At 72.8% G+C, this 56,028-nt stretch carries 44 protein-coding genes and 1 pseudogene; 18 read left to right on the forward strand and 27 right to left on the reverse strand.

Features of this window, described 5'->3' with window-relative positions; translation table 11 throughout:
* From BG482_RS33490 to BG482_RS33610, 25 genes are all read right to left on the reverse strand, one after another.
* On the reverse strand, nt 1-285 hold a 285-nt coding region (locus tag BG482_RS33490), incomplete at its 3' end, for a carboxyl transferase domain-containing protein (protein WP_306287009.1).
* Nucleotides 282-1,127 (reverse strand): 4'-phosphopantetheinyl transferase superfamily protein, encoded by an 846-nt coding sequence (locus tag BG482_RS33495; protein WP_069772968.1) that lies wholly within the window; start codon nt 1,125-1,127, stop codon nt 282-284. The genes BG482_RS33495 and BG482_RS33490, both read right to left, overlap by 4 nt.
* Nucleotides 1,124-2,083, reverse strand: a complete 960-nt coding sequence (locus BG482_RS33500) for a Gfo/Idh/MocA family protein (RefSeq protein WP_069772969.1) — start codon at nt 2,081-2,083, stop codon at nt 1,124-1,126. The genes BG482_RS33495 and BG482_RS33500 overlap by 4 nt, the downstream gene beginning before the upstream one ends.
* Nucleotides 2,080-3,477: an NDP-hexose 2,3-dehydratase family protein gene (locus tag BG482_RS33505; RefSeq protein ID WP_069772970.1), complete on the reverse strand. Its 1,398-nt coding sequence runs from the start codon at nt 3,475-3,477 to the stop codon at nt 2,080-2,082. The genes BG482_RS33500 and BG482_RS33505 overlap by 4 nt, the downstream gene beginning before the upstream one ends.
* A gap of 55 nt (nt 3,478-3,532) precedes the next feature.
* Nucleotides 3,533-4,474: a hypothetical protein gene (locus BG482_RS33510; protein ID WP_079142451.1), complete on the reverse strand. Its 942-nt coding sequence runs from the start codon at nt 4,472-4,474 to the stop codon at nt 3,533-3,535.
* Nucleotides 4,475-4,501: 27 nt separating this feature from the next.
* On the reverse strand, nt 4,502-5,257 hold the full coding sequence (locus BG482_RS33515) for an NAD(P)-dependent oxidoreductase (protein WP_069772971.1): 756 nt from the start codon (nt 5,255-5,257) through the stop codon (nt 4,502-4,504).
* A 44-nt stretch (nt 5,258-5,301) separates the two neighbouring features.
* On the reverse strand, nt 5,302-6,606 hold the full coding sequence (rfbH, locus tag BG482_RS33520; protein ID WP_069772972.1) for a lipopolysaccharide biosynthesis protein RfbH: 1,305 nt from the start codon (nt 6,604-6,606) through the stop codon (nt 5,302-5,304).
* Complete coding sequence (locus BG482_RS33525) at nt 6,603-7,643, reverse strand: NAD(P)-dependent oxidoreductase (RefSeq protein ID WP_069772973.1); 1,041 nt, start codon at nt 7,641-7,643, stop codon at nt 6,603-6,605. Before BG482_RS33525 ends, rfbH begins: the two co-directional genes overlap by 4 nt.
* A gap of 10 nt (nt 7,644-7,653) precedes the next feature.
* Entirely contained in the window at nt 7,654-8,637 is a 984-nt protein-coding gene (gene rfbB / locus BG482_RS33530) for a dTDP-glucose 4,6-dehydratase (protein ID WP_069772974.1), read from the reverse strand.
* A complete protein-coding gene (locus tag BG482_RS33535; protein ID WP_069772975.1) occupies nt 8,634-9,701 on the reverse strand; it encodes a glucose-1-phosphate thymidylyltransferase in 1,068 nt (355 codons plus the stop codon). Before BG482_RS33535 ends, rfbB begins: the two co-directional genes overlap by 4 nt.
* Nucleotides 9,702-9,726: 25 nt before the next feature.
* On the reverse strand, nt 9,727-10,854 hold the full coding sequence (locus tag BG482_RS33540) for a nucleotide disphospho-sugar-binding domain-containing protein (protein ID WP_079142455.1): 1,128 nt from the start codon (nt 10,852-10,854) through the stop codon (nt 9,727-9,729).
* A gap of 2 nt (nt 10,855-10,856) precedes the next feature.
* Nucleotides 10,857-11,438: a dTDP-4-dehydrorhamnose 3,5-epimerase family protein gene (locus tag BG482_RS33545; RefSeq protein ID WP_176741537.1), complete on the reverse strand. Its 582-nt coding sequence runs from the start codon at nt 11,436-11,438 to the stop codon at nt 10,857-10,859.
* Nucleotides 11,420-12,634: a nucleotide disphospho-sugar-binding domain-containing protein gene (locus BG482_RS33550; protein WP_069772978.1), complete on the reverse strand. Its 1,215-nt coding sequence runs from the start codon at nt 12,632-12,634 to the stop codon at nt 11,420-11,422. Before BG482_RS33550 ends, BG482_RS33545 begins: the two co-directional genes overlap by 19 nt.
* Before the next feature lie 35 nt (nt 12,635-12,669).
* Nucleotides 12,670-13,962 (reverse strand): activator-dependent family glycosyltransferase, encoded by a 1,293-nt coding sequence (locus BG482_RS33555; RefSeq protein WP_069772979.1) that lies wholly within the window; start codon nt 13,960-13,962, stop codon nt 12,670-12,672.
* A gap of 93 nt (nt 13,963-14,055) precedes the next feature.
* Complete coding sequence (locus BG482_RS33560; RefSeq protein ID WP_069772980.1) at nt 14,056-15,273, reverse strand: MFS transporter; 1,218 nt, start codon at nt 15,271-15,273, stop codon at nt 14,056-14,058.
* Between the two features lie 20 nt (nt 15,274-15,293).
* Nucleotides 15,294-17,294, reverse strand: a complete 2,001-nt coding sequence (locus BG482_RS33565) for an SDR family oxidoreductase (RefSeq protein WP_069772981.1) — start codon at nt 17,292-17,294, stop codon at nt 15,294-15,296.
* A gap of 2 nt (nt 17,295-17,296) precedes the next feature.
* A complete protein-coding gene (locus BG482_RS33570; RefSeq protein ID WP_069772982.1) occupies nt 17,297-18,232 on the reverse strand; it encodes an aromatase/cyclase in 936 nt (311 codons plus the stop codon).
* A 20-nt stretch (nt 18,233-18,252) separates the two neighbouring features.
* Nucleotides 18,253-19,038, reverse strand: a complete 786-nt coding sequence (gene fabG, locus BG482_RS33575; protein ID WP_069772983.1) for a 3-oxoacyl-ACP reductase FabG — start codon at nt 19,036-19,038, stop codon at nt 18,253-18,255.
* Between the two features lie 134 nt (nt 19,039-19,172).
* Entirely contained in the window at nt 19,173-19,442 is a 270-nt protein-coding gene (locus BG482_RS33580) for an acyl carrier protein (RefSeq protein ID WP_069772984.1), read from the reverse strand.
* A 93-nt stretch (nt 19,443-19,535) separates the two neighbouring features.
* Nucleotides 19,536-20,762: a ketosynthase chain-length factor gene (locus BG482_RS33585; protein ID WP_069772985.1), complete on the reverse strand. Its 1,227-nt coding sequence runs from the start codon at nt 20,760-20,762 to the stop codon at nt 19,536-19,538.
* A complete protein-coding gene (locus BG482_RS33590) occupies nt 20,759-22,039 on the reverse strand; it encodes a beta-ketoacyl synthase (RefSeq protein ID WP_069772986.1) in 1,281 nt (426 codons plus the stop codon). Before BG482_RS33590 ends, BG482_RS33585 begins: the two co-directional genes overlap by 4 nt.
* Nucleotides 22,036-22,362, reverse strand: coding sequence for a TcmI family type II polyketide cyclase (locus tag BG482_RS33595; protein ID WP_069772987.1), 327 nt, complete (start codon nt 22,360-22,362; stop codon nt 22,036-22,038). The genes BG482_RS33590 and BG482_RS33595 overlap by 4 nt, the downstream gene beginning before the upstream one ends.
* Nucleotides 22,363-22,375: 13 nt before the next feature.
* Nucleotides 22,376-23,863 (reverse strand): FAD-dependent monooxygenase, encoded by a 1,488-nt coding sequence (locus BG482_RS33600; protein ID WP_069772988.1) that lies wholly within the window; start codon nt 23,861-23,863, stop codon nt 22,376-22,378.
* A gap of 354 nt (nt 23,864-24,217) precedes the next feature.
* Nucleotides 24,218-25,075: a hypothetical protein gene (locus BG482_RS33605; protein ID WP_069772989.1), complete on the reverse strand. Its 858-nt coding sequence runs from the start codon at nt 25,073-25,075 to the stop codon at nt 24,218-24,220.
* Nucleotides 25,076-25,205: 130 nt separating this feature from the next.
* Nucleotides 25,206-25,943: a TetR/AcrR family transcriptional regulator gene (locus BG482_RS33610; RefSeq protein WP_069772990.1), complete on the reverse strand. Its 738-nt coding sequence runs from the start codon at nt 25,941-25,943 to the stop codon at nt 25,206-25,208.
* Nucleotides 25,944-26,059: 116 nt separating this feature from the next.
* Between BG482_RS33610 and BG482_RS33615 the strand changes: the two genes are divergently transcribed.
* From BG482_RS33615 to BG482_RS33665, 11 genes are all read left to right on the forward strand, one after another.
* Complete coding sequence (locus tag BG482_RS33615; protein ID WP_107450846.1) at nt 26,060-26,659, forward strand: NADPH-dependent FMN reductase; 600 nt, start codon at nt 26,060-26,062, stop codon at nt 26,657-26,659.
* 30 nt (nt 26,660-26,689) lie between these two features.
* Nucleotides 26,690-28,276, forward strand: a complete 1,587-nt coding sequence (locus BG482_RS33620) for an MDR family MFS transporter (protein ID WP_256096556.1) — start codon at nt 26,690-26,692, stop codon at nt 28,274-28,276.
* A 107-nt stretch (nt 28,277-28,383) separates the two neighbouring features.
* Nucleotides 28,384-29,502, forward strand: coding sequence for an NADH:flavin oxidoreductase (locus BG482_RS33625; protein ID WP_069772991.1), 1,119 nt, complete (start codon nt 28,384-28,386; stop codon nt 29,500-29,502).
* Between the two features lie 159 nt (nt 29,503-29,661).
* On the forward strand, nt 29,662-30,864 hold the full coding sequence (locus BG482_RS33630; RefSeq protein ID WP_256096557.1) for an MFS transporter: 1,203 nt from the start codon (nt 29,662-29,664) through the stop codon (nt 30,862-30,864).
* A gap of 316 nt (nt 30,865-31,180) precedes the next feature.
* Entirely contained in the window at nt 31,181-31,525 is a 345-nt protein-coding gene (locus BG482_RS33635) for a response regulator transcription factor (protein ID WP_069772993.1), read from the forward strand.
* 138 nt (nt 31,526-31,663) lie between these two features.
* Nucleotides 31,664-33,100 carry an acyltransferase domain-containing protein gene (locus BG482_RS33640; RefSeq protein WP_079142459.1) on the forward strand — a complete coding sequence of 479 codons (1,437 nt, stop codon included), beginning with the start codon at nt 31,664-31,666 and terminating at the stop codon, nt 33,098-33,100.
* A 73-nt stretch (nt 33,101-33,173) separates the two neighbouring features.
* The gene (locus tag BG482_RS33645) at nt 33,174-39,371 is read left to right on the forward strand and encodes an SDR family oxidoreductase (RefSeq protein ID WP_069772995.1); all 6,198 of its coding nucleotides are present in this window, start codon (nt 33,174-33,176) and stop codon (nt 39,369-39,371) included.
* Nucleotides 39,371-40,927, forward strand: a complete 1,557-nt coding sequence (locus BG482_RS33650) for a cytochrome P450 (protein WP_069772996.1) — start codon at nt 39,371-39,373, stop codon at nt 40,925-40,927. Before BG482_RS33645 ends, BG482_RS33650 begins: the two co-directional genes overlap by 1 nt.
* Complete coding sequence (locus BG482_RS33655; RefSeq protein WP_069772997.1) at nt 40,924-43,425, forward strand: KR domain-containing protein; 2,502 nt, start codon at nt 40,924-40,926, stop codon at nt 43,423-43,425. Before BG482_RS33650 ends, BG482_RS33655 begins: the two co-directional genes overlap by 4 nt.
* The gene (locus BG482_RS33660) at nt 43,422-44,669 is read left to right on the forward strand and encodes a cytochrome P450 (protein WP_069772998.1); all 1,248 of its coding nucleotides are present in this window, start codon (nt 43,422-43,424) and stop codon (nt 44,667-44,669) included. Before BG482_RS33655 ends, BG482_RS33660 begins: the two co-directional genes overlap by 4 nt.
* Nucleotides 44,666-46,105, forward strand: coding sequence for a carotenoid oxygenase family protein (locus BG482_RS33665; protein ID WP_069772999.1), 1,440 nt, complete (start codon nt 44,666-44,668; stop codon nt 46,103-46,105). Before BG482_RS33660 ends, BG482_RS33665 begins: the two co-directional genes overlap by 4 nt.
* Before the next feature lie 66 nt (nt 46,106-46,171).
* Here the strand turns inward: BG482_RS33665 and BG482_RS33670 are convergent, their stop codons facing one another.
* The gene (locus BG482_RS33670) at nt 46,172-46,933 is read right to left on the reverse strand and encodes an SDR family NAD(P)-dependent oxidoreductase (protein ID WP_069773000.1); all 762 of its coding nucleotides are present in this window, start codon (nt 46,931-46,933) and stop codon (nt 46,172-46,174) included.
* Nucleotides 46,934-47,074: 141 nt separating this feature from the next.
* Here BG482_RS33670 and BG482_RS33675 point away from each other — a divergent pair, with 141 nt between their 5' ends.
* From BG482_RS33675 to BG482_RS33685, 3 genes are all read left to right on the forward strand, one after another.
* Nucleotides 47,075-48,562 carry an aldehyde dehydrogenase family protein gene (locus tag BG482_RS33675; protein ID WP_069773001.1) on the forward strand — a complete coding sequence of 496 codons (1,488 nt, stop codon included), beginning with the start codon at nt 47,075-47,077 and terminating at the stop codon, nt 48,560-48,562.
* 390 nt (nt 48,563-48,952) lie between these two features.
* Nucleotides 48,953-50,206 carry a histidine kinase gene (locus BG482_RS33680; RefSeq protein WP_107450848.1) on the forward strand — a complete coding sequence of 418 codons (1,254 nt, stop codon included), beginning with the start codon at nt 48,953-48,955 and terminating at the stop codon, nt 50,204-50,206.
* A 64-nt stretch (nt 50,207-50,270) separates the two neighbouring features.
* The gene (locus BG482_RS33685) at nt 50,271-50,978 is read left to right on the forward strand and encodes a response regulator transcription factor (RefSeq protein ID WP_069773008.1); all 708 of its coding nucleotides are present in this window, start codon (nt 50,271-50,273) and stop codon (nt 50,976-50,978) included.
* A 360-nt stretch (nt 50,979-51,338) separates the two neighbouring features.
* Here the strand turns inward: BG482_RS33685 and BG482_RS33690 are convergent, their stop codons facing one another.
* Entirely contained in the window at nt 51,339-52,355 is a 1,017-nt protein-coding gene (locus tag BG482_RS33690; protein WP_069773003.1) for a Gfo/Idh/MocA family oxidoreductase, read from the reverse strand.
* A 129-nt stretch (nt 52,356-52,484) separates the two neighbouring features.
* On the opposite strand from BG482_RS33690, the gene BG482_RS33695 reads away from it, so the two are divergent.
* The 4 genes and pseudogenes from BG482_RS33695 to BG482_RS33710 all read left to right on the forward strand — a co-directional run.
* Nucleotides 52,485-53,222 (forward strand): GntR family transcriptional regulator, encoded by a 738-nt coding sequence (locus tag BG482_RS33695; protein ID WP_176741538.1) that lies wholly within the window; start codon nt 52,485-52,487, stop codon nt 53,220-53,222.
* Nucleotides 53,223-53,550: 328 nt separating this feature from the next.
* Nucleotides 53,551-54,699, forward strand: a complete 1,149-nt coding sequence (locus tag BG482_RS33700) for an ROK family glucokinase (protein WP_069773009.1) — start codon at nt 53,551-53,553, stop codon at nt 54,697-54,699.
* A 67-nt stretch (nt 54,700-54,766) separates the two neighbouring features.
* A complete protein-coding gene (locus BG482_RS33705; RefSeq protein WP_069773005.1) occupies nt 54,767-55,360 on the forward strand; it encodes a sugar kinase in 594 nt (197 codons plus the stop codon).
* 174 nt (nt 55,361-55,534) lie between these two features.
* Nucleotides 55,535-56,028 (forward strand): annotated as a pseudogene (locus tag BG482_RS33710) (ATP-dependent helicase); the annotation flags it as partial.

Consider the following 56,028-nt stretch of genomic DNA (forward strand, 5'->3'; position numbering starts at 1 on the left):
GCCCCAGCCGGTGATGACACCGTCGGTGAACGGCCGCTTGGCCTCCAGACCGAACCCGGTCGCCCGGTGCCGGCGCAACTGCTCGACCTCCTGGAAGGATCCCGGGTCCACCAGCAGCTCGATCCGCTCCCGGGCGGTCAGCTTGCCCTTGGCGTGCTGCGCCTGGGTCGCCTTCTCGCTCGGGCCGGCCAGCGCCTGGGCACGGATCTCGTGCAGCTCGGCCACCCGGCCACGCGCATCCGTGGGCTCGGTCGCCGTCAGAGGCCTGTCGTCCACCGCGGTCACAAGAGTTCCTCCTCACGTGCATCGGGAGCCTCACGCCCGACGAGGTCGTCGAGCGCGTGATCGGCATCAGGGACATGACGTACTCCGGCGAGCCGCAGTCGATCCGTGCCGGGGACGCGGCCGCCGGCCAGCACCGCCTCGGGCGGCAACCGCTGCACCGCGGTGCGGACGGCCGCTCCCTTCATCGCGACGGCGGCCGCGTGGCCCGGACCGCACGGGACGTCGAGGACGCTCCAGCCGTCCAGCCGCGGCGGGGCGCCCGGCCCTCCCTCGCCGAGGTACACCTCGGACGTCCAGCCGCCGACCCCCGTGCCGGTCCCCTTCAGACAGGCCTCCTTGCGGGCCCGGAGCCGGGCGAAGCGGGCCGGTCGGTCCGGTGCGGGAAGCGCGTCCAACTCTTCGCGCTCCCACGGGTGGAGAGCCTTCCGGCAGACGTCGACCCGCTCCGGGCGGGGCAGCCTCTCGACGTCGACGCCCACCGGAGCGCGGGCCACGCCGACGAGGACCGCGCCCCGGCTGTGCGACAGCGAGAAGTGCGGGGCGTCGGGTCCGGCGCCCACCAGCACCGGGCGGCCGTGCGGACCGCCGCGCCGGGGACAGTCCGCCCGGGCGAACGCCTGCTCCCGGGCCGGCGTGCGCAGGTACCCGCCCAGCCGGCGCAGCGCGATGTGCGCGGCCGCGTACAGGGTGCGGTCGCCGCGCAGCCGGAAGGCGTCCGCACGGCGTCGCTCGGCCGTGTCGAGTTCGTCCCACGCCGGCGGCGCCAGCCGGGACGGCGTCAGCAGCCAGACGGCCAGGTCGCCCCGGTCCAGGGACGGTTGCGGCCGGTGCGCGGCCGTCATGCCGAACGACGGCGCACGTCGTCCAGCAGAACGGCCTGCCGCAGGGTGTCCGCGCGCGGGGCCGCTCCGGCGCGGACCGCGGTGACGAACGCGGCGACCGTGGCCGCGACCTGGTCGGCGGGCTCCAGCCGGATCTCCTCCGTCTCGGAGCCGCGGTGCAGACCGATCACGGGCACGAGGTCTGCCGGCGGGGTGAAGGCCCGGTCCACGGTGATGCGGCCCTCGCTGCCCCACAGTTCGTACCTGGAGAGATAGGCGTGCTCCATGCCGAAGACGAGGGTTGCGGTGACCCCGTCGGGAGTGGCCAGCAGCGCGGCCCCCGCGGTCTCTACCTCCCGCCCGGGGCCCCGGGTCAGACGCGCGCCGACCACCTCGAGACCGTCTCCGAGGAAGTGCAGGGCCGCCCGCAGCGGGTAGAGGCCGACGTCCGCGAGCGCGCCCCCGCCGAGCCCGGCGGAGTACCGGATGTCGTCGTCGGCGAGCGGTGGGATGGCGAACTCCGCCCGTAGGGAACGGAGTTCGCCGATCCGCCCCTCGGCGACCAGGCGCCGCACCGCCTCGTGCCGCGGATGATGGACGAACATGACGTTCTCCATCAGGGCCACACCCTGCTTCGCGGCGAGATCCAGGAGCCGCTCGGTGCTCTCCGGGTCCGTCGTCAGGGGCTTCTCGGCCAGCACGTGCTTGCCCGCGTTCAGCGCCGCCTCCACCCAGGGGGCGTGCAGCGCGGCGGGCAGCGGTACGTACACCGCCTGGACCTCGTCGGCGTGCAGCAGTTCGGCGTACCCGTGCACCGGACGGCAGCCGAAGCGCCGGCCTGCCTCCTCGGCTCGGGCCGGGTCGCGGCTGGCGACCGCGGCGAGCTCCAGATCGGGGGAGGCGGCGAACGCCGGCATCATCCGCCGCAGCGCGATGTCCGCGCAGCCGAGCACCCCGATGCGCAGCGGGCCGCTCATCGCGCCCGCGCCGCGGCCGCGTTGAGGCAGGCCACGAGGGTGCGGGCCTGGACGTTGAGGTAGTGGCCGTGGCGCACCAGCCAGGTGAGCTGGTCCGGGGTGACCCAGGCGTAGCCGGCCGGAGGGTCGGACGGCACATCCCGCTCGTCGGCCTCGACGAGCAGGTACCGGCTCTCGGCGTTGAGGAACCGGCCGCCCTCCTCCGAGTGCACGGCGTCGTACCGGATGCGGTCCGCCGGCGCCGCGAGCACGGTGTCGAGGAACGGCGGGCGCTCCTTCTCGGGCAGATGGGCGTAGTTGCCCGGGGTGTACTGCACCGTGGGGCCCAGCTCGACGGTGTCGAGGAACCCGCCCTCGACCCGGGCGTGCACCAGGACGTGGGGCACGCCCTCGAGAGTGCGGGTGAGGAAGGCGGTGACGCCGAGGCCGACGGGCTCGAACAGCGGCTGGGTCCAGCCGGTGACCTCGCGGTTCCCGGCCTGCACGGCCACCGCCACCACCTTGAAGTAGCGGCCCTCCTCGTGCTCGACGGTCATCTCGTCGCGCCGCCAGCCGGGCAGTCCGGCCAGCGGCACACGTTCGGCGTGCACGTCGTGCCGGGAGCGCTCACCGGTGATCCAGGACAGCAACTGGACGTCGGACAGCAGCGCATCGGCCGTCGCCTCGGGGACGGGCAGGCAGGACAGGACGGTGCGGGAGTCCATGTTGACGACGTTGTCCCGGTGCAGCAGCTCCGCTATCTGCCCGAGCGTGAGCCAGCAGAAGTCGTCGAGGAGCGGGACGTCGTCGTCCGTCAGCACGATCATGTTGCGGTTCGACTTACGGAAGAACCACGAGCCGTGCTCGGACTGCAGGACGTCCGCGACGACCCGGCCGCGGCCCGGGCCGACGAAGTGCTCCAGATACTTCACGTCCGCGCCCTGGTGGACCTTGGTGTAGTTGCTGCGGGTGGCCTGCACGGTCGGGGACAGCTGGAGCAGGTTCGGGTTGCCGGGCTCCATCTTCGCCTGCATCAGGAAGTGCAGGACCCCGTCGAACTCCTTGCCCAGGATCCCCAGGATGCCGACCTCGGGCTGCTTGATGATGGGCTGGTGCCATTCGGCGTACGGGCCGTCGCCGTAGGGACCGCCGCGCTCGGTGACGTGCAGGCCCTCGACGGTGAAGAAGCGGCCGCTGCGGTGCAGGAGGTTGCCGGTGGTGTCGTGGAACGACCAGCCGTCCAGGCGGCCGAAGGGTATCCGCTCCACGCGGAAGGCGTTGGCGCGGCCCCGCTCGGCGAGCCAGTCGGCGAAGCCGTCGGTGGCCAGGTGCGCGCCCCGGGTGGTGGCGGCCGACAGCGCGAGCCGGTCCGCGAGCTTCGCGTCGTCGCGCGGTTGGGGGATGAGAGGCAGCATCAGAGAACTCTCCGTGTTCGATGTGTCTGATGTGTCCGGGCGCGTGGCGTACGGCTCATCCGACGTCGACGATGGTGAACAGGCCCTTCTTGACGAGCCTGAGGCCGTCCGTGGCGTCCTTCGACCAGGTCAGCGCGGCGTAGCGGGTGCTTTCCAGGGGGACCTGGACCACCGACGACCGGTCCGTGGACAGGTGCAGGCTCCCCAGGCTCGCCGAGCGGAACGGGGAGTCGGGCGGCAGCGTTCCGTCGTCGGGAAGGGCGTCGAAGTACGCCTTGAGGCCGGCTTCGGTGGTGCCCTCCGCGATCTTCACGAACAGCAGCTCGTTGACCTGGCCGGGGATCTCGTTGACGTACCGCAGGGGCCGGCCGGCCCGCAGCGTGCCGCGGACCTCGAAGCGCGGGCCCACGCCGGGCACGTTCCGCGACACGATCGTCGCGGTCGGCGCCAGGCCCTGGTCGACGGCGCCGCCGGAGACGGTCAGCCAGCGGTAGCGCGGCTGCGCGTCGCCTGCGGCCAGGTAGTCGAACAGCAGGTATCTGCCCGGGGAGAGACGCTGGGTGAACGAGCCCGGCAGGCCGGGCTGGATCACCAGGCCGCCGAGCAGGGCGGCGGTCGCATCCAGGTCCTTCGCCCCCTGCGGGACCTCGGACGGCGTGTTGGACAGGGCGCGCGAGAGGGCGCCCAGGAAGTCGTTCCAGTCGGCGCCGTCCGTCAGCCGGGCCAGCCCGATCCAGCCCTTGCCCGGCTGGGTGGTCGAGGCGCGGAAGGTCGTCAGGCCGGGCCGGGTGGTCGCCGGTGCGGTGAGGCCGTCGGCGGTCGAGACGAGGTCGACGGTGTGGGCCGTCCCGGACGCCCGGACCGCGTGCACGTCCGGGGCGGCCCGCGGGTCCGGGGCGAGGAGTGACGGGACCGCGAGGGAGGGCCCCTGGAAGCCGGCCAGCAGCACGGCGGCCAGCAGTACGGTCGTTGCGCGCTTCGTCCTGTGGTGAGTCATGACGGGAGCGTCGTCGCCCTTCTCTTGTCAGTCCTGCCGGACGTACACGGATGCCGTGAAGTCGCCGAGGATCCGCCGGTGGTAGTCGGGGCCGAAGCCCATCTGCGCGACCTGCGGTACCAGGGCGCGCAGCTTCTCCGTGGAGATCACGTGCTGGCGGCCGCCCGTGTCGAGGTACTCCTTGCGCGCCTCGAGCCCGAGGGCCCCGGCGAGCAGGTCGACGACGTCCTCGACGGGAACCGCGAAACCGGACGCCACGTTGACCGTCTCGGAGCGCAGGTCCGCGGCGAGCAGACGGTCCACGACGGTGATGACGTCGTCGACGTCGATCAGGTCGCGGGCCGCGCCGCGGTGCACGCGGACCACGCCCTCGCGCAACTGCCGCACCAGCGTGGGCAGCAGCTGGTGCTCGGGCTGGTCGGGGCCGACCAGATGTCCCAGCCGCAGGATCAGGTGGTCGGCGCCCGTGTCGCGCAGCAGATCCTCCAGGGCGAGCTTGTGCGCGCCGTAGGGCGTGCAGGGCGTCACCGGGACGTCCTCCCTGCCGGGTCCCTCGGCGAGCCCGTACATTCCGGTCGCCGCGGTCGAGAAGAAGAGCACCCGCCGTCCGTCGGCGGCGCACCGCTTCGCGACCTCGCCCACCAGCGCGGCCTCGCGGGCGAAGTCCGCGTCCGAGGTGCCGCTCGCCCAGGACACCCCCGCGGCCAGGGCCACGGTGTCCGAGTGCCGGCCGGCCAGTGGACGCAGGTTCCGCGCCAGGAAACCGGTTCCCACAATGTCCATACGTCGTCGTCCCGATCTCTGTGGGGTAGGAGGGCCGTTCAGGCTCAGCCGTGCGTGGCCACGAACTCCTTGATCGAGGCGGTGACGTAGTCCAGCATCTCGTCGGTGAGCGCCGGGTAGACCCCGATCCAGAAGGTGTGCTCGGTGATGAGGTCGCTGTTCGTCAGCTCGCCCACGATCCGGTGCGGCTGGTGGGTGTAGGCCGGGTGGCGGGTCAGGTTGCCCGCGAACAGCCGACGGGTGCCGATCTTGCGTTCCTCCAGGAAGTCCACCAGCTCGGCGCGGCGGAACGGCGCCTCGGGGTCCACGGTGATCACGAAGCCGAACCAGCTGGGCTCGGAGCGTGGGGTGGGCTCGGGCAGCAGGAGTCCCGGAACCCCGTCCAGCCCCTCGCGCAGCCGCTGCCAGTTGCGCCGCCTCGCCTCGATGAAGGAGTCCAGCTTGGCCAGCTGGGTCAGCCCGAGCGCGGCCTGGATGTCGGTGGCCTTCAGGTTGTAACCGACGTGCGAGAAGATGTACTTGTGGTCGTAACCGGCCGGCAGCGTGCCCATCTGGTACTTGAACCGCTTCAGGCACCGGTCGTTCTCGCCCGGCTCGCACCAGCAGTCCCGGCCCCAGTCGCGCAGCGACTCCACGATCCGTGCCAGGGCGAGGTTGCCGGTCAGGACGCAGCCGCCCTCGCCCATGGTGAGGTGGTGCGCCGGGTAGAAGCTGACGGTCGTCAGGTCGCCGAAGGTGCCGGTGAGCTTCCCGTCGTACAGCGAGCCGACCGCGTCGCAGTTGTCCTCGATGAGGAACAGGTCGTGCTGTTCGGCGAGTTGGGCGATCTCCGTGACGGGGAAGGGGTTGCCGAGCGCGTGGGCGATGATGATGGCCCGCGTCTTGGGGCCGATCGCCGCCGCCACCCGGTCGGCGGTGGCGTTGCAGGTGGTGAGGTCCACGTCCACGAACACCGGGACGAGGCCGTTCTGCAGGATCGGGTTGACGGTGGTGGGGAAGCCCGCCGCGACGGTGATGACCTCGTCGCCCGGTTTCAGCCGGCGGTCCTCCAGCGTGTGGGAGGTGAGCGCCGACACGGCCAGCAGGTTGGCGGACGAACCGGAGTTGGTGAGGTGGGCCTTGCGGCGCTTGAGTCGTCGGGCGAAGGCCGACTCGAACTTGCGGGAGCTGGTCCCGGCGGCGATGCGCATCTCCAGCGCCGCCTCCACCAGGGCCACCCGGTCGTTCTCGTCCAGTACGGCGCCGGACGGCCAGATCTCCGTCGTGCCGGGGATGAACTCCTGGGCGGGGGAGGCCTCTCGGTGGAACTCGCGGACGCCGTCGAGTACCAGGTCCTTGCGGTCGCTCATGGTCGTATCCCTTCATGGGCCGGTGCGTCGGCCGTCATCACGAGTGGTGTGCCGGGCCGGGAGTGCTCCGGCGGCAGTACGGAGGCGAGCAGCTCGCGCAGGGAGTCGTCGAGGCTGCGCAGCGGTTGCCAGCCCAGCAGGCGCCGCGCGCGCGAGACGTCCAGGCACTGCCAGGGGACGTCGGTGCGCGAGTCCGGTCCGCCGGCGGCCTCCACCACCGGCAGCCGGAGCCCGCTGAGCGCGATCATCCGGTCGACGAGCGCGCGCATCGGGACGGCCGTGCCACGGCCCACGTTGATCACCTGACCGGCGACGTCCGCCTCCGGCGCGGTGGCAGCGGCCAGCACCGCAGCGGTGACGTCGTCGGCGTCCACCAGGTCGCGGGCCGCGCGCAGCGCCGGAAGGCGCAGTTCGGCCGGCTCCTCGCCGCGCGCGGCGGCCCGGGCGGCGGCGCCGAGGTGCGCCGCGACCCGGCCGAAGAGACTGCCCTGCGGAACCCCGGCGCCGATCACGTTCGCGAGCCGGAGCACCACGCCGTCCACCCCCTGCTCACGCCGGGCACGCAGCACGGCGCGTGTGCCCGCGAGCTTGGTGCGGCCGTACGGGGTGACGGGGTCGGGCTCGTGCTCCTCGCCGGTGGCCGCGTCCGGGGCTCCCGCCCCGTACTCGTGGACGGTGCCGAGCTGGACCAGCCGTGCCGGCGGACCGGGCAGCGCGGCGAGCGCCGTGACGACCCGCTCGACCAGTTCGGCGTTTCCCGCGGCCATCTGCGCCTCGTCGGCCTGCCAGGCCCGGCCGGCCGCGTTGACCACGACGTCGGCGCCGGCGGCCGACAGGACCGCCGCGATCTCCCGCGGCGACGCCGTGGCCAGGTCCAGGCCCACGGCCGACCCGCCCGGACCGACGGCCCGCGCGGAGTCGGCCGGTGCGCGGCGGGAGACCAGATGCACCCGGGCGCCGTCCGCGGCGCACGCCGCGCCGATGCGGCGGCCCAGGAAACCGGTGCCGCCGAGGACCACGACCGAGAGCCCGGCCACCGGCCGAGGCTCAGACCGCACGGCTCGTTCCGTGCTTGACGGCCTTCCACCAGTCCGGGTTGTCCCGGTACCAGGCGACCGTGTCGGCCAGGCCCGTGGCGAAGTCGGTCTGCGGCGCGTAGCCGAGCTGCTCGCGGATCTTCGACTCGTCGATCGAGTAGCGCAGGTCGTGCGCCTTGCGGTCCGCGACGCGGCGGATCATCTCCTCGCCCGCGCCGGTCAGCTCCAGCAGCCGTTCGGTCAGGGCGAGGTTGCTGTACTCGTTGCCGCCGCCGATGTTGTAGACCTCGCCCGCTCGCCCCCCGTTGAGCACCAGGTGGATGCCACGGCAGTGGTCGTCCACGTGCAGCCACTCGCGGACGTTGCGGCCGTCGCCGTACAGCGGGACCTGGCGGCCCTCCAGAAGGTTGGTGACGAACAGCGGGATGACCTTCTCGGGGTGCTGGTAGGGCCCGTAGTTGTTGGAGCAGCGGGTGATCGACAGATCCACGCCGTGGGTGCGCCAGTACGCTCGTGCGACCAGGTCCGAACCGGCCTTGGAGGCGGCGTAGGGGGAGTTGGGCGCCAGCGGCCACTGCTCGGTCCAGGAGCCCTCGTCGATCGAGCCGTACACCTCGTCCGTGGAGACGTGCACGACCCGCTCGATCCCGCTCTCCAGCACGGCGTCCAGCAGGGTCTGGGTGCCCAGGACGTTCGTACGGAAGAACTCGCCGGCGCCCTCCAGGGAGCGGTCGACGTGGGACTCGGCCGCGAAGTGGACCACGGCGTCGTGGCCGGGCAGCAGTTCGCGCAGCAGGTTGCGGTCGCAGACGTCGCCGCGGACGAACACCAGCCGTTCGTGCGAGGCGGGCAGGTTCTCGCGGTTGCCGGCGTAGGTCAGCTTGTCCAGGGCGGTGACCTGGGCGCCCTCCCAGCCGGTGTACGTGTCGGCCAGCAGGCTGCGCACGAAGTGCGAGCCGATGAAGCCGGCCGCTCCGGTGACCAGGATCCTCATGCCGCGACCTCCACTCGGGTGTGATCTCCCACGACCAGGCAGTGATGGCCCGTGCCCGGGCCGGTGGTGCCGACGGACGCGGCGCGCCCGATGAGCGAGTTGCGCAGTCCGCGCACTCCGGTGACCGTCGCCTCGTCCAGGGCGATGGAGCCCTCCAGCCGGCTGTCCGTCACCGTGCAGTCGCGCCCGATGGAGGTGTGCGGGCCGACATGGCTGTCCTGCAGGACCGTGCCGGCGCCGATGATCGCCGGCCCCTCGACCCGGGACCGTACGACGCGCGCGCCCGCCTCGACCACGACCCGGCCGACGAGCACGCTGTCGGCGTCGACCTGTCCGTCGACGCGCGGGGTCAGGCCGTCCAGGAGATGGCTGTTGCACTCCAGGACGTCCTCGACCTTCCCGGTGTCCTTCCAGTAGCCGTCGTAGATCCTGGCGCGGACGTCCGCGCCGGAGGCGACCAGCCACTGGACGGCGTCGGTGATCTCCAGTTCGCCGCGGGCGCTGGGCGCGATGGCGGCCACCGCCTCGTGGATGGCGGCGGTGAAGAAGTACACGCCGATCAGGGCCATGTCGCTGCGCGGGTGCTGCGGCTTCTCCACCAGGCGCAGCACCTCGCCGTCGGGGCCGAGTTCGGCGACCCCGAAGGAGCGCGGGTCGGCGACCTTGTGCACGACGACCTGGGCGGCCGGCCGCTGCCGGTTGAAGTCCTCGGCGATCTCGACGACTCCGTCGGGCAGCATGTTGTCGCCGAGGTACATCACGAAGTCGTCGTCGCCGAGGAAGCCGCGGGCGAGGGACACGGTGTGGGCCAGTCCGAGCGGCGCGTCCTGGGGGATGTAGACGAGGCGCACCCCGAACCGGGCGCCGTCACCGAGCACGGCCTCGATCTCGGGGCCGCGGTTGCCGACGATGACGCCGACCTCGCTCACCCCCAGCTCTCGGACGGCTTTGAGTACGTGCACCAGCACGGGGGTGTTGGCGATGGGGATGAGTTGTTTGGGCATCGAATAGCTGAAAGGCCGCAGGCGGGTTCCTGATCCGCCGGCGAGCACCAGAGCCTTCATCGAGAGGTCCTCTCGGTTCGTGTATTCATGCCGGTTCGAGCGCGTCGAGCACGCTCGCGGGCGAGGGCATGGCGGCGATCTCCCGGGAGAGCTCGCGGGCCCGCTCGCCGTATCCGTCCTTGGACAGCAGTTCCTGGCAGGAGTCCGCGATCGCGTCGGCCGAGTCCTCGCCGGGCAGCAGCGTGATCGCGGCCCCGAGGTCGGCGACGCGACGGGCCGGCTTCTCCAGTACGGCGCCCTTGGGAACGAGCAGTTGGGGCACACCGGCGTTCAGTCCGGTCAGAGTGCTGACACCGCCCCCGTGGTGCACGAGCAGATCGCAGGTGGGCGCCACCACGTCGAGGGGCACCCACCCGGCCCGGACACCGGGCAGTTCGTCGCGCAGGGCCTCGGCGACCGGTTCGGGCGCGGCGACGATCAGCTCGACGTCCCAGGCGGCGACGTCCTTGGCGAGGCCGCGCAGAAAGGCGAAGTTCTGGTCGTAACTCTCCTTGGCGACCCGGCTGCCGGACGTCACCAGGACGCGGCGGCGCTCGCCCCGGCGGTACATCCACGGTTCCAGTCGCCGCTGGCCGTTCGCCGGCACGTAGCGCATCGGCCGGGCCGGTGCGGCGCCGGGCGGCCGCAGGCTCGGCGGGCAGACGTCCACGAACACGTCAGGGTCGGGCAGCCGGTCGAGCTCGAATTCCGCCAGCTCGGGCGCGAGTTCGGCGTCGGCGCCGGGGTGGATGCCGTCGGCCTCGATGGCGTCCCAGGTCTGGCGCACATGCGGCACGCCCAGGTGCAGGGCGAGCAGCGGGGCGACGTAGCTCATCGTGCCCCCGACGATCACGTCGGGCCGCCAGGCGCGGCAGAACTCCAGCATCCGCGGCAGGCTCGAGGCCGCCATGCGGGCGAACCAGCGCCCGGTGAACAGCGCCTGCTCGGCCGGATCGGAGGGAATCGTCTCGGGGTTGCCGGCCCGGTCCGTGGTGATGAAGTGCCGGATCGGCAGATCGGTGGTCGCGATGCCCGGCAGCCCCGAGGAGGTGATGACCGGGACCATGTCGTCGTTCGCGGCCATGACCACCTGGTGGCCCGCGTTGCGGGCGGCGGTGGCGAGCGGCGCCAGGGCGAAGACCGTCGCCGGACTGCCCGCCGCCACGAAGAGCATTCTCACGGAGTCCCTGCCTTGTGGAATCGGGGCAGGAGGCCTGCCCGTACGGCCTCGGCCACGGTCGGCGCCTTCGCGTCCTTGTCCGAGATGAGGGGGATGCCGGGGCAGTTCCAGGGCAGATCGAGCTCCGGATCGAGCGGATCGACGTCGATCTGCGTGCCCGGCACGTACGCGGTGGAGACGACGTAGCAGATGCAGGCGTCGTCGCTGAGCGCGAGGAATCCATGGCCCACGCCCTCGGGGACGTAGACGGACCTGCCGGAGTCCGCGTCGAGTTCGTTGACCTGGTGCTCGCCGAAGGTCGGTGAGCCGATCCGCAGGTCCACGACGATGTCGCGCAGCGCGCCGCGGACGCAGGTGACGAACTTGGCCTGGCCGGGCGGGATGCGCACGCTGTGGATGCCCCGCAGCGTGTGCCGTCTCGACACGGAGTAGTTGATCTGCTGGGGCCGGAAGGCGACGCCGGTGGCGCTCTCCAGCGCATCGCTGCGCAGGGACTCGTAGAACGTCCCGCGCTCGTCCGGAATCTGGTCGGGTGTGATCAGGAAGGTCCCGGGCAGTTTCATTTCCTCGATATGCACGGCACGCTCGCCTCTCTGGGTTCCGTGGTTGCTCCCGCGAGCCGTTCCAGGTCGGCGGCCACGGCGGCGGGGGACGGCATCGCGGCCATCTCCGCGGCCAGGAGACGGGCCGACCCGGCGTGGCGCGGATCGGACAGCAGCTCGTCCAGGGCCCGGCCGACGAGCCGCGGGTCGTCCTGCTGCGCCGCCGTGTCGAGCGACAGCCCCGCGCCGGTCGCGGCGAGCCGGTCGGCCAGCGGGAAGTGGTCCGCCAGCTGGGGCAGCGCCAGCTGCGGCAGCCCGAACGCCGTGGCGGTCATTGCCGTGCCGGCGCCGCCGTGGTGGACCATCGCGTCGCAGGTGGCGAGGAACAGGTGCAGGGGCAGCGGGTCCACGGCCGTCACGTTCGCCGGCAGCGGCCCGACCGCCGAGCGGTGGGGCTCAGGCAGCGTCACGAGGATCTCGGCGTCGCGCCGGGCCGCGAGGGCGTGCAGCAGGTCGCGGACGAAACGCCCGCCGTGCAGGGCCGGCGTGTTGCCCAGCGAGACGGCGACGCGCCGCCGCCCGGCTCCCGGGCCGGGGTCCGTGCGCACCCAGGCCGGCGTCTCGGCGCCCCCGCTGTAGGGCACGTACCTGATCGGCACGCCCGGTTCGCCGCCCGGTATCCGCAGGCTCGGCGGGCACGGGTCGAGCAGCACCGTCGGGTCCGGCAGCCCGGCCGGACCGAGCCGCTCGGCCGGCTCCCGGACGTCGGCGCGCACGAAGCGCCGGGCGGGGCCGGAGATGGCGTCCACCGTCCAGCGGTGGTGCACGACCGGCACGCCCAGCCGGGCGCCGATGATCAGGGAGCAGTACTCCAGCGGGTCGGCCAGGATCAGCTCGGGCCCGTACTCCTCGGCCAGGCCGGTGTAGCGGTCGAGCAGCGCTGCGGCATGGGCCCACCACAGCCTGCCGTACCCGCCGAGCAGTTCGGGGGCCGGACGGGGACGGGCCTGCAGGGGCCGTTGCTCCGCGGGCAGGTTCCTCAACAGCATGGCGTTGACGTCGAACGACTCGCCCACGCCGACGCCGGTCAGTCCGCAGGCCCGGACCGCGCCGAGCACATCGGGCTGCCCCAGCACCGTCACCTCGTGGCCGGCCGACCGCAGCGCCCACAGCAGGGGCACCACAGGCAGGAAATGGGTCGGTACAGGGGTGGCGATCACCAGTACGCGCATCTGACGGACAGTCCTCTCCGGCCTCTCGGGCGAGGTCAGCGGCGTTCGGCCGTCAGGCGCTCCAGCAGAGGGACGACGTCCTTCGGCGCGGGCGCGGCGAGCATCTCGTCGTACAGCCGGCGCGCGCCGAGGGCGAACGACGGGTCCTCCAGGAGCCGCACGAGCTGCTTGTGCAGTCCCGTGACGTCCAGCGTCTCGGGATCGGCGACCAGGCCCGCGCCCATGTCCTCGACGTAGCGGGCCGTGACCATCTCGTCCCACATCGGCAGGGGCACCACGAGCTGGGGCACCTGGTAGGCGACGGCGGCCGAGAAGGTCCCGCCCCCGCCGTGGTGGATGACCGCCGAACTGGTCGGCAGGACCTGGTTGAGCGGCACGTACTCGACCGTGCGCACGTTGTCGGGCAGGGCGCCCACCGCGGCGAGCTGTTCGCTGTTGAGGGTGGCGACGACCTCGATGTCCAGGGCGGACACCGAGTCGAAGAACTCGCGCATGGGGAAGCCGCTGTACTTGCCGAAGATCTTGCGGCGGCTCACCCCCAGGGTCAGCACCACGCGCGGGCGTTCGGGCCGGTGGTGCAGCCAGGTGGGGAGGGAGGCCGCGCCGTTGTAGGGGACCCGCCGCACCGGGATGTACGTCAGGTCGAGCGGCCGGCGCATCCTGGACTGCGTCAGGTCGAGGGTCCACTGGCCGAGCAGCATCTCGTCGCTGAACTCCAGCCCGTACCGCTCCAGGATCGGGCCGTACCAGCCCAGCCAGGGGTGCTCGGTCAACTCCGCTTGCGGGTCCGCCAGTTCCCGCTTGGTGCGCTCGTGGATCACGGCGATGTTGTCCGTGCCCCAGACCAGACGGGCGTGCGCGGCGCCGCTGAGCCGCGCGGCGATCGGCGCGGGGAACATCAGCGGGTCCCACAGCACCAGATCGGGCTGCCAGGCGCGGGCGAAGTCGATCAGGTTGTCCAGCACGGGCCTGCGGCCTCCCGGCTCCGCGGGCTCGGGGTAGTGCATCCTGAACATGCCCGTGAAGATCGAGCGCGCCGTGCGCCAGCCCTGCGACTCCTCCGGTTCGCACGCGTCGAAAGCGAGCGTGGGGCGGTCCGGCTTGGCGTCGCCCGTGTTCTTGCCCAGCGCCTCCGGCAACTCCTCCGAACTTCCCAGCGGCACGGCCGTGAGCCCCGCGGCGCTGATGTTCGCGATCACCCCCGGGTCCACGACGCCCGCATGGCTCGCCACGACGACCTCGTGCCCGGCGCTCTGCAGCGCCCAGGCCAGCGGCACGACGGGATACAGGTGTGCCGTCGCCGGAAAGATGGTGAACAGGACACGCATCGAGGGACTCCGTTCGTGTTCGCTTACGCGGGAGTGAGAAGGGGGGCACGGGGCGCCTGCGCACGGGCGCGGGCGCGGCGCGCCCGCGGCGCTTCAGGGCGCGGCGTCCGCCCCGCGGGTGCGGGCGGTGCAGGCGACGAGCGCGCCCGTCGCCGACACGGCGGTGAGGAACGCGAGCGCGCCCGCTCGGCCGGCGTCGACGGACGCGGCCACGGCCGTGGCCGGCAGCGCGAGCACCGCTCCCAGCTGTACGGCCGTCTGGTAGACCGGCACCGCGCCCGGGCGGTGCTCGGCCGGAATCCCGGCCGTGGCCTGGAGGTTGAGGGCGGCGAAGGACAGCACGAAACCGGTCTCGACGAGCAGCAGCGCGGGCAGCACCGTGGTGGCGTACGTCCCGTGCTCTCCGGTGAGCAGGGCGCTCACGCAGCCGAGCGCCGCGGCACAGCTCCCGGCCCTGATCAGTCGTTCGGTGCCGAAGCGCCCCACCATCCGGCCGGCGAAGGGCAGCGCGAGCGCCAGGGGCAGACAGGCCGGCAGGAGCGCGAGCGCCGTGCGCCACGAGCTCCACCCCCACTGGTAGTGCAGCCGGTGGACGAGCAGCATCAGCAGGCTCAGATACGTGCCGTTGAGGGTGGCCGCGCACACCGCCGAGCGCCGGAACGGACCGTTGTGCAGCAGCCGTGCCAGGGTCGCCCGAAGCGGTGGGGCGGGCGCCGGCGCCGCGTCGCGGGGGATGAGCCGGAACCCGGCCGCCAGCAGCACCAGGGCGACCGGGGCCGGGAACACCGTGTTCCAGCGCCAGCTCAGCTCGGTGAGCGCTCCCGAGCACAGCAGTCCCGCGGTGAACCCGGTCGCCCCGAAGAGCGAGTACACCGACACCGCCCGGCGCTGCTCGGCTCCCGGACGGAACGCGGTGCTGATGATCGCGAGCCCGGTGGGCGCGGTCAGCGCGGCGCACATGCCCTTGACCACCCGGGTGGCGATCAGCACGGCGCCCTGGTCGGTCAGTCCGCCGGCCACCGAGGCGGCGATGAACACCGGCAGCGCCGCCAGGTACACCCGCCGTCGGCCCCACCGGGCGACGAGGCGCGGACCGAGCAGCAGCAGCGCCGCGAAACCGGCCGCGAAGCCGCTCATCACCCACTGGCCGCCGAGCGTCGACAGGCCGAGGTCCCGCTCCATCGCCGGCAGGGCGACCAGGACGACGGAGACCTCCAGGGCGTCGATGAGCATGTTGCCGGCGAGGACGAAGAGCAGGGCCCGCCGTCCGGCGTCGGTGCGGGTCGCCGGCGGGGAGGGGATCGTCGTCATGCGCTTGGCCGTCCGCCCGCTCAGCCGAGCAGTGTGCCGCCGCTGGCGTCCAGGTAGGAGCCGGTGATCCAGCGGGAGTCGTCACCGGCGAGGAAGGCCACCACGTCCGCGACGTCCCGGGTCTCGCCGACCCGGCCGAACACGGAGTAGTTCGCCATGGCCGCCACCGCCTGCGGGTCGTCGAAGACCGGGCTGCCGTTGTCGGTGATGCCCGGACCCACGCTGTTGACGGTGATGCCGCGGGGGCCGAGGTGCTTGGCGAAGTGCAGGGTGAGCTGGTCGATCGCGCCCTTGGTCATCGCGTACGCCACCTCCTGCGGGTTGGCGACACGGGTCAGTCCCGAGGAGATGTTGATGATCCGGCCGCCGTCGGGGAGGTTCCGCAGCGCGCGCTGCACGAGGAAGTACGGCGCCTTGGCGTTGACGGCGAAGAGCCGGTCGAACGCCTCGGGCGTGAGCTCCTCCGGGGCCACACCGCCCATGACGCCGGCGTTGTTCACCAGGATGTCGAGCGTGGTGGCGCCGGTGCGTTCCTTCAGCTCCCGCTCCAGCGCCAGGAACAGCTCGTGGACGTCGCCGGGCGCCCCGAGCTCGGCCAGTACCGCGAAGGCCCGGCCGCCCTCCTTCTCGATGGCGGCGACGGTCTCGCCGGCGGCCGCGCGGTTGGCGGAGCAGTGCACCGCGACGAGCGCCCCCTCGCGGGCCAGCCGGATCGCCGTGGCCCGGCCGATGCCGCGGCTGGAGCCGGTGACGAGCGCGGTCTTTCCGGTCAGTTTGCCCATGGGGTTCCTCCTGTGCGTGGTGTGCTGACGATTCGGTCCGGGAGCGCCCGGCCCGGGAGCGCCGTGGACGACCGGGCCGCCGGCGCCCGTCACGGCCGGGCCGCCGCCGTCGAGCCCGCTGATCATCGCGGCGAGGTGACGGCGGGCCGGGGCGAGGCCGAGCAGCTCCCGCAACACCGTTCGCACGCCGTCCAGTTCGGGCCCGCCGAACAGCAGCTGGGCCTGCGCCTCGATGTTGCCGAGCACGCGCGCGCCCACCGGATGGCGGACGGCGTGGTAGGTGTCGAGCAGCTCTTCGCCGGCCCGCCCGGCGAGGTGCGCGGCGAGCTTTCCGCCGAGGTCCGCGGCGTCCTGCAGGCCGAGGTTGAGGGCCTGCCCGCCCACCGGCAGCTGGACGTGCGCGGCGTCCCCGGCGAGGAACACCCGGCCGATGCGGTAACGGGCGGCCTGCCGCCGGGCGTTGTGGAACGCGTTGAGCCAGACCGGCTCGGCGCCGCTGATGTCTTCGCCCGTGACCTGGGCCCACACCGCGCAGACCTCCTCGAAGGAGGGGGTCTTCGCGTCGCCGGGGACCCGGTCGAAGGCGTGCACCATGATGCGGGTGACGCCGTCCGGTCCGCGGCGGGCGTTGGCCACGCCGTCCGCGTGCCGCTCGAAGCGCCGCTCCCTCAGCTCGACGCCCGCCAGGTCCGCACGCAGCAGCTCCTTGGTGGGGCCGGCGCCGGGGAACGCGAAGCCGGCCAGCCGCCGAACGGCGCTCTCCTCGCCGTCGCAGCCGACGACGAACGCGGCGCCGAGCCGCAGCCGCCCGCCCGTCGGCGTGGTCGCGACGACGTGCACCCGGTCGGGCGCCTCGACCAGGGCGGTCACCGTGTGGCCGCGCCGCACCTCGGCCCCGAGGCCGGCCGCCCACTTCGCGAGTACGGCCTCGAGGCGGGTCTGCGGCGCCTTCCACTGGCCGGCGTAGGGGCTGTCGCCCGCCTCGGCCAGGTCGAGGGGGATGCCGCCGAAGTGGCCGGGACCCGCGTCGGGCGGCGGCCCGAGCCGCTCGACCAGGCCCCGCGCGTGCAGCAGTTCCATGGTGCGGGCGTGCAGGATCGACGCCCGCGACTCGGTGGTGGGCTCGGTCAGCCGCTCCAGCACGGTCACCCGTGCCCCGCCGGCGCGCAGCTCGCCGGCGAGCAGCAGGCCGACCGGTCCGGCGCCGACGACGAGCACATCGGTGTCCAGCGTGACCATGGTCAGCGCTTGTTCTCGGCGTAGTCCTTGGCGTGGCCCAAAGTGGCGCGGCTGTTGGCGCTCAGCGCTCCGCGGACGTACTCCCGGGCGTCGGCGACGCTCGCGTCGGGCCCCAGGACCGAGGCGATGTTCGCCGTGTTGAGGACCACGGTGTGCTGCGAGGTCGCGGCGACGCCGCCGTCGTTCTCCGCGAACGTCCAGCGGCCGGTGTGCAGGGTCATCAGCGCGGGCAGGGTGACCTGCTTGTACGCGATCGTGTGGTGCGGGAACACCACCCGGTACGACTTCGTCGTGTGCGTCGAGCCGTCCTTGGCGCGCGTGTCCATCTCCAGTGCCTGCAACCCCGGGGTGTCCTCCGAGAATCGGACCGAGGCCACGTGCGGCAGCCGCTCCGCCCACAGTCCGGCCTCGTTGACGAAGTCGTATGCGTCCTTGGCCGCGCCGGCGATCTGCACGGTGTCCTCGAAGGAGAACGTGATCTCCTGCGAGGCGTGGGCGAGTTCGACGTTGGTCTTCAGCGCGGCCAGCTCCGAACGGGAGTTGCGGTCGACCGCCTCGTCGATCCACTTCAGTCCGTCCGGGTCGTCGTCGACGGCCCGGTAGTCGTGCAGCAGCCGCACCCGCGACGACGTGCCGGTCAGCGGCTCGATGATCCAGGTGCCGCCCATGGCGGCGACCGGCGGGGTGGAGACCTCCTGGCGGAAGGTGATCCGCAGGCTCTCGGGGTCCAGGGTGCGGCGCGACGTCCAGTTCTTCGCCGCGCCGTTGGCGGTGGCCCAGATGCGGATGCGCTCCTCGCGGGCGCCGCGTTCGACGTGGTCGACATAGAGGGTGGGCGGGAAGATCCGGGGCCAGTTCTCCACCTCGGCGATCAGCCGGTAGACGGCGGCGGCCGGGGCCTCGACGGTGACGGCGTGCTCGACCTGACGGGTCGTCATGATGTGCTCTCCTCCGTGTCTCAGAAGTTGCCCAGGCCGCCGCAGACGTTCAGCGCCTGGGAGGTGATGGAGGCGGCGGTGTCGGACGCCAGATAGCCGACCAGGCCCGCGACCTCCTCCGGCGTCGAGTAGCGGCCGAGCGGGATCTTCGCCTGGAACTTCTGGAGAATGGCGTCCTCGCTGGTCTCGTACGCGGCGGCGTAGCCCTGGCGCACCCGCTGCGCCATCGGCGTCTCGACATAGCCGGGGCAGACCGCGTTGACGGTGATGCCGGTGGGCGCCAGCTCGTTGCCGAGCGCCTTGGTGAGACCGACGACGCCGTGCTTGGAAGCCGAGTAGGGCGCGCCCAGCACCACGCCCTGCTTGCCCGCGGTGGAGGCGACGTTGATGATCCGGCCGCGGTCCTTGTCGCGCATGCCGCCCGCGGTGAGCACCTCGCGCGTCATCAGGAAGACGCTGTTGAGGTTGGTGTCGATGACGTCGTGCCAGAGTTCGTCGGTGATGTCGGCGGTGACTCCGCCGCCGGAACGGCCCGCGTTGTTGACGAGGACGTCGATGGTGCCGAACCGTTCGACCGCCTGGCGCACGAACCGCTTGACGTCGTCCGCCGAGCGGACGTCGCAGGGGGCGCCGTCCACCTCCAGCCCGTCGTCGAGGAGTTCCTTGACCGTACGGGTCACGCCGTCCTCGGTGCGGGCGCAGAGGAACACCCGGTGGCCCTGCTCGGCCAGCAGCCGGGTCACCGCCAGGCCGATGCCGCTGGTCGCGCCCGTGACGAGGGCGACCTTCGGATTGTGCTGCGTCATGTCTGTCTCCTGGAAAGGGTGGGAGGCGCCAGAGGGCGAAGGGGAGGAGAGCGCGGGCAGGGCGCGCCGCCGGTGCCCGCCGGAGGCATCGACGGTGACCGGTGGGAACCGGCGGCGCGGCAGGGGGGCCGGGGCTAGCCGATCTCGGCGGGCACCAGGAGGGAGTTGACGACCGCGACCAGCTCGCGCGGGGTCCTGGCGTCGGTCAGCGCGTCGTCGTCCAGCGTGATGCCGAACTCGCGCTCGATGCGCCCGCCGGTCTCCAGCATCGCCAGGGACTCGTAGCCCAGCGACTCGAAGTCGGTGTCGGCGATGTCCCCGTCGAGGTCGGCGGATTCGTCCGCGCCGGCGCCGTCACGCAGGATGCGCCGGAGGTCGTCGAGGGTGAACTCGTGGGAGGGCATGGGTGAGTGTCCTTTCGTCGCTGGGGTGGGGAGTGGGGTCACGCCGGTCCTCCGCGAGCCGGGTGACCGCCGCCGCTCGCCGACGGGCGGGCCCTATGCGGCGGCGCGCACCACGACCGCGGAGTTGAAACCGCCGTAGCCGCGGGCGATCACCAGGGCGGAGCGCACCGTGGCGGTCCGTTCCTGGTCGACGACCAGGTCGAGGTCGTACTCGGGGGAGGGGCGGACGCCGACGGACGGCGGGATAACCCCGTCCCGCATGGCGAGGAACGCGGCGGCGAGGTCCAGGGGAGCCGCTCCCGAGTAGAGCCGCCCGGTCATCGTCTTGGGCGCCGTCACCGGCACCGCCCGGGCCCCGAAGACCTCGGTGATCGCCGCCGCCTCGATCCGGTCCAGTTCGGGGATCGCGGCCGCGTCGGCGAACACCACGTCGATGTCACGGGGCGTCATGCCGGCGTCCGCCAGGGCCAGTTCGACGGCCTTGCGCAGACCCGCGGGCCGTCCGCTGCCCGGGCGGGGGTCGAGGGTGGAGCCGTATCCGGCGATCTCGCCGTAGATCTGCTTCGCGCCCCGGGCCCGGGCCTGCTCCAGCTCCTCCAGCACCAGCAGGGCGCCGCCCTCGCCGGCCACGTGGCCGGCCGCCGCCGCGTCGAAGGGCAGGTAGGCCCGTTCCGGGTCGCTGCTCGTGCTCAGCCGGTTGCTCGCCATCTGGGCGACCCAGCCCCAGGGGCAGATCGAGGCGTCGACGGCGCCCGACATCACCAGCCGGGTGCCCTTGCGGATCTGCCGCCGCGCCTGCGCGACCGCGTCGAGCCCGCCCGCCTGGTCGCTGACGACCACGCCGCTCGGGCCGCGCATGCCGTTGCGGATGGAGATCTGGCCGCTGTTGACGGCGTAGAACCAGGCGAACGACTGGTACGCGCTGACGTAGCGGCTGCCCTGGCTCCACAGGGCCTGCAACTCGCGCTGGCCGAACTCGAAGCCGCCCGACGAGCTGGCCGTGATCACGCCCATCTCGAACTCGGGCAGCTCCCCGGGGCGCACCGCGGCGTCCTCGAACGCCCAGTCGGCGGCCACCAGCGCGAGCTGGGTCATCCGGTCGGTCTGCGGCAGCAGGCGGCCCGGCAGATGCTCCGCCGCGGCGAACCCCTCGATCTCACCGGCCAGCCGGCTCGGATACCGGTCGGGGACGAAGCGCGAGATCCGGCCGATGCCGCTGCTGCCCTTGCGGGTGGCCGCCCAGTAGGTCTCGGCGCCCAGGCCGTTGGGGGCGACCACGCCCAGCCCGGTGACGGCGACCCGGACGCCGGTCGCGCTCATACGGTCCTCCGATCGGGACGGGCGAGCACCATCGCGCTCTGGAACCCGCCGAATCCGCTGCCCACGGACAGCACGGCGTCGGTCTTCCAGTCCCGCGCGGTGAGCGGCACGTAGTCGAGATCGCACTCGGGGTCGGGCGTGTGCAGGTTGGCGGTGGGCGGCACGACGCCGTTCTCCATCGCCAGCACGCTCGCCGCGATCTCGATCGAGCCGATGGCGCCCAGGGAGTGCCCGACCATCGACTTGATGGAGCTGACCGGCACGGCGTAGGCGTGCTCGCCGAGACTGCGCTTGAACGCGGCGGTCTCGTGCCGGTCGTTCTGCTTGGTCCCCGACCCGTGCGCGTTGATGTAGTCGACCGCCTGCGGGGCGAGTCGCGCCTCGTCCAGGGCGACCCGGATCGCCTCGGCCATCTCGCGTCCGTCGGGGCGCAGACCCGTCATGTGGAAGGCGTTGCTGCGCGTGGCGTATCCGGCGATCTCCGCGTACACATGGGCGCCGCGGCGCCGTGCGCTGTCCAGGTCCTCCAGGACGAAGACGGCCGAACCCTCGCCCAGCACGAACCCGTTGCGCGTTCCGTCGAACGGGCGGGAGGCGTGCTCCGGGTCGTCGTTGCGCGAGGTGGTCGCCTTGATGGCGTCGAAGCAGGCCACGGTGATGGGCGAGATCGGTGCGTCCGCCGCGCCGGCCACCATGACGTCGGCCGATCCCTCGCGGATCAGCTCGGCGGCGTATCCCACGGCGTCGAGGCCGGAGGTGCAGCCGGTGGAGACCACCGTGGTCGGGCCCTCGGCGCCCACCGCCCAGGCCACCTCGGTGGCGAAGGAACTGGGCACCAGGTAGTTGTAGAGGTGCGGGACCGCGTACTCGTGGTCGACGAGTTCGAGCCGTCCGCTGTCGCTGACGGTCCGGTACTCCTCGTCGAGCCCCATCGTCGCGCCGACCGCGCTGCCGATGGTGACGCCGGTGCGGTGCGGGTCGAGGGAGTCGAACGCGAGTCCGCTGTCCGCCACCGCCTCGCGCGCGGTGACCACCGCGAACTGCGCGGCCCGGTCCATCCGCCTGACCTCCTGGGCGCCCAGCCCCAGCAGTTCGGCGTCGAAGTCGACCTCGGCGGCGACCTGCGAGCGGAACGGCGAGGGGTCGAAGAAGCTGATGCGCCGGGTCGCGGTGCGCCCCTCGGACAGCAGGCTCCAGAAGTTCTTGGCGCCCACGCCGCCGGGCGCGGTGACGCCGAGGCCGGTGATCACGACCCGTCGGCCGTAGGGGCCACTCACAGGGCGGTCCAGTGGTAGAAGCGCTGTGCCATGGCATCGGCGGGGGAGCGCCAGGTGGCGGGGTCGTAGGCGGTGATGAAGGGCTTCAGGTCCTGGCTGATGCCGACGAACCGCGGGTCCTCCTTGGCCGCCTCTATCCGCTCGCCGCCGTCCTCGGAGTCGAAGTCCTGGAGGTGGAAGTACAGCCCCCGGTACGTGAAGAGCTGCCGGCGCCGGGTGCCCATTCTCTGCGGCATCTCCGTGCCGTCGAACTCGGTGAACAGGCGGGCGACGTCCTCGGCCGAATGGGGTTCCATCCGGGCCACGATCAACGTGCTGTGCATGAGATTCTCCTTGTCAGGACTGCTGTGTCCGGGACGGTCCGAACCAGCGCTCGAGTGCCATGGGCAGATCGTGATGGCTGCCGGGCGCGGCCCACGCCACGTGCCCGTCGGGCCGCACCAGCACCGCCGAGGTGTCCGCGAGCGGACCGTCGGCCGCCACGGCGTGCGGCTGCGCGGTCACGATGTCCACCCGGTCCGACCACCCGGCCGCACGGTCGCGCAGGACGGCGGTGTCCGCCAGGTCGAGCAGCACGCCCCGCCCCGCGCGCAGCAGTTCGGTGCTGCTGGTCTTGCGCCGGTCGCCGACCAGCTCCAGGTGCGGCATCCGCAGGCCCAGCAGCGGGTGGCCGCCCCGGCCGACGTCGTAGCGGATCTCCAGGCCGCTCACCATGCCGGCGAGATGGCGGCTGACCTCCTCGTACCGGATCAGTTCCGCCATCACGTCGCGCAGCGGCTGGATCTCGTCGCCGCTGAGGAACAGCAGGCCCTGCGCCCTGGTGTTCGTCATCAGCCGCTCGCCCACCGCGTGCCGTTCACCGTGGTAGGTGTCCAGCAGTTCCTCGGGTGCGGTGCCGCGGACCACGGCCGCCAGCTTCCAGCCCAGGTTCACGGCGTCCTGGATGCCGGTGTTCATGCCCTGACCGCCGGCCGGCAGATGGATGTGCGCGGCGTCCCCGGCGAGCAGCACCCGGCCCCGCCGGTACTCGGTGGCGAGCCGCGTCGCGTCGCCGAACGCGCTGACCCACTCGTGCTCGGCGTGGGAGATGTCGATCCCGGTGATCCGCTGCCAGGCGGCGGCCACCTCGGCGTACGACGGCGGCTCGGTGCGCCGGCGCGGCGGTGTGCCGCGCTCGCAGACGATGATGCGGGTGACGCCGCGGTCGCCGAGCGGTCCGCACATGACCATGCCGCCGGTGTACGTCTCGCCGATCAGCCGCGGCTTCAGGTCCACGCCCTTGATGTCCGCCAGGTACATCTCCATGGTCGCCGCGGTGCCCGGGAAGTCGAAGCCGGAGGCCTTGCGCACCGTGCTGCGGCCGCCGTCGCACCCCACCAGGTAGGACGCCGTCAGCCGGCTCTCCTCGCCGTCGGGACCGCGGACCTCGGCCTCGACGTGGTCGCCGTGGTCGCGCAGGGTGACCAGTTCGTGGCCGCGCCGCAGGTCGGCGCCCAACTCGCGCACCCAGTCCTCGAGCATCGTCTCGGTGTCCGACTGGGGCACGGTCTTGGCCGCCTGGTGAATGCTGTCGAGGACGCCGAAGTCGACCGGCAGGCCGCCGAAGTGGCCGGCGTTGCTGGTGCCCATGTCGCCGAAGCGGTGCAGCAGCCCGCGCTGGTCGAAGACCTCCATCGTCCGGGTCGTGAAGCCCAGCCCGCGGGACTCGCCGGTGCGCTCCCCGAGCCGGTCCAGCACGATGACGTCGACTCCCGCAAGCCGTAGTTCCCCGGCGAGCATGAGTCCGGTGGGACCTGCGCCGGCGACGATGACGGAAGCGTCCATGGATGTGTCCTCCGGGGCGTCGGAATGGTCGGTACGACGAAGCGGCGCACCGGAATGGGACATCGGTGCGCCGCTTGATGCTTTTCTGCAGTGACTGAGGGCAGTGACCGTGGGAGCGGGCCGTGTGAGTGACCGTGTGCGGTGACTGCGTGCCGGGTGAATCGACACAGTGCTGCGGAAGCTAATGAAGAGCTTCTTCGGAATCCCCGCAGTTGTCAACAGCCGTTTTTCCGCTGCGCGACACGTTTGAGTCAGACCTTTGTCAAGCGCGCTTTTCCGGTGCCACGAAAAAAGCTCCACCAGGGTGGTTCACCCTGGTGGAGCCGTTGAGGGCCGCGGTCGGCGCGGCCGGTGTCAGGCGCGGGCGCCGAGTGACGCCCGCACGTCCTGCTCGTGGTAGTAGGTGCGGCCGTTGACGGCGCGGCGGCGCCACCGGGCCTCACTGGCGTGACGGTAGACGCTGCCTGGTGCGGTGCCCCACAGCGTGGCGATGTCCCGGGCGCTCATCCAGCGCACGACCGGCTCGGCGCGCTCCGTGCCGGGCCGGTCGTCGCGGCGCAGCCACTCCTGTCCGGACCAGCGGTGCGCGGGTTCGGTGTCGCAGCCGACCTCGACCGCGGGGTCGGCCCCGCCGCGCCGGACCGCCGCGGTCAGGACGCCGCCGCAGTCCCGCACGACGCAGTCGCCGACCGGGACCCGGCGCCGCGGCGTCGGGTCGATGACGTGGCCGGCCCGGCGTACACACCGCGCCACCTCGTCGGACAGCTCTCCGGCGGCCTCGTGGTCGAGGAGCCAGCCGCAGTGCCGCAGCAGGAAGTCCGCGATCTCGGCCGGGTCGTCCGGCGGGGCGCCGACGCGCCGCTCCTGGACCACCAGCGCACCCCAGGACCGCAGGGTCGAGACGATCGACGAACGGGCCTCGGCTGCCGCCGTGTTGAAGGGCAGACCGGGCGCGCCGCCGCCGCCGGAGGTGCGGTCGCGCGGTCGGTCGGCGCCGGTGAGCAGTTGTCCGCACTCGTCGTGCAGGCGCGGGAGACGCCGCAGGTCGTGGGTGAGACGCAGCCGGCACGTCGGGCAGAGCCGACTGCCGGCGACGGCCAGCTCCCGGGCGCGGCCGTCGGTCTCGCGACGCCGGCACGCGGCGCCGTCGCACTCGATCGGTTCAAACGTCGTTCGGGCGGTCTGCGTTTTTCGCGTGAATCCGTAAGTCATTTCCCCCACCGCTTCGAAGTGAGGCGAACCTATTTCTCGGATTCACGGACGGCCAAGCAAAGGCCCGCTACATGTCATTTATCTGTAGCGGGCCTACGGTTTTCCGCACCGAGCTGTCGTGGCGATGTCCTCAGATCGCCAGGCGTGCCGCGATGCCGTCGAGGACGGAGTCCAGACCGGCCTCGAACTGCCACTGCTGGTCGTCCTTGCGGCGGGCCTCGCCGATGTAGCGCGCGTACATCGGGAAACGGCCGGTGCTCATGAGCCACGCCATCTGCGAGGCCAGTCCCGCGCGGGCCTCCTCCCGGGTGGACCAGCCGCGCACGCGCAGCATCTGCGTCAGTCCGACCTCGGAGTCCACCGCGCCGTGCACATAGGCGGTGAGGGTGCTGTAGACCGCCATGGCGGTGTCCGCGTCGAGCCCGAGGCCGTCGAGCGTGGCCAGGACGGCCTCGGGCACGGCCAGCTGGTTCGGGGTCGGCGCGCACCACGTCGCCCGCGTCACCCACGAGTGCCGCAGCAGGACCTCCCTTATCCGCAGGGCGACGGACCGCATGGTCGCGCGCCAGCCTTCCTTGCCGTCGGGCAGCTCCAGCTCCGCGTAGACGAAGTCGACCATCAGCTCGAGGAGCTCGTCCTTGCCGGTGACGTAGCGGTAGGCGGCCATGGGGGCGACGCCGAGTTCGGTGGCCAGGCGGCGCATGGTGACGGCGTCGAGTCCCTCGGCGTCGGCGACGCCGACGGCGACCTGGGCGATCCGCAGGGGGGTGAGGGTGGTGCGGGGGACGGGCGCCGGTCGTTCGAGGCGCTCCCACACGGAGACGTGATCCTTGCCCTCGCCCCCGGCTTGTCTCTCCTGGGCGGCCATCGCGGTTCCTTCCGACGAACGGTGCTGTGTACATCGTATCAGGAGTGGACACCGTACACTCCGCTGTGTACGTTGTACGAGAACGATACGACGTACACACCATCGAGGAGCCTTCCATGCCCGACGTGACGGAAGACGTCCTGCGAACCGCGGTGATCATCGGCAGCACCCGGGACGGACGGTTCGGCCCGGTCGTCGCCGACTGGATCGCCGGACACATCGCGCAGCGCGAGGACATGGCGGCCGACCTGGTCGACCTCGTCGAGACCCCCCTGCCGACCGTCTTCCCGGCCTTCGGGCAGGCCCCCTCCGACGAGGTCGTGGCCCAGCTGGGCGCGGTGTCGCCGCGGCTGGCCCGGGCCGACGCCTTCGTGATCGTCACGCCCGAGTACAACCACAGCTTCCCCGCGTCGCTGAAGAACGCCGTCGACTGGCACAACGAGCAGTGGCACGCCAAGCCGGTCGGCTTCGTCTCCTACGGCGGCCTCTCGGGCGGCCTGCGCGCCGTGGAACAGCTGCGCGTCGTCCTCGCGGAGCTGCACGCGGTCACGATCCGCAACACCGTCAGCTTCCACAACTACGGCGAGGTCTTCGGCGCCGACGGCAGGCCGACCGACCCCGGGTGCGACGTCGCGGCCAAGGCGATGCTCGACCAGCTCACCTGGTGGGGACAGGCCCTGCGCGACGCCAGGCGGGTCCGCCGGTATGCCGTCTGACCTCCCGCCACTCGTGCCCTGGGGGCAGTGATGAACGACCGCGCGACCGACACCCCCGCGCCCGACCGGCCCGGTCTGCCCCGGCTGGGCGTCTTCGGGCTGATGCTCAGCATCTTTTTGGCGACGCTCGACGGCCAGATCGTCAGCACCGCGCTCCCCACGATCGTGGGCGACCTCGGCGGCCTCGACCACTTCGCGTGGTCGGTGACGGCGTACCTGCTCACCATGGCCGCGTCCACTCCCATCTGGGGCAAACTGGGGGACCTGTACGGCCGCAAGGGCGCGTGCATGAACTCCGTGCTGCTGTTCCTGATCGGGACGGTGCTGTGCGGTCTGGCCCAGAGCATGGGACAGCTCATCGCGTTCCGGGCCCTGCAGGGCCTGGGCGCGGGCGGCCTGATGGTCGGCGCGCTCTCCGTCATCGGCGTGCTGGTGCCCGCGCAGGAGCGCGGCCGCATCCAGTCGATGGTGGGCGTGATGATGCCGGTCGCGTTCGTCGGCGGCCCCCTGCTCGGCGGGTTCATCACCGACTACGTGAGCTGGCGCTGGGCGTTCTACGTCAACGTGCCCGTCGGCCTCGTCGCGCTGCTGGCGATCGCCAAGGGCGTACGGCTGCCCGCCGGCCGCGCCGCGGGACGGATCGACTACCTCGGCACCGCCCTGCTCACCACCGGCATCCTCGCCCTCACCCTGCTGGGCGGCTGGGCCGGCACCACCTATGCCTGGACGTCCTGGCAGATCACCGGGCTCGCCGTGCTCGTCGTGCTGAGTCTGGCCTGGTTCGTCCGGGTGGAACGGCGCACGGCCGAACCGATCACGCCCCCCCGGCTCTTCGCCGGACGGGACTTCACCCTGGCCCAGATCATCAGCTTCCTGGTCGGCGCCATCCTCTTCTCCGTCCTCAACTACCTTCCGCAGTACATGCAGTTCGTCCAGGGCTCCTCGTCCACGGCCAGCGGCCTGCTCATCCTGCCGCTGATGCTCGGCATGCTGACGTCCCAGCTGGCCACCGGGCGGCTGATGGACCGTGGCGGTCTGGACCGCGTCGTGCCGCTCGTCGGCGGCGCCGTCACCCTCGCCGGGGCGCTGCTGCTGCTCCTGCTCGGCACGGACACCCCGCTCGTCGCGGCCTCCGCGCTCACCCTGGTCATCGGGGTGGGCGTCGGGGCCCTGATGCAGAGCACCCTGCTGACCACCATGAACAACGCGGCTCCACGCGACATGGGCGCGGCCACCGGCACGGTCACCCTGGTGCGCACCATCGGCGGCTCGCTCGGGGTCGCGGTGCTCGGAGCCGTGCAGAGCAGCCGCATGAGCGACGTGCTGACCGAACGGCTCGGCGCCGGCGCGGAGGAACGGCTGACCGCGGGGGGCGGACTGACCCCGGCTCTGCTGAAGGACATGCCGGACGCTGTGCGCGAGGTCGTCGCGGACGCCGTCAGCAGCGGACTGCACGGCGTCCTGGCCGGCGCGGCCCTGCTGTCCGCGGTCGCGTTCGGCACGGCGTGGTTCGTCCGCGCGGCTCCGGCCACGCCCCCGGCGGCCGCCGTGCAGCCGACCGCCGGGGTCGGCCCCGGCCCCGGCAAGGACTCGGCCCGGCCCCTGCCGGGGGACTGAGCGCGGCCCGGCCGCCCCGGTTCCCACCACACCCATCCAAGCTGCCGACCGCACGGTCCGAATCCCCCGTCGTCCGTGCGGTCGGCCTTCACCGAAGGCGAACACCGATGCCCACGAATTCCGTCGAACGTGTCAGGGACATCCTGGTCCGTCCGTTCTCCCTGGCAGGTCTCACGCTGCCCAACCGTGTCGTGATGGCTCCGATGACGCGCGAGTTCTCCCCCGGCGGCGTGCCGGGCGAGGACGTGGCGCAGTACTACGCCCGGCGGGCGGCGGCCGGCGTCGGTCTGATCATCACCGAGGGCACCTACGTCGGCCACGACTCGGCGGGCAACAGCGCCCGGGTCCCGCACTTCCACGGCGACGAGGCGCTCGCCGGCTGGTCGGCCGTGGCCGAGGCGGTCCACCGGGCGGGCGGCCGGATCATGCCGCAGCTGTGGCATGTGGGCATGGACCGCACCGTCGGCAATCCGCCGGTCCCCGACGCCCCGCGGATCGGTCCCTCCGGCATCGCCCTCGACGGCACGAAGTCGGGCCGGGAGATGACCCAGGCCGACATCGACAACGTGGTCGCCGCCTACGCCACGGCCGCCGCGTCGGCCGAGGCGCTGGGCTTCGACGGCGTCGAGATCCACGGCGGTCACGGCTACCTGATCGACCAGTTCCTGTGGGCCCACACCAACCGGCGCACCGACGCCTACGGCGGCGACATCGTCGGCCGCACCCGCTTCGCCGCCCAGATCGTGGCCGCATGCCGGGAGAGCGTCTCCGCCGACTTCCCGATCTCCTTCCGCTTCTCCCAGTGGAAGCTGAACCACTACCAGGCGCGGGTCGCCGAGACGCCGCAGGAACTGCAGACCATGCTCGGCCTGCTGACCGACGCGGGAGCCGACGCCTTCCACTGCTCCACCCGGCGCTTCCACCTCCCGGAGTTCGAGGGTTCCGACCTCAACCTGGCGGGCTGGGCGAAGAAGCTCTCCGGCAAGCCCGCCATCAGCGTCGGCTCGGTGGGCCTGAGCAACGAGTTCCTCCAGGTGTTCCAGGGCGAGCAGGCCAAGGTCACGGACATCGGCGAGCTGCTCGACCGCATGGAGCGCGAAGAGTTCGACCTCGTGGCGGTCGGCCGGGCCCTGCTCGGGGACCCCGAGTGGCTGCAGAAGGTCCTCGCCGGACGCGTCGAGGAGCTCACGCCCTTCCACGCGGGACTCGTCGGCAGCCTCCACTGAGCCCGGCGGCCGCCCGCCCCACCGCAGGCCGATGAACCCGTCGCTCCGGACGTCCTCCGGAGCGGCGGGACACGCAGGTGTGTACGTAAGTCCGGTGTCACCCCGGCCGTTCGCGTGCTTGCATGTCCGGAAATTCGGAGGATCCAGGTGAACCCACGCTTGCTCGTTCTGACGTCGGCGACCTTCGCCGTCGGTACCGACGGTTTCCTCATCGCGGGGATCCTGCCCGACATCTCCCGGTCCCTCGACGTCTCGCCGTCCGTCGCCGGGCAGTTGGTGACCTTCTTCGCCCTCGCCTACGCGCTGCTCTCGCCCGTGCTGGCGGCGGCCACCGCGTCCTGGCCGCGACGCCGGCTGCTGGTGACGGCGCTGCTGGTCTTCACCCTGGGCAACATCGTCGTCGCCGTCGCCCCGGTCTACGGCGTCGCCATGGCCGGCCGGCTGGTGGCCGCCGCCGGGGCCGCCGTGGTGACGCCGGCCGCGACCGTCGTGGCGACCGGACTCGTCCCGCCGCAGCAGCGGGGCAGGGCGCTGGCCCTCGTCGTGGCCGGACTGAGCGCGGCGACCGCGCTCGGCGCCCCGCTGGGCACCGCGCTCGGCGGCGCGGGTCACTGGAGGCTCGCCCTGTGGGGAGTGGCGGCCCTCGGCGTCCTCGCGGCCGTCGGCGTCGCGGCCCTGCTCCCACCGACGCCCCCGCCGCCGGCCGTCGGCCTGCGCCGACGGCTCGCGCCCCTGCGCGACATCCGGATCGCCACGGTGCTGTCGACGACCCTGCTCACCCTGACCGGCCTGTACACCGTCTACACGTACATCAGCCTCTCCTTCGACCGGGCGACCGACGGCAGCGGCAACCGCCTGGCTCTCCTGCTCGTGGTCTTCGGGCTCGCGGCCACGGCCGGCAACCTGACCGCCGGGAGCCTGACCGACCGCTTCGGAACCCGCCGCGTGCTCACCGTCGCCCTGCTGGCCTGCGTCGTCGACTTCGCGCTGATGCCCTGGAGCGGGGCCGGCCTGCCGAGCGCGCTGCCCGCCGTCGCGGTCTGGGGCGTGTGCGGCTTCGGCGTGCTCGTCCCGCAGCAGCACCGGCTGATCTCCGTGTCCGGGGCCGCGGCCCCACTGTCGATCGCGCTCAACGCGACCGCCACCTACCTCGGGGTCGGCCTGTCCGGTGTCATCGGTGCGGCCGGCCTCCATCTCGTGGGCGCCCACCGACTCGGTCTGATCAGCGTGGTCTTCCTCGCCCTCGGGCTGTGCAGCGCCGAACTGGCGCACCGGATCATCCGACGCCGGGAGGAGTCCGCGCCGGCGCCGGCCGACGCCGCCGTGCCCCTTCCCGACTCCCCGAGCGGGACCGTGCGTTGACCGGATGCAGACGTCACGACGATTTCTTCATACCGGCATAGAAAATCGTGCCCCAGTGTTGCTACGGTGGTGAGAAGCTCCGGATACGGAACCGGTTTTGAATTCACCGGTCTTCACCGTGATCACCCCGGTCGAGCGGCCATCGAATCCCTGAGATCCGGTCAACGGCCCCGCCCCCGGACGGAGTGGTTCTCCGGCGTTGCCCTGGCGGTCGCCGATCAGTCCCGATCCGGTGATCTGCCGCACGCGCCGCACGAGGTTGCACGCTTTCCGGGGCCCGGCCCGACCGGGCCCCGCTGGTCGGCAAGGGGGACTTTTGTACGCCCTGCTCTCGGAAACCTGGCGTGAACCGGCCGACGACAGAGAGGAGTCCGGACAGGAATGGAGACGCATCAGCTCACTCATAGGTGAAAGCGGCGCGAGCTGGGTCGAGGATCCCCTGCGCCACATCGAGGAACTCACCGACCGGGAATTCGACGTCTTCATCCTGCTGGGCAGAGGCCTGTCCAACCAAGGGATCTCGGCGTCCCTCTACGTCACCGAGCGCACGGTGAAGTCCCACGTCACGCGCATTCTCGCCAAGCTGCAGCTGGACTCGCGGCTGCAGGCCGGCCTGGTGGCCCAGGCCTACACGCACTGGGTCGCGAGCAGCGCCGCCTAGTGCAACCGTCAAGTGTACTTTCGTCCGGTGCGCCGCCCGCCGGTCCGATGGTTGACTCCTGGCGTACGTCTACACGCTCCTCAAGTCTCTTACGCGCAAGAGCTTTCACGGTTCAAGTCGAGTGGAGTGAAAACGGGGATGACGGCAGAGGGATCGGCGATTCTCTTTCCGGGACAGGGTGGATTCGACGGCGCGGCGCTCAATGCCGCCGGTACGAAGTATCAGCAAGTCGGTGAAACATTCGAGGCCGTTGACGCGGTCGCGGTGGAAACGTTCGGGAAATCGGTTTCCGCCGTTCTCTTCGAGGGTGCTCCGCTCACTGCGGACGACCTCGTGCAGCAGCCCGGCTGGGTTTCCCAACTGGCCGTCTACGCCAGTGATGTGGCAGCCTGGCGCATTCTGCAGGAGAACGGCCTGCGGCCGCGGATCCTCGTGGGCCACAGCATGGGAGAAATACCCGCGCTCGTCGCCGCCGGGGTGTTCTGCGTCGAGGACGGCGCGCGCATCGTGGCGGAGCGGCTGCGCGTCCTGGAGGAGGCCGACCTGCCGGCGGGCCGGATGGCGGCCCTGACGCTCGACGGGCAGCGGACCCGCCGGCTGCTCGGCCTCCTCGACGACCCGGCCGTGGTGGTGGCGGCCGAGAACCACGACCGGCAGACGGTGATCAGCGGCCCCGAGCCCGCCGTCGGCGCGGCGCTGCGCGTGGCCCGCGAACTGAACGCCGGGGGCGTCCTGCTGGCCTCGCCGTACGCGTTCCACAACCCGGCCCTGGAACCGGTGCGGGCGCCGTTCGCCGCCCGGATCGGCGGCCTGCCGCGACATGCCCCCCGCACGGACGTGTACTCGCCGATCCTGCGCCGCGTCTACCGGGCCGACGACGACCTGCCGGCACTGCTCGCCGAACACCTCGTCCGGCCGGTCGACTTCCGCGCGACGGTGCGCGCCCTGCACGAGGACGGTGTCACGACGTTCGTCGAGGCGGGCGGGCTGGGCTCCCTCGGCCGGTGCGTCGAACGCGCCCTGCCCGACGCCGACGACCTCACGATCCGGTCCACCTTCACGGTGGACGCGGACGGACGGCTCGGTGTGGAGCGGACCCTCGCGACCCTGTCCGGCGACGCGGAACCCGATCCCTTCGAGCGGTTCTGGGCCGACTACGGCGCACGGCTCGTCGCACGCGTCCAGGCGGCACTCACCGCCTCCGCCGCCACGCTCGCGCACCCCGCGCCGCCGATGGCCGCGCACGATCCCGGCTCCGCGGCGTCCATGGAGCCCGCCGCGCCCCCGCCCGTCCCGGCCGGGGCGCCGGACCGGGCGGAACTCCTGGCCTCGGTGCGCACGCTGTACGCGCAGGCGCTGGAGTACCCCGAGGAGGTCTTCACCGAGGAGGTCCTGCTGGAGGCCGAACTCGGCATCGACTCCGTCAAGCAGGTGGAGCTGCTGACCCGGGTGACCGGCCGCTACGGACTGCCGCCGAGCGACGTCCGTCTCTCCGACCACGACACCGTCGGCAAGGTGGTCGATCTGCTGCACGCCCGCCTGACCGGCGGCGACGTCTCCGTCGCCGCGGCCTGAGCGGCTCATCCCGACCGGAGCGCGGCGATCGCCCCCTCCGGTCCCGGACCGTGCGACAAGGAGCAATCTCGCGATGCAGCAGCAGCTCAGCGGCAGGCTCGCCCTGGTCACCGGCGGCGCCCGGAACATCGGCCGCAGCGTGGCCCTGGCGCTCGCCGAGCGCGGCGCCCACGTCCTGGTGAACTACTTCCACTCGCACGAGGAGGCCCTGCGCACCCGCGCCGAACTGCTCGCGCTCGGCGCCCGGGTGGATCTCCTCAGGGCCTCCGTGGCCCGGCAGGACCAGGTCGACCGGATGTTCGCGGAGATCGAGGAACGCTTCGGCCACCTCGACATCCTGGTGAACAGCGCCGCGAACGGCGCGCTGCTCCCGCTGGACCGGATCACCGAGGCCGACCTCGACAAGGCCCTCGACACCAACTACAAGGGCAGCCTGCGCTGCGCCCGGGCCGCCGCTCCGCTGATGGCCCGCCGGGGCGGTGGCTCGATCGTCCAGATGTCGGCCCTCGGCAGCTCTCAGATGGTGATGGCGAACTACCTGGCCTGCGCCCCGGCGAAGGCCGCCGTCGAGGCCCTCACCCGCTATCTGGCCGTCGAGTTCGCCCCCCTCGGCGTCAGGGTGAACACCGCGTCCGCGGCCATGCTGGCCAGCGAGGTCGCGGACGCCTTCCCGGACGCCGAAGCCATGCAGGCGGTCGTCAGGGACGCCACGCCGCTCGGCCGGCTCGGCACCCCGGAGGAGTTCGCCGCTCTCGTCGCCTTCCTGGCCGGCGACGACTCCCGCTGGATCACCGGCCAGACGATCCTGGCCGACGGCGGACTCTCCCTGGGAGCGGCGCTGCTCTCGCCGCCGCGCCGGCACGAAGGCGCTCCGGCTCGCGACGTACACGCCGTGGGCGACGTCGCCCCCGATCAGGCCGCCACCGCGGAACCCGCTCCGGACACCCACAGCGCTCCCGCCGCGGACCCGGACGGCCTCGGCCCGGACGGCCTCGGCCCGGACGGCCTCGGCGCCCCGGACGACCGCGGTGACCCGGACGACGACGAGGCGGCCGTCTTCGGCGACCGCGGCGCCTCGGAGGACGAGGAGGTGGCCATCGTCGGCATGGGCCTGGCCGTGGCCGGCGCCAACAGCCCCGAGGAGTTCTGGGAGTTGCGCACCACGGGGGCCGAACTGTTCGTCCCCGTCCCCGAAGACCGCTGGAAGCGCTCGACCTTCCACTCGGCGGACCCCTCGGCGCTCGACAAGTCGTACCAGGACACCTGTGTCTTCATCACCGACTTCCGGCCGGCCGCCGAAGCCGTCGCGACGATGGACACGGCCGGCGGCGCGGACCACGAACTGACGACCACATGGCTGCGGCACAGTCTGGTGCAGGCCCTGGAGGGAGTACGGCGCGACCCGTCCGCCCGCCACTCCTTCCTGGTGGGCTACACCCCCGACGGCAGCCAGCACCTCGAGGAGGCCGGCGTCCTCGCGGGCATGGAGGCGAGGGCCCGGCGGACGGCCGGCTCGCTCGACCTCACCGCACCGCAGCGCGACCGCCTCCTCGACGCGGTCCGGGACGCCCTCACCCGGCGCTACCGGCGCGGCGCCCGGGACCCGGAGCGGTTCCTCCCGCACCGGGTGGGACAGCTGGCGATGGCGGGCGTCCTGCCGGACGAGACCGAGGTGCAGATGATCGACACCGCCTGCTCGTCGTCGCTCTACGCCATCGACATCGGCGCCAAGGGCCTGCTGAGCGGCAAGCACGACGTCGCCGTCTGCGGCGGCGCGTTCGCCCTGGCCCCACGCGGAACGGTGCTGTTCTCCAAACTGCAGGGCCTCTCGCGTCGCGGCGCGGTCCACTCGCTCGACGCCGATGCGGACGGAGTGATCTTCGCCGACGGCGCGGGCGTGGTCGTCATGAAGCGGCTGAGCGACGCGCGCCGCGACGGGGACCGGATCCTCGGCGTGCTCAGATCCGTCGGAGCCTCCTCCGACGGCCGGGGCAAGGCGGTGTACGCGCCGAACGCGGCCGGTCAGGACCTGGCGGTCCGCGCCGCCTTCTCCGGCGGGGACTCGCCCGCCGACGTCGACTGGATCATCGCCCACGCCACCGGCACCCCGGCCGGAGACCTCGCCGAGTTCACCACGCTCCGCGCGCACTTCGGCCGGACGGACCCGGCGTACGTCACGTCCAACAAGTCGCTCATCGGGCACACCGGATGGGCGGCGGGCGTCGTGTCGGTCATCGAGGCGCTGCTGGCGATGGAACACGAGACGATCCCCCGCCAGTTCCGCTTCGCCCGGGCGCCGGAGTCGTTCGGCATGGACGACAGCCTGCTGGAGATCCCGACCGAGAACGTCCCCTGGACCACGTCCGAGGTCCGGCCCCGCACGGTGGCGGTGTCCGGCTTCGGTTTCGGCGGCACCAACGCACACGCGCTGGTGAGGGAGCACCGCGAAGGGGAGCACCGGCCGTCCGGACGGCGTCCGCGCGTCGGGCCCCGCGCGCGTCCGGCCGCCGCCGGCGCCGGGGACCGGGTGGTGGTCGTCGGATGGGCGGCGCACGTCCCCGGCCTCGACCGGGAGGGCGTCGTGCGGTGGATCGGCGGCCGGGGCCCCGGCCCGGCCGACGGCTTCGGCCCCGCCTACCCCACACCGCCCCTGCACAGCGTCCGGCTGCCTCCGGCGACGGTGCGCACCATCGACCGCTGCCAGCTGATGATCCTGGAGTGCGCCCACGACCTGCGTGGACGGCTCACCGGTTTCTGGGACGGCGCCACCGGCGCGACCGGCGTGTTCGTCGGCCACATGGGCCCCACCAGGGCGGCCATGCTGTTCGCGAACCGCTGCTATCTCGACGACGTCGAGCAGGCGCTCACCGAGGATCCCGTCGCGGCGTCCGCGCCCGGACTGCCGCAGTTGCTGACGGGGCTGCGCGAACTGGTGCGCGAGGAGATACCGGCGTCCAACGAGGACTCCTTCCCCGGCATGATGCCCAACGTCATCTCCGCCCGGGTCGCCAACTACTTCGACCTCAAGGGCCCCAACATCACCCTCGACTCCGGGTACGCCTCGAGCCTGACCGCCATCGAGACGGCCGCGCGCTACCTGCGGGCCGGGCAGCTGGATCTCGCCCTGGCGGGCGGCATCAACGGCAACAGCCTCCCCGAGTACGCGGCACTGCTGGCCGGGCTGCCGGAGGGCGTCGCGGCCGGGCCGCTCGCCGAGGGGGCCTTCATGTTCGCCCTCACCACCGAGGCCACGGCCCTCGCCGCCGGGCTGCCGGTCCTCGGCCACGTGGCGGATCTGACGGTCGGCGGCACGCCGTCCGACGGCCGCCGCGTCGACGTCGCGCCGGCCGGTCCGGCCACCGCCACCACCGCCCGTTACCTCGGCGCCGCCGGCGCATTGGCCGTCCTGCGGGCACTGCTCGGCCCGTCCGGTGCGGTGGACGTCACCTGCCGGGGCCGGACCGAGCAGAGCACCGTCCGCCTCGCCCTGCGCGTACCCGGCGCGACGACCGGTGCGCCGCCGGCACGGCTGCTCCCCCTGCCCGCCCGGTTCACCGGCGCCGACCGGCCGGCCGGCGGCGAGGCCCTGGTGACCACACGTCATGTGGCGGCGCTGACCGAGCTGGAGGCCGGGCCCGAGCCGCACGAGCGGGTCGCGTTCCTGCCGCCCGGCGTCGTGGTCCTCACCGATCTGCCCGACCTGTGGGCCTCCCTGCGCCATCTCCCGGCCGACGCGACGGTGCTGTGCACCGCGCCGGTCAGCGTCACCCGCCCCGGCTGGCACCATCTGCCGGAGGTCACCGCGGACGCGGTCCGCGCGGCGCTGGACGACCACGGGCCGGTACGGCACCTGCGGGTCGTCGCCGACCTCGCCCGCTCGGCGCCGTTGCCCGGGACCGGGACCGGGACCGGGCCGTCCCCCTCCCGTGACGGACTGGCCCCCTCCCTGACGGCCCTGCACGACGCGGCCTTCCTCGTCCTGCAGCGTGCCCACCAGAACCCGGCGGCCGAGGGATCGTCGTTCCTCACCCTGCTCCTGGGGGCCGTCACCGGCCGGATCCCGCACCCCTGCACGGGTCTGTTCGCCGGGCTGGTCAAGTGCGCGGCCCTGGAGTCGCCCGCCACGCTGACGTTTCTCCTGGCCACCGACGAACGAGGACCGCGCAGGGGCGCGCTGCTCGCGGAGCGGGAGTCCCGCGCCGTACGCACCTTCCCCGTCGTCCTCCACGCCGACGGCCGGCGCCTGGCCCCGGCGCTCGCACCGGAGCGCGCCCTGACCGGCACCGGCCCGGGGAGCGTCGAGGGCCGCCTCGGCCCCGGGTCCGTGGTGGTCGCCGTCGGCGGCGCCCGCGGCATCACCGCCGAGGTGGTCGCGGCACTGGCCGAACACTTCCGCCCCCGGATCTACCTGGTGGGGAGCAACCCGCTGGACGAGTATCCCGAAGCCGTCTTCGAAGGGGACGACGACACCTTCGCGGCGACCCGCCGGCCGTACATCCGCGAGAACCTGGCCGGCCGCGGCCGGACGGTCGCGGAGGTCAACCGCGCGTTCGACCGGCTGCTGGACGCCCGTGCGGCCCGCCGCACCATCGGGCGCCTGGAGGAGCTCTGCGGCGTCGGCCGGGTGACCTACCTGACGTGCGACGTCCGGGACGAGGAGGCGGTGGGCCGGGCCGTCGACCGGATCCTTGCCGAGCAGCCGGCCGTGGACCTGCTCGTCAACGCCGCCGGACGCAACCGGTCCGCCCTGATCAGGGACAAGGACTTCGCCGAGTTCAGGGCCCTGCGTGATCTGAAGACCCTCGCCTACCGCAACCTCAAGCGCGCGTTCGCCGGCCGGCCCCCGGCGATCTGGTGCAACTTCGGTTCCCTGCTCGGCCACTTCGGCCAGCTCGGCGAGAGCGACTACGCCGCCGGCAACGACTACCTGGCGACGGCCGCGGTCGACGCCGCCGCGCAGGGGGCCGACGAGTTCACCGTCGGCTGGACGCTCTGGGAGGGCGTGGGGATGGGAGCCCACGAGCTGACCAAGGCGTATTTCGAACGCGCCGGCTCCTACAGCCACATGCCGGTCCGCGAAGGCGTGCACCACTTCCTCCAGGAGCTCCACGCGGAGCGCCGTACGGCGTCGGTGGTGCACATCGGCGCGGCGGAACGGGAGACCATCGAAGGCTTCTACCCCGGTTACCTGGCCCGCCCCGCACCCGGCGCGGCTCCCGGCGCGACGCCACCCGGCGCGACCGTGCCGGACGGGTCCGGCGGACCGCAGCCCGCGGGGGCGGGGAAGGGCACGTTCTACCTGCGCGAGACGCTGTCGTCCGACGCCGACTCGGCGGTCTTCGCCTGCGTCTTCGACCTGAGCACCGACGGCTACCTCGCCCACCACACCGTCCGCGGCGTGCCGACCCTGCCGGGCACGTTCGTCGTGGAGATCGCCGCCGAGGCGGCGCGCCACCTCGCGCCGGGTCTCACGCCCGTCGCCTTCGAGGACCTCCGCTTCGCCCACTTCCTTCGCGTCCACGACGCCGTCCGGTCCGCCCCCGCCCCCAAGAAGATCACCGCCCGGGTGGCGGAACGCGGCGACGACCTCACCGTGGTCGAGGTGTCCGTCACCTCGGACGTACGCGCCCCGGGCGGCGTCCTGCTGGTGAAGGACAGGACGCACTTCACCGCGCGCGTGCTGCTGCGCCGCGAGCTGCCCGTGGCCCCGGCCTGGCAGCACTGGGACGACGGCGACGACGTCCCCGTGGCCGACCCCTACCACGCCCCGGCGTCACCGGTGTCCCTGACGGGTCCCTTCGTCTCCACCACGCGGACGCGACTGCACCCGCTCGGCAAACGCTCGGTCTACCGGGCCGACGTCGCCGCCGGGGATCCCGCGCTCTCCCGGTTCACCACGCCCGCGATCCTGCTCGACGGTCTGGCCCGCACCGGTGTCCTGCACCTGGAGAACGGCCGGCTCGTGCCCGTCGCCGCACCCCTGTCCATCCGCCGGGTGGATCTGTACGAGGAGGCCAACGACATCGAACTGACCAGGCGGTACGGCCGGCTCCACCTCTACGCCACGCCCACCGGCTTCGACATGACGGGGGACGTGCCCGACAACCGGTTCGTCGCCGTCACCCCCGAGGGCCGGGTCGTCGCCCAGCTGCAGGGCGTCCGCGCCACCGTCGTCGGCCATGTGGACGCGGTCTCCGGGCGCCCGCACTCCGCGGACGGGCAACCGCTTCCCGAACCGGCCGGCGCCGCGACCGAGAGGAAGGCCGGCTGATGAAGCGGCGGACGACGACCGGGGACGCGATCCGGGAGCAGCGGGGCGAGCAGGCCCCCGGGCCCGTCGGCAGTGTGCTGTTCGGCGCGCTGAGCAGTTTCAAGAAAGACACCCTGCGCCTGCTGACGGAGCTTCAGCGACAGTACGGCGGTGTGGCCCGGATGAAGATGGGCCCCTACCTCGTCCATCAGGTGACCGCGCCCGAGGCCGTCAAGCACGTCCTGCAGGACAATGCGCGGAACTACGTGCGCGGCAGGTTCTACCGGGGCTTCAACCTGTTCTTCGGCCGGGGGATGCTCACCACCGACGGGGCGGAGTGGCGTACCCGTCGCGCGGTCAGCCGGCCCTTCTTCCACCGGGCAGGGCTGCGCGCGCGCTCCGACGTCGTCACCGGCACGGTGGAGGAACTGCTGGCGCGCTGGGAGCCCAGCGCCCGCACGGGCGACCCGGTCGACATCACCGACGACATGATGTGGCTGGCGATGGGCGTGCTGGGCCGCATGCTCTTCGGCGTGGACCTGCGCGGGTACGCGGACCGGCTGCTGCCCGCGGTCCGCTTCTCCCTGAAGGCGATGATCCTCACCGGTGAGGTCCGGCAGATGCTGCCCCGCTGGGTGCCCACCGCGTACCAGCGCCGCCTCAAGCGTCACCAGGCGGTCCTCAACGACGTCATGGACGAGATCATCGACCTGCACCGGCGCGGTGGGGGCAGCCCCGACAGCGTGGTCGCCGCCCTGCTGAGGGCCACCCACGAGGTCACCGGAGAGCCGTTCACCCAGCGGCAGATACGGGCCGAACTCAAGACGCTGTTCCTCGCTGGCCATGAGACCACCGGCTGCGCCCTGACGTGGACCCTGTACGCGATCGCCCAGCACGAGAACGTCCGGCGCCGGCTCGACGCCGAGCTGACCGAGGTGCTGGACGGCCGGGTGCCCACCGCCGAGGACGTGGACGACCTGCCGTATCTGCGGGCGGTCGTCGACGAGTCGCTGCGCCTGTACCCGCCCATCTGGCTGTTTCCACGGGACGCGGTCGCCGACGACCAGGTGGGCGGCTACCGCGTCCCGGCCGGCAGCACGGTGCTCGTCCCGGTGTACGCGGCCCACCACAACCCCGCCGTGTGGGACAACCCCGAGGCGTTCGCCCCGGAACGCTTCTGCCCCGCCCACGCCGCCCGCCTCACGCCGAGCGGTGACGACACGGCCCCGAACACAGCCGCAGCCGCGAGCGCAGGCGAAAGCAGCGACGCAGACGCGGGTGGTGAGGGAAGCGACACAGACGGGGACGGCGAGGGGAACGAGAGCGGGGCCCGGGGCGCGGCCCGGCGACGCGACCGCTACGACTACTTCCCCTTCGGCGGCGGCGCCCGCAAATGCATCGGCATGGACCTGGCCCTGCTGGAACTGCGCCTCGCCGTCGCCATGGTGGTGCAGCGCTACCGCCTCGAGCTGGTCCCGGGCCACCCGGTCGGCCCCGCGGCGCTGGTGTCCCTGCGCCCGCAGCCCGGCGTCCTCATGCACATCAGGCCGGCAGACCGCAAGGAGTCCCCGGCATGAGCGCCGTCGCCCGGCCTGCGCCGGCCGTGGCCCCGGTGCACCGCGTCCGGTGGCGGACCGTCACCGCGTCCGGTCCGCCGCCGCATCCGGCGCCGGCCCTGCGCGGGGCCAAGGTGCTCGTCCTCGGCGGCACACCGCCGCTGGCCCGCGCCGTCGCCAGCGCCCTGCGGGAAGCGGGCGCCGAGGCCCGTGCGGACGACTCGGGGCGGTGGCCGGTCGCGGACGAGGCGCCCGACGGACTGGTGGACCTGGGGCACGCCCACCCCTTCGTGCCGGGGGAACACCACGGCTATCGCACGTCGCTGCTGCGCTCGGTGGCCGCGCTGCGGGCCTGCTACCCGCACTGGCGGCGGGAACCGGACGCGCACCGGCTGTTCTACGTCGTCGTCACCTACCTCGGCGGCACCATGGGGTACGAGGCTCCGGACGACGCCGCGACGGCCGCGCAGCCGCTCGGCGGCATCTGGGCCGGTCTGGCCAAGACCGTCCACCGGGAGATCGCCAACTGCAACACCCGGGTGGTGGACACCGACCTCGCCGACCTCGCGGAGCTGCCGCGGCGGATCACCCACGAGCTGTACCGGTGGGGCCTGTTCGAGGTCGGCTACCGCGCGGGCCGCCGCCGCACCCTGGAGGCGGTCCCGGAGGAGGCCGGCCCGCCGGCGCTGTCCCTGGACGCCGGGGACCTGGTGCTGCTCTCGGGCGGCGGACGCGGCATCGGCTGGCGGCTCGCCCGGACGCTGGCCACCCGCCACGGCTGCCGGGTGGTCGTCACCGGGCGCGGCCCGCTGCCCGGCCCGGACGACCCGTCCCGCGTGCTCGACGACGAGCAGTTCAAGGTCCACGAGCGGAGCCTGTGGGCGCGCCGGCGGCAGGGCCACGGGCTGGCCGCCGTCCGCGCCGCCGTCGACGCCGCCCGGCGCGACCGGGAACTGGTGCGCAATCTGGACCGGGCCCGGCGGGCCGGCCTGCGCATCTCGTACGCGGTGTGCGACGTCACCGACCGCGACCAGACCGCGGCCCTGGTCGCCCGGTACGGGAGAACGATCACCGCCGTGGTGCACAACGCCGGTGTCGACAGCCCCGCGCGGCTGCCCAAGAAGACCGACGACGAGTTCCTGGGCACGGTCGCCACCAAGGTCGACGGTTTCGTGAACCTCTTCCTCGCGGTGCGCGAGCTGCCCCTCAAGTTCTTCTGCAACGTCGGTTCCCTCACGGGACGGCTGGGCGGCATGGTCGGCCAGCTCGACTACGCCGCCGCGAACGACGGGCTGGCCCGCCTCGGCCTGTGGGCCCGGGCGCGGGCCGCGTTCCCGGTCATGACGCTGTGCTGGCCCACGTGGGACCGGCTCGGCATGGTCGCCAACTTCGAGGCCACGCTGCGCTACATGGCGGCGCTCGACGTGGGCGAGGGGCTCGACCTGTGGATGCGCGAGCTGACGGCCGCCACCTGCGGCGAGGTCACCTACATCGGCCCGCTGGGCCGCGCGCTCGGCCCGCACCAGAGCCGCGGATACCGCGTGAGCGCCGGTCTGCCGGGCCACCGGGACGTCCTGTCGGCCGTGTTCCACCTGGGCGATCTGCGCACCCATGTGCCGCACGTCGCGCAGAGCGCGCTGTTCGCCCTGGACAGCGCGCACGCGCCCGTCCTCAACGACGTGCTGGTCGGCGGCGAACCCTCGCTGCCGGTGTCCCTGCTGCTGGAGAACGCGGTACGGGCCGCCGCCTGGGTGCAGCCGGAGGACTACGCGCCGTTGGCCCTGCAGAGCATGGAGGACGTGTGCGTCGCCCTTCCGGAACTGCGTGTGCGGCAGGGCGGCATCGTCCTTCGGCGGTCGGTCACCGCGGGGTACACCGACGGCCGCTGGACCGCCCACGTCCGGTTCCACCACGCCGGCACCGGCCGTGAGGCCGCCCGGCTGCGCCTCGTGTACCGCCGTGCGGACGCCCCGGTCGAGCCGCACGCCGGACAGGGCGGCGGACAGAGCGTGGGGCAGGGCGTCGGGCAAGGCGTCGGACAGGGCGGCGACGAGGACGGGACCGGGGGACCGTACGCCACCGCCACCGGAGGGGCCACCGCCACCGCCGGGGCCGTCGCCGCCTCGGGTCGGCCGCCGCCCCCGCACGAGGCGGATCTCCCGCTGCGCTGGTCGGGGCTGGTCCTGCGGCGCGCCCACTGGCACACCGGGCCGCAGGACACGTGCACGGCCGAGATCCGGGAGACACCGGCCGGCGATCTGTGGATGCTGCCCGGCTGGCCGGTCAGCGCACTCCCGCTGACCGCCCTCGAGAACGTCTTCCGCCGTACGGCGGAGCACGCCCCGGGTGCCGCGCTCACGGTCCGGCGCGTCGAGGTGCACGGCGGGATACCCGTACCGGCCCCGGGCGCCGTGCTCGTCGCCCGGGGAAGTCCGGACACCGGCCGCTGGACGGTGTCCGCAGCCGACGACCGCGCACTTCGCCTTACCGGCGTCGCCTACCGAGGAGATCAGCGATGACGCAGCCGCAGTCCACCGCTCCCGAAGTGTCGCTGTCGCACGTGTACCGGCCCGAGTTCGTCGACGACCCCTATCCGCTGTACCGGCGGGCCCGTGAGACGGACCCCGTGCTCTGGGATCCCTGGTCCGGCGAGGCCGGCGCCTGGATGGTCACCGGATACGAAACCGCTCTCACCGCGTTGCGCGACCCGCGGTTCTCCGCCCGTCGCCCCCAGTGGGACCCGGCGGCAGGCACCGAGCGCACCGCGTCCCCGCTGCGCGCCCTGCACACCCAGGTGTTCGTCAGCGACGCACCGGACCACCAACGCATCCGCAAGGCGTTGTCCCAGCCGTTCCTGGCGCGCTCCGTGGAGGCCATGCGCGCGGACATCGAGCGGTCCGCGCACCGTCTGCTGGACGCCGTGCTGCCCCGCGGGCGGATGGACTTCATGGCGGACTACGCGATGGCGCTGCCGTCCGAGACGGTCTGCCGGCTGCTCGGCGTCCCGCGGGAGGACCGCGACACGGTCTGGAAGTTCATCCTCAGCTGGGGGCTGCTCGTCGACGAAGGGCCGCTCAGCAAGGAACACCCGGAGTACCACCTGGCGGGGGTCGGGACGTACATGGAGTACTTCCGCGCGCGACTCGCCGAGCGCCGCGAGCGGCGCACCGAGGACCTGATGCAGACCGTGGCCGACGCCTGGGACGAGGGCCGGTTCAGCAGCGAGGAGGAGCTGCTGGGCAACCTGATCTTCCTGCTGACGGCCGGACAGACGACGACCGCTCACCAGATCGGGAACACCGTGCTCGCCCTCCTGGCCCAGCCGGAGGTGTACGGCGAGGTCGCCTCCGATCCCTCCCGGGTGCCCGCGGCCACCCCCGAGTTCATGCGGTACGACAGCTCGGTGCAGCTGACCAAACGGCGCGCGAAGGAACAGGTGGAGCTCGGCGGCCGGACCGTCGAGGAGGGCCAGGAGGTGTTCGTCTGGATCGGCGCGGCACACCGCGACCCCGCGGCCTTCGCCGACCCCGACCGGATCGACCTGGACCGGCCGCGCACCCCCAACCTCGCGCTGGGCCACGGGGCCCACTACTGCCTGGGCGGACGGCTCGGGCAGCTCGTCAACGAGATCGCCGTCCAGACCTTCGTGGAGCGGGTGAGCGGACCGAAGGTCGACCCGTCCCACGTCCACCGGGCGGCCACCGCCACGTTCCGCGGCCCCCACGTCATGCCGATGACCTTCGACGCGAAGGAGACACGATGAGCACCACCAGGCCGCCGCTGCCGGACTTCGCCGGCTTCACCACCCTCGACCGGGAGGTGGCGCTGGACCGGCTGCCGGTCAGGGGCGCCGTCCCCGAGTGGCTGAGCGGCACCCTGCTGCGCAACGGGCCGGCCAAGTTCGAGGTCGGCGACTACCGGCTCACGCACTGGTTCAACGGTCTGGCGATGCTGCACGCCTTCTCCTTCGCGGACGGCCGGGTGAAGTACGCCAACAAATTCCTCCGCACGACGGCGTACGACCTGGCCACCACCAAGGACCAGCTCTACGGCAAGCAATTCGGCCACGACCCCTGCGAACGGCTCTTCGGACGCCACTTCGCGGCCTACTCGCCGAACATCACCGACAACACGAACGTCAACGTGGCCCGGATGGCCGGGCGTTACTTCGCCTTCGCGGAGCAGCCGCTGGCCAACGAGTTCGACCCGCAGACGCTGGAGACCCTGGGCGAGGTCCCGTTCGAGGGCCTCGTCCAGGGCGAGACCTCCACGCCGCACCCGCACGTCGACTTCGACCGGCGGGTGCTGATCAACTACACCACGTCGATGGCGGACCGGGCGGCGTACCAGCTCTTCTACGTCCCGGACGACGCGCTCGTCCAGCGGCCGCTGGCCACGATCGAGGTCGACGAGCCGTGCTACATGCACAGTTTCGCCGCCACCGAGAACTACGTCGTCCTCGTGGAGTTCCCGGTCGTCATCGACGGCGAGCGTTTCCGCCAGGCCCGAAACCCCTTCCTGGCGACCTTCAGCTGGCAGCCGGAGCGGCCTGCCCGCTTCCTCGTGGTCGACAAGAGGGAGGGCCGGCTGGCCGCGACCTTCGAGAGCGAGGCGTTCTTCGCCTTCCACCACGTCAACGCCGTCGAGACCGGCGGGGACCTGTTGGTCGACATCGCGGCGACGCACCATCCCTACGAGACCGTCCTCGGCCTCGAACCGACGGAGGACCAGCTCGACCTCGAGGCGTACGGGTACCAACTGCGGCGATACACACTGCCGTTGGCGCGCTCCGGCGGCACGGTCGGGTGGGAGCCGCTCGCCGACGCCGGAGTGGAGATGCCGCGCATCAACTACCGGCGCCACAACGGCAGGGCCTACCGCTACGCCTACGGCCTCGGGCACTCGCCGCGCAGTCTGCGCGCGATGAACAGGCTGCTGAAGGTGGACGTGGTGGCGGGCACCCACAAGGCCTGGTACGAGAAGGGCTGCTTCCCGGGCGAGGGGGTGTTCGTGCCGCGTCCGGGGGCCACGGGGGAGGACGACGGCGTGGTGCTGTCGGGCGTGCTGGACGCCCGGAGCGGACGGTCGTTCCTGCTGGTCCTCGACGGGCCGTCGTTCGAGGAACTGGCCCGGGCCGAGGTGCCGCACCACATTCCCAACGACTTCCACGGTCAGTTCTTCCCGGATCTGCTCCGCTGATCGCACGGTCGGCCCGGGCCCGGCCGGCCGGGCGGGAGCGCTCCCGCCCGGCCGGCCTGACCGCGGTCACGGGGTCCAGGCCCGGTGGAGGAACCGCATGGCGCCGACGCCGATGCCCCCGTCCGCGTACAGCGTCTGTCCCGTGATGTAGCGGGCGTCGGCGGAGCCCAGGAAGGCGATGACGCCGGCGATGTCGTCGGCCTCGCCGAGCCGGCCGAGCGGGAGGTACGACCCGCGCCGGGCGTGTTCGGCGGGGTCCGGACCGAACAGGTCGGCGGCCCCCTCGGTCCGGATGAGGCCGGGCCCGACCGCGTTGACGCGAATGCGGGCATCGGCGTATTCGGCGGCGGCCTGTTGGGTGAGGGCGATGATCGCGGCCTTGGCCGCGGGATATATACCGGAATTTGCGCGGGCGGTCTCGGCGAGGAAGGAGGTGACGTTCACAATGGCCCCGCCGCCGCTGCGCGCGATGATCGGAGCGAAAATCTGAGTACAGAGCAGATTGCCGAGGACATTGACGTCGAGAACCCGGCGGAAATGCTCGACGTCTATCTCCGCGAGCGAGCTGAACGTCCATACACCGGCGTTGTTGACCAGCAGGTCGAGCCGGTCCAGTCCCGCCGCCAGGGACCGGAGCCCCGCGGCGTCGCGGACGTCGCAGCGTGCGCCGACCCCGCCGACCGAACGGGCCGTGCTGTTCGCGGACTCGTCCTGGTCCACGGCGACGATCGAGTAGCCCCGCTCGGCGAGCAGGGAGGCGGTCGCCCGGCCGATTCCCCGGCCGGCTCCGGTGACCAGGGCGACGGGTTTTTCGGAAGCGGTGCTCATCGGGTCTCCTCGCGTCCGGAAGCCCGCCATGCGGATGCATTACGGGCAGGGGTATGGAATATCCGGACGGTGATGTCTGTCAAGCAATCACCGACCGGAAGAAAGGCGACTCTTTTCCTGATGTCAGAATGGAGTGAGCGAATGTCAGTGACGACGGAAACCGCCGTGACCGGAATTTCCACGGCGCCGCGCAAGATGCTGGTCGGCGGTGCGTGGAGGGACGCCGCGGACGGCGCCGTGGTGGAGACCGTGGACCCGGCGACGGAGCAGGTGCTGGCCACGGTGCCGCTGGGCGGCGCCGCGGACGTGGACCTCGCCGTCCGAGCCGCCCGCGCGGCCTTCGAACCGGGCTCGGCGTGGCGTCGGATGTCCCCGTCGCAGCGGGGCCGGCTCATCCACCGGCTCGGCGACCTCGTCCTGGAGCACGCCCGGGAACTCGCCCTGACCGAGTCGTACGACAACGGCAAGCCGGTGTCGTACGCGGCGATGGCCGACATCCCGATGGCCGCCGACCTCTTCCACTACATGTCCGGGTGGACCACCAAGATCGAGGGCGACACGATCCCGTTCTCGACGGCGCCGCCCGGCAGCTTCCTCTCCTACACCACGCGGGAGCCGATCGGGGTGGTCGGCCAGATCATCCCCTGGAACTTCCCCCTGATGATGGCGGCCTGGAAACTGGCTCCGGCGCTGGCGGCCGGGTGCACCGTCGTCCTCAAACCCGCCGAGCAGACCCCGCTGAGCGCGCTGCGGCTCGGTGAGCTGATCCAGGAGGCGGGGTTCCCGGACGGCGTCGTGAACATCGTGACGGGTGACGGAGCGACGGGGGCGGCCCTGGCGGCCCATCCGGACGTCGACAAGGTCGCCTTCACCGGCTCCACGGAGGTCGGCAAGGAGATCGTCCGGGCGTCTGCGGGCAACCTCAAGAAGCTCACCCTGGAACTGGGCGGCAAGTCGCCGAACATCGTCTACGCCGACGCCGACCTGGAACGGGCCGTGGCAGCTTCGGCCGGCGCCGTCTTCTTCAACCAGGGCGAGTCCTGCATGGCGGGCTCCCGCCTGTACGTGCAGCGGCCGGTGCTGGACGAGGTGGTCGGGGGACTGGTCGCCGAGATGAACCGGCTCGTCGTGGGCGTGGGCGCGGACCCCGCGACCCAGCTCGGCCCGCTGGTGTCGAAGGAGCAGCTCGACCGGGTCCGCGGCTATGTCGAGGCCGGTGTGCGCGACGGGGCCGTCCCGCACACCGGAGCGCAGAGCCTGCCGGACACGGGGTACTTCGTCCCGCCCGTGATCTTCACCGGGGCCGCGCCCGGCATGAGCGTCGTCGACGAGGAGATCTTCGGCCCGGTCCTGGTGGTCCTGCCCTTCGACCGGCTCGAGGAGGTCGTGGACGTCGAGCGCGTCAACCCCTACGGTCTCGCCGCCGGCGTCTTCACCCGCGACATCGGCAAGGCCTTCCGGACGGCGGACGCCATGAGGGCCGGGACCGTGTTCGTGAACACGTGGAACGCCCTGGACGCGGCCCTCCCCTTCGGCGGCTACAAGCAGTCCGGATGGGGCCGGGAGATGGGGCACGCGGTCCTGGAGAACTACCTCGAGACCAAGACGGTCATCGCCGACCTGTCCTGACCCGCCCTCACCGCGAGGACGTGCCGCCGGCCGGGCGAGCGGCTCCTGCCACCCGGCCGGCGGGCGACGGCGAGGAACGGCGCGACCGACCGCGCGTCCGGCTGCCCCGCCGTCCGGCCGGCCCACGTCCCGTCGCCCCACGTCCCGTCGGGCGGACTTCCGTGAGGCGGACGTCCGTCATCCGGACTTGCCGCTCGACTCCGGACGCCACGGGCCGCGCACGCATCGGCCGCCGGGCCGGACCCGTCCGGCCGAAGGCGTGCGCGGCGCCCCTCCGGCCAGGCCGAAAGTAGCGCCCCGCGCGACTTCGGTCGATCGTCGTGCCTCTTCGGCAGGGGATCGCGTCCACGAAGCGGTGGCGCGGTCCCGCACTGCGTAGATTTGTCGGCCATGAGGGCAGACGACGAGGCGGCACGGGCGGCGCCCTGGTTCACCGGACGCCGGTGGCTGCTGCCGTCCGCGCTCGTCGCCGGGCTCGACCCGGACGCCGAGCACCCCGGGCGGCCGCACCGGCGCACCGCACGCGACTGGGCCGTGGACACCTGCTGCTTCCTCCTGGCGGTGGCGGTCGGACTGGCGGTGGCGGACGCGTTCCCCGCGCAACGCGACCTCGCGGGCGCCTTCGCCGTGGCGGACCAGGCACTGGGCGTCCTCGCCTGCGTCGCCGTCTGGCTGCGCCGCCGGTGGCCGCTCGCCCTGGCGGTCACGTCGGTCCCCCTCGGCTTCCTGTCGACGACCTCGGCCGGCGCGTGCACCGTCGCCCTCTTCACCCTCGCCGTGCACCGGCCGTTCCGGTACATCGCCTGGGTCGGCGGCGCCGAGATCGCCCTCATCCCGCTCCTCGCCTGGGCGCGCCCGGACCCCACGCTCGCCTACGGGCCGTCGGTGGCGTGGAGCGTGCTGTTCACCGTCACCGCCATCGGGTGGGGCATGTTCGTCCGCTCCAAGCGGCAGTTGATGCTCAGCCTGCGCGACCGGGCCCGGCGCGCCGAGACGGAGGCCCGGCTGCGCGCCGAGCAGGCGCAGCGACTGGCCCGCGAGGCCATGGCCCGGGAGATGCACGACGTGCTCGCCCACCGGCTCACCCTGCTCAGCGTGCACGCCGGCGCGCTGGAGTTCCGTCCGGACGCGCCCCGCGAGGAGATCGCACGGGCGGCGGGCGTCATCCGCGAGAGCGCCCACGAGGCCCTGGAGGACCTGCGGGAGATCATCGGCGTGCTGCGGGCCCGCGAACCCGACGACACGGGACGCCCCCAACCGACGCTCGCCGCCCTGGACGCGCTGGTCGCCGAGTCCCGCGAGGCCGGCATGAAGGTCACCCTCGACCAGCGGGTCGCCGACGCCGGCGCGGTACCCGCCTCCGTCGGCCGCACCGCCTACCGCATCGCCCAGGAAGGCCTCACCAACGCCCGCAAGCACGCCCCCGGCACGGAGGTCGCGGTCACCGTGGCGGGCGGGCCCGGCGAGGACCTCGTCGTGACCGTGCGCAACCCGGCGCCCGAGGGCGAGGCGCCGGCCGTCCCGGGCTCCGGCCAGGGGCTGATCGGCCTGACCGAACGGGCGACGCTGGCCGGCGGACGCCTGGAGCACGGTCCGCGGGACGACGGGGGCTTCGAGGTGCGGGCGTGGCTGCCCTGGGGCTGAACGTCCGGGCCCGGCACGTGACTTGGCTCCTCGCTCCGCCCTCGACCGTGATTACGTGATGCCCATGACTGCGATCAGACTCCTCCTCGTCGACGACGATCCCCTGGTGCGGGCCGGTCTGGCCTTCATGATGGGGGGCGCCGACGACATCGAGATCGTGGGCGAGGCCGCGGACGGAGGCGAGGTCGAGGAACTGGTGGAGCGCACCCGCCCCGACATCGTCCTGATGGACATCCGCATGCCGGCCGTGGACGGCATCACCGCCACGGAACGTCTGCGCGCCCGCGCGGACGCCCCGCAGGTCGTGGTGCTCACCACCTTCCACGCCGACGACCAGGTGCTGAGGGCGCTGCGCGCGGGAGCGGCCGGGTTCGTCCTCAAGGACACCCCGCCCGCCGAGATCGTCGACGCGGTGCGGCGGGTGGCGGCCGGCGACCCGGTCCTGTCGCCCACGGTCACCCGGCAGTTGATGGCGCACGCGGCCGGCACGACCGCCGACACCCGGGGCGCCGACGCGCGCGTGCGGCTCGCGACCCTGGGCGAGCGCGAGCGGGAGGTGGCCGTCGCCGTCGGCCGCGGTCTGTCCAACGCGGGCATCGCCGCCGAGCTGTTCATGAGCGTCGCCACCGTGAAGGCGCACGTCTCCAGGGCGCTGGCCAAGCTCGGTCTCAACAACCGGGTGCAGATCGCGCTGTTGGCCTACGACGCCGGTCTCCTCGACGAGGGAGCGAACGGCCCGACGGGAGAGGAACACGGGCGCGGCGGCCACTAGCCGGACCTGCCGCCCCTCGTACGGGCGCCGACGCCGCAAGGTCCCCTGGAGGACGCCGGAAGGCCGCATTCGCGCCGCCGGGGCTGCGGGACTGCGGGGCCGTCGAGCTGCGGGGCCGCCGGGATCGCCGTCGGGGCGCTTGGCGGCCGCCGCCCAGGGGAGGGGCCGTCGCCCAGGGGAGGAGCCGCCGATCGACCGACCGCCTTCGGTACGGCATCCCGACGGCCGAGGCCCCCGCCGGGGCGCCAGGGCCGTGCGGCGACGCATCCCCGTCGGCTCTCCGTCGGCCCGTACCGGCTCCACGGGCCCGGACGGCCGCGCGTCGAGTGGATCACGCGCCGCCCGGAGCCGGGCGGGCGTTCACCCCGCCGTCGGGGTCGCCGGGATCTCCGCGAGGGCGACGGCCCGGCGTTCGTGGCGGGACACCTCGCACGCCTCCGCGATCCGCAGGGCGTGCAGGGCCTCGCGACCGTCGCAGGGATTGGGGCGCATGCCCCTGACGACGTCCACGAAGGCGTTCAGCTCCGCCTCGTACGCGGGCCCGAAGCGTTCCAGGAAGCCGGACCACGGCTTGTCCGCGGCCGGCGGTCCCGTGGGCTCGGTGGACGCGATCGGCGTGCGGTCGTCCAGACCCACGACGATCTGGTCGAGCTCTCCGGCCAGTTCCATCCGGACGTCGTAGCCCGCGCCGTTCAGCCGTGTCGCCGTCGCCGTGGCGAGCGCGCCGTCGTCGAGGGTGAGCAGCACGGCCGCCGTGTCCACGTCGCCCGCCTCGCGGAACATCGCGGGTCCGGCGTCGGACCCGGCGGCGTAGACGTCGACCACCTCCCGCCCGGTCACCCAGCGCAGACAGTCGAAGTCGTGGATGAGCGCGTCGCGGTAGATCCCGCCGGACACCGGCAGCCAGGCGGCCGACGGCGCCGACTCGTCGGACGTCAGCGCCCGGATCGTGTGCAGGCGTCCGAGCCGGCCCGAGCGCACCGCCTCCCGGGCGCCGGTGTACCCCGCGTCGAAGCGGCGCTGGAAGCCCATCTGGAGGATCGTTCCGGCGGTCTCGACCTCGGTGATCGCCTGTAAGGTCCCCGCCAGGTCCAGGGCGATCGGCTTCTCGCAGAAGACCGGCAGGCCCGAGCGTGCTGCCCGACCGATCAGTTCGGCGTGGGCCGAGGTCGCCGTCGTGATCACCACGGCGTCCACGCCCCACCGGAAGATCTCGTCGACCCCAGGAGCGGCCGTCTCGCCCAGCCGCAGCGCGAGCTCCTGAGCCCGCGCGTGGTTCGCGTCCGTGAGGATCAGGGATCCGACCTCGCGGTGACGGCTGAGTGTGTTCGCATGAATGGTGCCTATGCGGCCCGTCCCGATGACCCCGATGCGCATGAAACCAAAGTGACGTCGCAGGCCGCACCCTGTCAATGCGTATGTCCGGACAATCGGACTGCACAACTTCCCGTCAACCGGTCCCGGAGCTACGCTCGGGCCGTGCCGAAACCAGAAGTGGACCCGACCGTGCAGCTAGAACTACGTGTGGACCGAACCTCCCCGGTGCCGTTGTACTTCCAGCTGGCGCAGCAGCTGGAGGCCGCGATCGAGCACGGATCGCTCACTCCCGGCAGTCTCCTGGGTAACGAGATCGAGCTGGCGGCACGGCTCGGCCTGTCCCGGCCGACCGTCCGCCAGGCGATCCAGTCGCTGGTCGACAAGGGCCTGCTGGTACGCCGCCGGGGCGTCGGCACACAGGTCGTGCACAGCCAGGTCAAGCGGCCGCTGGAGCTGAGCAGCCTCTACGACGATCTGGAGGCGGCCGGTCAGCGGCCCGCGACGACGGTCCTGGTGAACACCGTGGTGCAGGCGTCCGCCGAGGTCGCGGCCGCACTCGCGGTGGCCGAGGGCAGCGACGTCCACCGGGTGGAGCGGCTGCGGCTGGCGCACGGCGAGCCGATGGCCTACCTGTGCAACCACCTGCCGTCCGGGCTGCTCGACCTGGACACCGACCTGCTGCAGGCCACCGGGCTGTACCGCCTGATGCGGACCGCGGGCATCACCCTGCACAGCGCCCGGCAGTCGATCGGCGCGCGCGCCGCCACCGCCGCCGAGGCCGACCGGCTCGCGGAGGCCGAGGGCGCCCCGTTGCTGACCATGCAGCGCACGACCTACGACGACACGGGCCGCGCGGTCGAGTTCGGCGACCACATCTACCGGCCGACCCGCTACTCCTTCGAGTTCCAGCTGCTCGTCCGTCCCTGAGCGCTCCTTCCCGCTCCGTGGGCCGACCCCTCGTCCACATCCATATGGGTCACATTGTCCTGACAATGTGACCGGATGTCCGGACAAGGTGAGCGAGGGGTGCTTCCCGGCCGTACCGCTGAAGAGGGACGATGCGAGGGCCCACACGCGGGACTCCCTCACCCTGGACGGGCTGACGCGGCTGACGGCGGGCGACAACCGGCCCGACGACCTGCGGCACGAGCGGGAACGGACCGGCTGGATACGGAGGCGGCGTCGGCGTGTGCTTCGTCGCGTGCGCGTCGCCCCGCTCGGCACCCGGCACCACGGTGAGGCAGAATCGGCGGCGATGAGCACCTACGGCAACTTCAGCGCCCCCATCGGCTCCCGCCGCGCCCCCGCACTTCGCACGGTGGGCACGAGGGAGCGCCGCTCGCACCTCACGGCGCCCCGGGTGCCGACCGTCGGCATCGACATCGGCGGCACCAAGGTGATGGCGGGCGTCGTCGACGCCGACGGCAACATCCTGGAGAAGCTCCGCACCGAGACCCCGGACAAGTCCAAGAGCCCGAAGGTCGTCGAGGACACCATCGCCGAGCTCGTCCTGGACCTGTCCGACCGGCACGACGTGCACGCCGTGGGCATCGGCGCGGCAGGCTGGGTCGACGCCGACCGCAACCGCGTCCTGTTCGCACCCCACCTGTCCTGGCGCAACGAGCCGCTGCGCGACCGGCTCTCCGGCCGGCTGTCGGTGCCCGTCCTGGTGGACAACGACGCCAACACCGCCGCCTGGGCGGAATGGCGCTTCGGCGCGGGCCGCGGCGAGGACCACCTCGTCATGATCACCCTCGGCACCGGCATCGGCGGCGCCATCCTGGAGGACGGCCAGGTCAAGCGGGGCAAGTACGGCGTCGCCGGCGAGTTCGGCCATATGCAGGTCGTGCCCGGCGGCCACCGCTGCCCCTGCGGCAACCGCGGCTGCTGGGAGCAGTACAGCTCCGGCAACGCGCTGGTCAGGGAGGCCCGCGAACTGGCCGCCGCCGACTCCCCGGTGGCGTACGGGATCATCGAGCACGTCAAGGGCAACATCGGCGACATCACCGGCCCGATGATCACCGAACTGGCCCGCGACGGCGACGCCATGTGCATCGAGCTGCTGCAGGACATCGGGCAGTGGCTCGGCGTCGGCATCGCCAACCTGGCCGCCGCGCTCGACCCCTCCTGCTTCGTGATCGGCGGCGGCGTCTCGGCCGCCGACGACCTGCTGATCAGCCCCGCGCGCGACGCCTTCAAGCGCCAGCTCACCGGCCGTGGCTACCGTCCCGAGGCCCGGATCGTGCGCGCCCAGCTCGGTCCCGAGGCCGGCATGGTCGGGGCCGCCGACCTGGCCCGCCTGGTCGCCCGCCGGTTCCGGCGTGCCAAGCGCCGCCGGGTGGAGCGCTTCGAGCGCTTCGAACGGTTCACCGAGGCGGCCCGCCGCACCCAGGACACGGCCTGACCGCCCTGTCGCCCCGCCCCGGCGCCGGCCTGACCGCCGCACCGCCCCGTACGACCTCGGACCTCGCATGACACCCTCGCTGCCCCACCAGGCCGCGTCTCCGGACGAGCCGTCCCGCCCGCCGGAGGACCGCCGGCACGTGATCCGTCGCAGGGCGATCACCCTGCTGATCATCGTGCTGCTCATCGGCGTTCCCGCCGGTTACCTGGTGATCTCCGCCAACCAGAGCCGCGACAGCGGCAAGGACAAGGAGGACAAGTATTCGGCGACCGGCCTGACCGCGGGCTGGCCGTCGAACATCCAGCGCCGGCTGTACCAGGTGCCGATCCCGCACCCGTCGAACCAGGTCGCCTACTACGAGACGAACAACTGGAAGACCAGCCGTCTCTACGTCCAGTTCCAGACCACCCACGCGGGCCTCGACGAATTCCTCGGGCACATGGGCGTCAGCCGCGCGGACCTGAAGAAGGGCGACATCGCCATCAGCGACCGCGACCAGGACATCACCGGCTGGAAGTTCACCGGGCCGGGCTCCCGCCCCGGCGACTACTTCGGGCTCGTCCGCGAACAGAAGAACCCCGACCCGACGCTGGACGTGGTGGTGAACACGGGCAACGCGACCTACCCCTTCGTCTACGTGGTCTCCCGCACAGTCCCCTGACCTGACCTGAGCTGACCTGACCTGAGCTGTTCGGGCTCGACTCGACCTGATGCGGCCTCGGGGGGCGGGCCCCCCGGGGCCGGGCCCGGCCGGCCGTCGGGGCCGATTGTCAGAGGCCGCCCGTAGAGTCGAGGACGACTGATCCGACACACGGGCGGGAGGTGGACACACGGCATGAGCGCCCTGCTCGACGGCGCGGCGCAGACGGAGCCCGGCTCCGTCTGCGTACGGCTCGCCGCCGTCTTCCTGCCCGCGCCCCTCCCGCGCGAGGGCCGCGTCGCGTTCTGGGACCCGGCGGACGCCCCGCTGCCCGCGGCGACGGACGCGGAGCGCACGGAGCTCACCGTCGTCCGCCGGCACGGCTCCTCGATCCGCCGCAAACAGGCTCCCGCCTTGTCCCTGCCGCTCGACAAGGCGCTCCCGATCCTCGTGCGCGCCCGCCGCGACCCCGCCGCCCACCCGGCGACGGCCTGCTGGGGCGCGGCCGCGCTGCACGCGCTGCGGCTCACCGCCCGAGGCCGCCTGCTGCCGATCGCCGCGCCCACCAGCAACTGCGTGCCCGCCCCGGAGGCGACCGGTCCGACCGCGCTCATCTTGCCGGCGAGGAGCCCCAGACCGGTGAGGACGGCGGTCAGCGCGACGGCTCCGACCCGGTCCCCCGCATACAC

It is taken from the genome of Streptomyces sp. LUP30 (assembly GCF_001746365.1).
GTDB lineage: Bacteria > Actinomycetota > Actinomycetes > Streptomycetales > Streptomycetaceae > Streptomyces.

Excerpts from the sequence above, each read along its gene's own strand:
- BG482_RS33495 (WP_069772968.1), bottom strand. The coding sequence starts at position 1,127 with ATGACGGCCGCGCACCGGCCGCAACCGTCCCTGGACCGGGGCGACCTG.
- BG482_RS33500 (WP_069772969.1), bottom strand. The coding sequence starts at position 2,083 with ATGAGCGGCCCGCTGCGCATCGGGGTGCTCGGCTGCGCGGACATCGCG.
- BG482_RS33505 (WP_069772970.1), bottom strand. The coding sequence starts at position 3,477 with ATGCTGCCTCTCATCCCCCAACCGCGCGACGACGCGAAGCTCGCGGAC.
- BG482_RS33510 (WP_079142451.1), bottom strand. The coding sequence starts at position 4,474 with ATGACTCACCACAGGACGAAGCGCGCAACGACCGTACTGCTGGCCGCC.
- BG482_RS33515 (WP_069772971.1), bottom strand. The coding sequence starts at position 5,257 with ATGGACATTGTGGGAACCGGTTTCCTGGCGCGGAACCTGCGTCCACTG.
- rfbH (WP_069772972.1), bottom strand. The coding sequence starts at position 6,606 with ATGAGCGACCGCAAGGACCTGGTACTCGACGGCGTCCGCGAGTTCCAC.
- rfbB (WP_069772974.1), bottom strand. The coding sequence starts at position 8,637 with ATGAGGATCCTGGTCACCGGAGCGGCCGGCTTCATCGGCTCGCACTTC.
- BG482_RS33535 (WP_069772975.1), bottom strand. The coding sequence starts at position 9,701 with ATGAAGGCTCTGGTGCTCGCCGGCGGATCAGGAACCCGCCTGCGGCCT.
- BG482_RS33540 (WP_079142455.1), bottom strand. The coding sequence starts at position 10,854 with ATGCTCTTCGTGGCGGCGGGCAGTCCGGCGACGGTCTTCGCCCTGGCG.
- BG482_RS33550 (WP_069772978.1), bottom strand. The coding sequence starts at position 12,634 with ATGCGCGTACTGGTGATCGCCACCCCTGTACCGACCCATTTCCTGCCT.
- BG482_RS33555 (WP_069772979.1), bottom strand. The coding sequence starts at position 13,962 with ATGCGTGTCCTGTTCACCATCTTTCCGGCGACGGCACACCTGTATCCC.
- BG482_RS33560 (WP_069772980.1), bottom strand. The coding sequence starts at position 15,273 with ATGACGACGATCCCCTCCCCGCCGGCGACCCGCACCGACGCCGGACGG.
- BG482_RS33565 (WP_069772981.1), bottom strand. The coding sequence starts at position 17,294 with ATGGTCACGCTGGACACCGATGTGCTCGTCGTCGGCGCCGGACCGGTC.
- BG482_RS33570 (WP_069772982.1), bottom strand. The coding sequence starts at position 18,232 with ATGACGACCCGTCAGGTCGAGCACGCCGTCACCGTCGAGGCCCCGGCC.
- fabG (WP_069772983.1), bottom strand. The coding sequence starts at position 19,038 with ATGACGCAGCACAATCCGAAGGTCGCCCTCGTCACGGGCGCGACCAGC.
- BG482_RS33580 (WP_069772984.1), bottom strand. The coding sequence starts at position 19,442 with ATGCCCTCCCACGAGTTCACCCTCGACGACCTCCGGCGCATCCTGCGT.
- BG482_RS33585 (WP_069772985.1), bottom strand. The coding sequence starts at position 20,762 with ATGAGCGCGACCGGCGTCCGGGTCGCCGTCACCGGGCTGGGCGTGGTC.
- BG482_RS33595 (WP_069772987.1), bottom strand. The coding sequence starts at position 22,362 with ATGCACAGCACGTTGATCGTGGCCCGGATGGAACCCCATTCGGCCGAG.
- BG482_RS33600 (WP_069772988.1), bottom strand. The coding sequence starts at position 23,863 with ATGGACGCTTCCGTCATCGTCGCCGGCGCAGGTCCCACCGGACTCATG.
- BG482_RS33605 (WP_069772989.1), bottom strand. The coding sequence starts at position 25,075 with ATGACTTACGGATTCACGCGAAAAACGCAGACCGCCCGAACGACGTTT.
- BG482_RS33610 (WP_069772990.1), bottom strand. The coding sequence starts at position 25,943 with ATGGCCGCCCAGGAGAGACAAGCCGGGGGCGAGGGCAAGGATCACGTC.
- BG482_RS33615 (WP_107450846.1), top strand. The coding sequence starts at position 26,060 with ATGCCCGACGTGACGGAAGACGTCCTGCGAACCGCGGTGATCATCGGC.
- BG482_RS33620 (WP_256096556.1), top strand. The coding sequence starts at position 26,690 with ATGAACGACCGCGCGACCGACACCCCCGCGCCCGACCGGCCCGGTCTG.
- BG482_RS33625 (WP_069772991.1), top strand. The coding sequence starts at position 28,384 with ATGCCCACGAATTCCGTCGAACGTGTCAGGGACATCCTGGTCCGTCCG.
- BG482_RS33640 (WP_079142459.1), top strand. The coding sequence starts at position 31,664 with ATGACGGCAGAGGGATCGGCGATTCTCTTTCCGGGACAGGGTGGATTC.
- BG482_RS33645 (WP_069772995.1), top strand. The coding sequence starts at position 33,174 with ATGCAGCAGCAGCTCAGCGGCAGGCTCGCCCTGGTCACCGGCGGCGCC.
- BG482_RS33650 (WP_069772996.1), top strand. The coding sequence starts at position 39,371 with ATGAAGCGGCGGACGACGACCGGGGACGCGATCCGGGAGCAGCGGGGC.
- BG482_RS33655 (WP_069772997.1), top strand. The coding sequence starts at position 40,924 with ATGAGCGCCGTCGCCCGGCCTGCGCCGGCCGTGGCCCCGGTGCACCGC.
- BG482_RS33660 (WP_069772998.1), top strand. The coding sequence starts at position 43,422 with ATGACGCAGCCGCAGTCCACCGCTCCCGAAGTGTCGCTGTCGCACGTG.
- BG482_RS33665 (WP_069772999.1), top strand. The coding sequence starts at position 44,666 with ATGAGCACCACCAGGCCGCCGCTGCCGGACTTCGCCGGCTTCACCACC.
- BG482_RS33670 (WP_069773000.1), bottom strand. The coding sequence starts at position 46,933 with ATGAGCACCGCTTCCGAAAAACCCGTCGCCCTGGTCACCGGAGCCGGC.
- BG482_RS33675 (WP_069773001.1), top strand. The coding sequence starts at position 47,075 with ATGTCAGTGACGACGGAAACCGCCGTGACCGGAATTTCCACGGCGCCG.
- BG482_RS33680 (WP_107450848.1), top strand. The coding sequence starts at position 48,953 with ATGAGGGCAGACGACGAGGCGGCACGGGCGGCGCCCTGGTTCACCGGA.
- BG482_RS33685 (WP_069773008.1), top strand. The coding sequence starts at position 50,271 with ATGACTGCGATCAGACTCCTCCTCGTCGACGACGATCCCCTGGTGCGG.
- BG482_RS33690 (WP_069773003.1), bottom strand. The coding sequence starts at position 52,355 with ATGCGCATCGGGGTCATCGGGACGGGCCGCATAGGCACCATTCATGCG.
- BG482_RS33700 (WP_069773009.1), top strand. The coding sequence starts at position 53,551 with ATGAGCACCTACGGCAACTTCAGCGCCCCCATCGGCTCCCGCCGCGCC.
- BG482_RS33705 (WP_069773005.1), top strand. The coding sequence starts at position 54,767 with ATGACACCCTCGCTGCCCCACCAGGCCGCGTCTCCGGACGAGCCGTCC.